General features: G+C 64.9%; 37 protein-coding genes, 3 tRNA genes and 2 rRNA genes (2 of these 42 running past the window's edge). 22 read left to right on the top strand and 20 right to left on the bottom strand.

Features of this window, described 5'->3' with window-relative positions:
- From AAA989_RS09585 to AAA989_RS09570, 4 genes are all read right to left on the bottom strand, one after another.
- Nucleotides 1-101 (bottom strand): 23S ribosomal RNA (locus AAA989_RS09585) (it extends 2,688 nt beyond the left edge of the window).
- A 265-nt stretch (nucleotides 102-366) separates the two neighbouring features.
- Nucleotides 367-442 (bottom strand) — tRNA-Ala (locus AAA989_RS09580).
- A gap of 12 nt (nucleotides 443-454) precedes the next feature.
- A tRNA-Ile gene (locus AAA989_RS09575) sits at nucleotides 455-531 on the bottom strand.
- A gap of 181 nt (nucleotides 532-712) precedes the next feature.
- Nucleotides 713-2,197 (bottom strand): 16S ribosomal RNA (locus tag AAA989_RS09570).
- Together the 16S and 23S rRNA genes with 2 tRNA genes alongside form the textbook arrangement of a ribosomal RNA operon.
- Before the next feature lie 696 nt (nucleotides 2,198-2,893).
- Between AAA989_RS09570 and AAA989_RS09565 the strand changes: the two genes are divergently transcribed.
- From AAA989_RS09565 to AAA989_RS09535, 7 genes are all read left to right on the top strand, one after another.
- Nucleotides 2,894-3,940, top strand: coding sequence for a glycosyltransferase family A protein (locus tag AAA989_RS09565; RefSeq protein WP_338242999.1), 1,047 nt, complete (start codon nucleotides 2,894-2,896; stop codon nucleotides 3,938-3,940).
- On the top strand, nucleotides 3,937-5,421 hold the full coding sequence (locus AAA989_RS09560; RefSeq protein ID WP_338242997.1) for an oligosaccharide flippase family protein: 1,485 nt from the start codon (nucleotides 3,937-3,939) through the stop codon (nucleotides 5,419-5,421). The genes AAA989_RS09565 and AAA989_RS09560 overlap by 4 nt, the downstream gene beginning before the upstream one ends.
- Before the next feature lie 127 nt (nucleotides 5,422-5,548).
- Nucleotides 5,549-6,550: an aspartyl protease family protein gene (locus tag AAA989_RS09555; protein WP_338242995.1), complete on the top strand. Its 1,002-nt coding sequence runs from the start codon at nucleotides 5,549-5,551 to the stop codon at nucleotides 6,548-6,550.
- A gap of 93 nt (nucleotides 6,551-6,643) precedes the next feature.
- On the top strand, nucleotides 6,644-8,410 hold the full coding sequence (locus tag AAA989_RS09550) for an ABCB family ABC transporter ATP-binding protein/permease (protein ID WP_338245490.1): 1,767 nt from the start codon (nucleotides 6,644-6,646) through the stop codon (nucleotides 8,408-8,410).
- A gap of 14 nt (nucleotides 8,411-8,424) precedes the next feature.
- Nucleotides 8,425-8,958 carry a cytochrome c gene (locus tag AAA989_RS09545; protein ID WP_338242993.1) on the top strand — a complete coding sequence of 178 codons (534 nt, stop codon included), beginning with the start codon at nucleotides 8,425-8,427 and terminating at the stop codon, nucleotides 8,956-8,958.
- 111 nt (nucleotides 8,959-9,069) lie between these two features.
- Complete coding sequence (locus AAA989_RS09540) at nucleotides 9,070-10,575, top strand: SulP family inorganic anion transporter (protein WP_338242991.1); 1,506 nt, start codon at nucleotides 9,070-9,072, stop codon at nucleotides 10,573-10,575.
- A 174-nt stretch (nucleotides 10,576-10,749) separates the two neighbouring features.
- Nucleotides 10,750-11,184, top strand: a complete 435-nt coding sequence (locus tag AAA989_RS09535) for a hypothetical protein (RefSeq protein ID WP_338242989.1) — start codon at nucleotides 10,750-10,752, stop codon at nucleotides 11,182-11,184.
- Between the two features lie 81 nt (nucleotides 11,185-11,265).
- On the opposite strand, the gene AAA989_RS09530 is transcribed toward AAA989_RS09535, so the two are convergent.
- The 5 genes from AAA989_RS09530 to AAA989_RS09510 form a co-directional block, all read right to left on the bottom strand.
- Nucleotides 11,266-13,812, bottom strand: coding sequence for a PhoX family protein (locus tag AAA989_RS09530; protein ID WP_338242987.1), 2,547 nt, complete (start codon nucleotides 13,810-13,812; stop codon nucleotides 11,266-11,268).
- 198 nt (nucleotides 13,813-14,010) lie between these two features.
- Nucleotides 14,011-14,529, bottom strand: coding sequence for a hypothetical protein (locus AAA989_RS09525; RefSeq protein ID WP_338242985.1), 519 nt, complete (start codon nucleotides 14,527-14,529; stop codon nucleotides 14,011-14,013).
- A 99-nt stretch (nucleotides 14,530-14,628) separates the two neighbouring features.
- Entirely contained in the window at nucleotides 14,629-15,927 is a 1,299-nt protein-coding gene (gene hslU / locus AAA989_RS09520; RefSeq protein WP_338242983.1) for an ATP-dependent protease ATPase subunit HslU, read from the bottom strand.
- 23 nt (nucleotides 15,928-15,950) lie between these two features.
- On the bottom strand, nucleotides 15,951-16,511 hold the full coding sequence (gene hslV, locus AAA989_RS09515) for an ATP-dependent protease subunit HslV (RefSeq protein WP_338242981.1): 561 nt from the start codon (nucleotides 16,509-16,511) through the stop codon (nucleotides 15,951-15,953).
- 60 nt (nucleotides 16,512-16,571) lie between these two features.
- Nucleotides 16,572-17,036, bottom strand: coding sequence for an outer membrane protein assembly factor BamE (locus AAA989_RS09510; protein WP_338242979.1), 465 nt, complete (start codon nucleotides 17,034-17,036; stop codon nucleotides 16,572-16,574).
- 169 nt (nucleotides 17,037-17,205) lie between these two features.
- On the opposite strand from AAA989_RS09510, the gene AAA989_RS09505 reads away from it, so the two are divergent.
- The 4 genes from AAA989_RS09505 (at nucleotide 17,206) to AAA989_RS09490 (ending at nucleotide 19,507) form a co-directional block, all read left to right on the top strand.
- Nucleotides 17,206-17,724, top strand: a complete 519-nt coding sequence (locus AAA989_RS09505; RefSeq protein ID WP_338242977.1) for a ubiquinol-cytochrome C chaperone family protein — start codon at nucleotides 17,206-17,208, stop codon at nucleotides 17,722-17,724.
- Nucleotides 17,721-18,248, top strand: coding sequence for a YceD family protein (locus AAA989_RS09500; RefSeq protein ID WP_338242975.1), 528 nt, complete (start codon nucleotides 17,721-17,723; stop codon nucleotides 18,246-18,248). The genes AAA989_RS09505 and AAA989_RS09500 overlap by 4 nt, the downstream gene beginning before the upstream one ends.
- A gap of 100 nt (nucleotides 18,249-18,348) precedes the next feature.
- Nucleotides 18,349-19,173, top strand: a complete 825-nt coding sequence (locus tag AAA989_RS09495) for a pepsin/retropepsin-like aspartic protease family protein (RefSeq protein ID WP_338242973.1) — start codon at nucleotides 18,349-18,351, stop codon at nucleotides 19,171-19,173.
- A 115-nt stretch (nucleotides 19,174-19,288) separates the two neighbouring features.
- Nucleotides 19,289-19,507, top strand: a complete 219-nt coding sequence (locus AAA989_RS09490; protein ID WP_338242971.1) for a hypothetical protein — start codon at nucleotides 19,289-19,291, stop codon at nucleotides 19,505-19,507.
- A gap of 190 nt (nucleotides 19,508-19,697) precedes the next feature.
- Here the strand turns inward: AAA989_RS09490 and ssb are convergent, their stop codons facing one another.
- The 5 genes from ssb to AAA989_RS09465 all read right to left on the bottom strand — a co-directional run bounded on the left by ssb (nucleotide 19,698) and on the right by AAA989_RS09465 (nucleotide 23,777).
- Nucleotides 19,698-20,225, bottom strand: a complete 528-nt coding sequence (gene ssb / locus AAA989_RS09485; protein ID WP_338242969.1) for a single-stranded DNA-binding protein — start codon at nucleotides 20,223-20,225, stop codon at nucleotides 19,698-19,700.
- Between the two features lie 114 nt (nucleotides 20,226-20,339).
- On the bottom strand, nucleotides 20,340-22,187 hold the full coding sequence (gene feoB, locus AAA989_RS09480; RefSeq protein WP_338242967.1) for a ferrous iron transporter B: 1,848 nt from the start codon (nucleotides 22,185-22,187) through the stop codon (nucleotides 20,340-20,342).
- A complete protein-coding gene (locus AAA989_RS09475; RefSeq protein ID WP_338242966.1) occupies nucleotides 22,184-22,435 on the bottom strand; it encodes a FeoA family protein in 252 nt (83 codons plus the stop codon). The genes feoB and AAA989_RS09475 overlap by 4 nt, the downstream gene beginning before the upstream one ends.
- Nucleotides 22,436-22,494: 59 nt before the next feature.
- Nucleotides 22,495-23,160 carry a COQ9 family protein gene (locus tag AAA989_RS09470; protein ID WP_338242963.1) on the bottom strand — a complete coding sequence of 222 codons (666 nt, stop codon included), beginning with the start codon at nucleotides 23,158-23,160 and terminating at the stop codon, nucleotides 22,495-22,497.
- Nucleotides 23,160-23,777: an ankyrin repeat domain-containing protein gene (locus AAA989_RS09465; RefSeq protein ID WP_338242961.1), complete on the bottom strand. Its 618-nt coding sequence runs from the start codon at nucleotides 23,775-23,777 to the stop codon at nucleotides 23,160-23,162. Before AAA989_RS09465 ends, AAA989_RS09470 begins: the two co-directional genes overlap by 1 nt.
- Before the next feature lie 94 nt (nucleotides 23,778-23,871).
- Between AAA989_RS09465 and AAA989_RS09460 the strand changes: the two genes are divergently transcribed.
- The 7 genes from AAA989_RS09460 (at nucleotide 23,872) to AAA989_RS09430 (ending at nucleotide 29,101) form a co-directional block, all read left to right on the top strand.
- The gene (locus tag AAA989_RS09460; RefSeq protein WP_338242959.1) at nucleotides 23,872-24,474 is read left to right on the top strand and encodes an SCO family protein; all 603 of its coding nucleotides are present in this window, start codon (nucleotides 23,872-23,874) and stop codon (nucleotides 24,472-24,474) included.
- Nucleotides 24,462-24,929 (top strand): YcgN family cysteine cluster protein, encoded by a 468-nt coding sequence (locus AAA989_RS09455; protein WP_338242957.1) that lies wholly within the window; start codon nucleotides 24,462-24,464, stop codon nucleotides 24,927-24,929. The genes AAA989_RS09460 and AAA989_RS09455 overlap by 13 nt, the downstream gene beginning before the upstream one ends.
- Nucleotides 24,926-25,660 carry a M48 family metallopeptidase gene (locus tag AAA989_RS09450; RefSeq protein ID WP_338242955.1) on the top strand — a complete coding sequence of 245 codons (735 nt, stop codon included), beginning with the start codon at nucleotides 24,926-24,928 and terminating at the stop codon, nucleotides 25,658-25,660. Before AAA989_RS09455 ends, AAA989_RS09450 begins: the two co-directional genes overlap by 4 nt.
- A 58-nt stretch (nucleotides 25,661-25,718) precedes the next feature.
- Nucleotides 25,719-26,183 carry a hypothetical protein gene (locus AAA989_RS09445; RefSeq protein WP_338242953.1) on the top strand — a complete coding sequence of 155 codons (465 nt, stop codon included), beginning with the start codon at nucleotides 25,719-25,721 and terminating at the stop codon, nucleotides 26,181-26,183.
- Nucleotides 26,184-26,209: 26 nt separating this feature from the next.
- Nucleotides 26,210-27,169, top strand: a complete 960-nt coding sequence (ribD, locus tag AAA989_RS09440) for a bifunctional diaminohydroxyphosphoribosylaminopyrimidine deaminase/5-amino-6-(5-phosphoribosylamino)uracil reductase RibD (protein ID WP_434781452.1) — start codon at nucleotides 26,210-26,212, stop codon at nucleotides 27,167-27,169.
- Nucleotides 27,170-27,790 carry a riboflavin synthase gene (locus AAA989_RS09435; RefSeq protein ID WP_338242951.1) on the top strand — a complete coding sequence of 207 codons (621 nt, stop codon included), beginning with the start codon at nucleotides 27,170-27,172 and terminating at the stop codon, nucleotides 27,788-27,790.
- Nucleotides 27,791-27,946: 156 nt separating this feature from the next.
- Entirely contained in the window at nucleotides 27,947-29,101 is a 1,155-nt protein-coding gene (locus tag AAA989_RS09430) for a sensor histidine kinase (protein WP_338242949.1), read from the top strand.
- Between the two features lie 146 nt (nucleotides 29,102-29,247).
- Here the strand turns inward: AAA989_RS09430 and AAA989_RS09425 are convergent, their stop codons facing one another.
- The gene (locus AAA989_RS09425; RefSeq protein ID WP_338242947.1) at nucleotides 29,248-30,423 is read right to left on the bottom strand and encodes an amino acid aminotransferase; all 1,176 of its coding nucleotides are present in this window, start codon (nucleotides 30,421-30,423) and stop codon (nucleotides 29,248-29,250) included.
- A gap of 48 nt (nucleotides 30,424-30,471) precedes the next feature.
- Nucleotides 30,472-31,302 (bottom strand): DUF1134 domain-containing protein, encoded by an 831-nt coding sequence (locus tag AAA989_RS09420; RefSeq protein ID WP_338242945.1) that lies wholly within the window; start codon nucleotides 31,300-31,302, stop codon nucleotides 30,472-30,474.
- 221 nt (nucleotides 31,303-31,523) lie between these two features.
- Here AAA989_RS09420 and AAA989_RS09415 point away from each other — a divergent pair.
- A tRNA-Ser gene (locus AAA989_RS09415) sits at nucleotides 31,524-31,615 on the top strand.
- Nucleotides 31,616-31,649: 34 nt separating this feature from the next.
- Here the strand turns inward: AAA989_RS09415 and AAA989_RS09410 are convergent.
- From AAA989_RS09410 to AAA989_RS09395, 4 genes are all read right to left on the bottom strand, one after another.
- Nucleotides 31,650-32,789, bottom strand: a complete 1,140-nt coding sequence (locus tag AAA989_RS09410; protein ID WP_338242943.1) for a hypothetical protein — start codon at nucleotides 32,787-32,789, stop codon at nucleotides 31,650-31,652.
- Nucleotides 32,790-32,832: 43 nt separating this feature from the next.
- Nucleotides 32,833-34,962 (bottom strand): GumC family protein, encoded by a 2,130-nt coding sequence (locus AAA989_RS09405; RefSeq protein WP_338242942.1) that lies wholly within the window; start codon nucleotides 34,960-34,962, stop codon nucleotides 32,833-32,835.
- Between the two features lie 12 nt (nucleotides 34,963-34,974).
- Nucleotides 34,975-35,688: a polysaccharide biosynthesis/export family protein gene (locus tag AAA989_RS09400; protein WP_338242940.1), complete on the bottom strand. Its 714-nt coding sequence runs from the start codon at nucleotides 35,686-35,688 to the stop codon at nucleotides 34,975-34,977.
- A gap of 71 nt (nucleotides 35,689-35,759) precedes the next feature.
- Entirely contained in the window at nucleotides 35,760-37,214 is a 1,455-nt protein-coding gene (locus tag AAA989_RS09395) for an O-antigen ligase family protein (protein ID WP_338242938.1), read from the bottom strand.
- Nucleotides 37,215-37,379: 165 nt separating this feature from the next.
- On the opposite strand from AAA989_RS09395, the gene AAA989_RS09390 reads away from it, so the two are divergent.
- The 3 genes in view from AAA989_RS09390 to AAA989_RS09380 are tightly spaced (at most 18 nt apart) and all read left to right on the top strand, a layout consistent with a single transcriptional unit that may run on beyond the window.
- Nucleotides 37,380-38,342, top strand: coding sequence for a glycosyltransferase family 2 protein (locus AAA989_RS09390; RefSeq protein WP_338242936.1), 963 nt, complete (start codon nucleotides 37,380-37,382; stop codon nucleotides 38,340-38,342).
- Nucleotides 38,343-38,359: 17 nt separating this feature from the next.
- Complete coding sequence (locus AAA989_RS09385) at nucleotides 38,360-39,697, top strand: nucleotide sugar dehydrogenase (protein ID WP_338242934.1); 1,338 nt, start codon at nucleotides 38,360-38,362, stop codon at nucleotides 39,695-39,697.
- A gap of 18 nt (nucleotides 39,698-39,715) precedes the next feature.
- Nucleotides 39,716-40,425 carry the start of an oligosaccharide flippase family protein gene (locus AAA989_RS09380; RefSeq protein WP_338242933.1) on the top strand. The gene runs 748 nt beyond the window's last position, so 710 of the gene's 1,458 nt are visible here — the first part of the coding sequence; its start codon is at nucleotides 39,716-39,718; its stop codon lies off the right edge, out of view.

Here is a 40,425-nt window from a genome sequence, read left to right as displayed (position 1 = left end):
CGAAGCTTGCTCACAGCTCCCCGACGCTTATCGCAGCGTGCCACGTCCTTCATCGCCTGTACATGCCAAGGCATCCACCAAATGCTCTTACCTCACGCTTGAGAATCCACACCATCAACGACAAGCCTGCATAAAAGTTTACCGTCTTGCGATGGCGCGGAGGAATTATCTCAGCCAGATAATCAATTTGATTGATTTGTGATTTGCCATCGACTGGACCAGACCAAAGGCCTTGCCAGCGCGACGACACCTCACGGCATCGATTTAAAAACCCATTCACAATGTCAAAGACGTACGATCGAAACCGTACTACCCGCCAGATGCGGGATCCGCTTTCATTTCATCCTGGAGTATCGCGGTATTGGCTGGTGGAGCCTATCGGGATCGAACCGATGACCCCCTGCTTGCAAAGCAGGTGCTCTCCCAGCTGAGCTAAGGCCCCTAGCCAAGTTCGTGGTGGGCCTGAGTGGATTCGAACCACTGACCTCACCCTTATCAGGGGTGCGCTCTAACCAACTGAGCTACAGGCCCACTATGCCACCGCTGGCCAAAAGGCCGCGGGCGGCGTGAGCCAGCTCAGGCGCAAACATCACAGGCAGGGCCTGTGTGTTTCTCCAGTGATGAAAGGACATGAGGACGACGGCAGTGTTCTTTGGAAATAGAGGAAGCACTTCCCGGCTCGAGGCCAGGCGCTTTCCGCCAAAATCCTTAGAAAGGAGGTGATCCAGCCGCAGGTTCCCCTACGGCTACCTTGTTACGACTTCACCCCAGTCGCTGATCCCACCGTGGCTGGCTGCCTCCCTTACGGGTTAGCGCACCATCTTCGGGTGAAACCAACTCCCATGGCGTGACGGGCGGTGTGTACAAGGCCTGGGAACGTATTCACCGCGGCATGCTGATCCGCGATTACTAGCGATTCCGCCTTCATGCTCTCGAGTTGCAGAGAACAATCCGAACTGAGACATCTTTTGGAGATTAGCTAACCCTCGCGGGATCGCTGCTCACTGTAGATGCCATTGTAGCACGTGTGTAGCCCAGCCTGTAAGGGCCATGAGGACTTGACGTCATCCCCACCTTCCTCCGGCTTATCACCGGCAGTTTCCTTAAAGTGCCCAACTAAATGATGGCAACTAAGGATGAGGGTTGCGCTCGTTGCGGGACTTAACCCAACATCTCACGACACGAGCTGACGACAGCCATGCAGCACCTGTCACTCTGCCCCGAAGGGAGGAATCCGTCTCCGGAAACCGTCAGAGGATGTCAAAGGCTGGTAAGGTTCTGCGCGTTGCTTCGAATTAAACCACATGCTCCACCGCTTGTGCAGGCCCCCGTCAATTCCTTTGAGTTTTAATCTTGCGACCGTACTCCCCAGGCGGATAACTTAATGCGTTAGCTGCGCCACCCCAGTTCTGTGAACCGGGACAGCTAGTTATCATCGTTTACGGCGTGGACTACCAGGGTATCTAATCCTGTTTGCTCCCCACGCTTTCGCACCTCAGCGTCAATCACTGTCCAGCAAGTCGCCTTCGCCACTGGTGTTCTTCCGAATATCTACGAATTTCACCTCTACACTCGGAATTCCACTTGCCTCTCCAGTATTCTAGCGATCCAGTTTCAAGGGCAGTTCCGGGGTTGAGCCCCGGGATTTCACCCCTGACTTGAAAAGCCGCCTACGTGCGCTTTACGCCCAGTATTTCCGAACAACGCTAGCTCCCTCCGTATTACCGCGGCTGCTGGCACGGAGTTAGCCGGAGCTTATTCTCCAGGTACTGTCATTATCATCCCTGGTAAAAGAGCTTTACAACCCTAAGGCCTTCATCACTCACGCGGCATTGCTGGATCAGGCTTTCGCCCATTGTCCAATATTCCCCACTGCTGCCTCCCGTAGGAGTCTGGGCCGTGTCTCAGTCCCAGTGTGGCTGATCATCCTCTAAGACCAGCTATGGATCGTCGCCTTGGTGAGCCTTTACCTCACCAACTAGCTAATCCAACGCGGGCCCATCCAAAGGCGATAAATCTTTGGTCCGAAGACATTATTTGGTATTAGCGTTCCTTTCGAAACGTTATTCCAAACCTAAGGGCAGGTTCCCACGCGTTACGCACCCGTGCGCCACTCACCCCGAAGGGTTCGTTCGACTTGCATGTGTTAGGCATGCCGCCAGCGTTCGTTCTGAGCCAGGATCAAACTCTCAAGTTTATGTCACTCACCAAACCGGCACGATCCGAAGATCGTCAACCAGAAAGGCAAGAGCTTCAAGGAGCCGATACCTGCACTGTCAAACGTAATGGATACGAATGAACATGCATCATCCCGGACCAGGCGTGGAGCCCGATCAGGATGTGGCGTCGGCTTGGTTACCCGTTACTGCGACCTTGAGCTTCGCAGACGGGGCGCCGTCGCCCACATGTCCCTTCATCAAAAACCGACAATGTCAAAGAGCCACCGACAAGTAGAAGCGGACAGCGATTGGTTCCCCGATTTACACCGGGGGATCCGGCTGTCCGATCAAAGTTGGCGACCGAAGCGGGTGGCGGTGGAAGCCGTCAGCGCCGCGTCGGTGGAGCCCATCTAGGCGCGGTGCGGGATTCGGTCAACGGGTTTTTGCAATTTTCTTTCAGAAAGTTCGTTTTTCGGCTCGAAACGTTGAAAACATTGGCATTTTTGCGTGGCAGGGGTGTCTTATCGGGGAGCGGCGCCAGGCTTTGAAGGTACTCCAATCGTCGATTTCTGCGTTTCACAGCCCTGAATCGGGGCTCACGGGCTATCTAGGACGCTGAATTGGCGCATGAATCGACTGCGGATGATGCGACCGGACTGGTGTTAACGCCCGGATCGCGAATCTCTCGCTCATTGAGGCAATCTTTACGTGCGCGCGGTTAATGCCGGCGCGCAATGAGCAGCACCGGCGCCATCCCTCCAGCCTTCTCCGACGCGCGCGCGCACGCACGCGTAGCGGTGATCGTTCCCGCCTACGGAGTGGCGCACCTGGTCGGCGACGCACTCGAATCGCTGCAGGCGCAGACGATTCCCGACTGGGAGTGCGTGGTGGTGGACGATGGCGCGCCCGACGATGTCGCCAGCGCAGTTGCTCCCTTCCTGGTCGATCCCCGCATTTCCCTGCTGGAAACCGACAACGCCGGCGTCTCCAGCGCGCGCAACAGGGCGATCGCGCAAACGCGGGCGCCGTATATCGCCCTTCTCGATGGCGACGACATGCTTCGCCCGGACTACCTGGCTCGCACGCTCGCCGTGCTGGAGGCCGATCCGCAAACGCGACTCGTAACCGTCAACGCGCGAATCTTCGGTGCCGTCCAGCAGGAGCGCCGCTGCTTCAGCGCGAAACAGGGCCGCGGCGACGGCATACGCGGTTCGCTGGCCGACGTTATGGACCGCAGCTTCGGCGTCTACATCGGCTCCACCTTTCGCCGTGCGGACTTCGACCGGATCGGCGGCTTCGACGAATCGATGACCCATGCCGAGGACTTCGACCTGTGGGTGCGACTGATGCTGCTGGGCGGCCACGCGCACTACATCGACGAGGTTCTGGGCGACTACCGGGTGCGCAGCAGCTCTGCCTCGGCCGCCGAGCAAAAAATGCTGAAAGGCAATATCCGCACGTTCGAGAAGGCGCTGGGGGCACTCGATCCCGCTGCCCCCGAAGCAACGATCGCCCGCGCGATGATTGCCGACAACGCCCGCCAGCTGAGGTTCTCCGTGGCGGCGGACCGCGTGATCGACGGCGACCGGGCAGCGCTGGCCGAACTCGAATCGAGCACCGGCCCGGAGCACGGCCCGGCCTGGCGCGCCTATTTCCTGATCTGGAAGGTCGCCCCCGCGCTTGCCGGGCCGATGCTGGCCCTGCGCCGCCGCCGCAATGCCCGCGGGGCGGGAGCGCCCGAATCGGATAGCGCCCCCAGCCGCAAGGCCGCTTCGCTGTGAGCGCCGCCATGAGCGTGCGGGGCGCGGCACTGCTGGCCATGGCGTCGCAGATGGGAGCCTTCGCCATCCAGTTCGTGGCCAGCGTCATCCTGGCGCGATGGTTCATCGACCCGGACGAGCTGGGCCTGTTCACCATCGCTTTCTCGTTCGTCTCGCTGCTGGCCGTGCTGCAGGAATTCGGCATCAACCGCTACGTCGCGGGAGAACCGGACCTGGACGAGGAGGGGATTCGCACCGCCTTCACCGTGTCGCTGTCGATCAGCTGGGCGATTGCCGCACTGTGCGTGCTGCTGAGCTGGCCCGCAGCCGCCTTCTACGACTTGCCCGGCCTGCTGCCGCTGCTGCTGGTAGTGGCCGCCAGCTATTTCTTCGTGCCGCTGGCAACCGTGCCCATGGCGCTGCTGCACCGGCGCATGGACTTCAAGTCCAACACCATGATCGAGATCGGCGTGGTGCTGACCAATGCCGCCGTCGCCATCGGGCTGGCCTGGCATGGTTATGGCGCGATCGCGCTCGCCTGGGGCGCCTTTGCCCAGCAGGTGGCGCGCGCGGCCATCGCCCAATGGCGGATCGGCGGGCGGCTGCCCATCCCGCCGCGCCTTGCAGGCGCGATGCCGGTGCTGCGCTTCGGCGGGTTCTCGACCGTGCTTTCGGGGATGTCGCAACTGGGCTCCCGCCTTCCCGAACTGCTGATCGGTCGCCTACTGGACACGGTGGCCGTCGGCCTGTTCGCCCGCGCCTATGGCCTCGCCTGGCAACTGCGCTGGCTGGTGAGCGGCGGCATGACCACGGTCTTCTACCCCGCCTTCGCCCGCTTTCGCGATCGCGGCGACCCGCTGGGTCCGCACTACGAGCGGGTAACCGCCAGCTTCACCGCGCTGACCTGGCCCGCCATGGCCGGCCTTGCCGCATGCGCCGTACCGGTGGTGGGGATACTCTACGGCGAGCGCTGGCTGGGCGCGGCGCGGCCGCTGGAGTGGATCGCCATGGCGCAGATCCTGATGATCGCCCTGCCCCTGCATGTCGAACTGCCGATCCTGCTCGGACGCATGCGCCCGATGCTCTGGCGCTTCGGGCTCGATACGGCGGTTTCGGTGGTGCTGCTGGCGGTGGGCGCAATGTTCTCGCTGGAAGCGGCGGCGGCCAGCCGCGTGGCCTACGGCATCGCTTGGCTGCTGATCCACGCGCCTTTCCTGCATTCTGTGGTCGGCTTCACATGGAGCGGCCTGGTGCGCATCTGGCTGCAGTCGGCGCTGGTGACGGGTATCGCCATCCTGCCCGTCTGGCTGTCCTACGTCTGGATCGCGCCCGCTCCGCAGGCTGGCTTCGTGCAGGTTGCCGGCGCGACGTTGGCAGGCGTCGTCTGCTGGCTGATTGCCCTGCGGCAGATTCGTCACCCGGCCTATTTCGAGATCCACCACTTCGCCAGCCAGGCGCTGTCGCGTTTCGGCTGGGGCGCCCTGGTGCCTGCGCCTCGATAGCGCCGGGCGCCGTGCCCCGGCGGACAACGGCGCGATCATGGCATTTGGGCCTTGGCCCGCTACGTGGTAAGATCGCCCCATGCTCGCCGTCGATGGGACACGTCCGGCGGGCGGGAGAGAAGAGACAATGTACAGGATCGCCATGGCGGGCGCTCTGGCCCTGCTTTCCAGCGCGGCGATGGCCGAACCCCCGGCTGTCGCACCGGGAGAGGGTGCGCCACAGCGAACGGCAACTCCGGCAGAGATCGCCGAGACCACCGCCATCATCGATACCATCGCCATGCAGATCGAGCGCTATCGCCGGATGACGGTGCCGGTCACCATCATGGGGCACGGGCCGTTCAACTTCATGGTCGATACCGGCGCGCAGGCCACCGTGCTATCGCTGGCGCTGGCCGACCAGCTGCAGCTCAATGACAGGGAAACGGCAACGCTGGTGGGCATGGCCAGCCGGCGCGCGGTGGAAACCACCATGGTCCCCGGCTTCACCCTGGGCGAACGCAGCATGACGATCCGCACCGCTCCGCTGGTGGAAGGTGCGCATATCGGCGGGGCCGATGGCATCCTTGGCCTGGACTCGCTGCAGAACCAGCGCGTGCTGCTGGACTTTGCCGGCGGCGAGATGAGCATTTCGGACAGCCTCAGCGGCGGCAGCGGCAGCTACGACATCATCGTTCGCGCGCAGGAGCGGCTCGGCCAGCTCATCATCCACCGCGCCGAGCTGGACGGGGTGGAAGTGGACGTGATCGTCGATACCGGCGCGCAAGGGTCCGTCGGCAACATGGCCCTGCGCGAAAGACTGCGGATGCGACTTCGCGAGCAGCTGGCAGATGCGGTGATGACCGACGTCAACGGCGTGCAGGTGAGCGGCGAGACCCGCGTGGCTCGCCAGTTGCGGCTGCAGACCGCCATGGTCAACAACGTGGTCGTCTCCTTCGCCGACTCGCCCACGTTCCATGTCCTTGGCCTGGCAGACCGGCCGGCGCTGATTCTCGGCATGAGCGAGCTGCGATTGTTCAAGCGGGTCGCCATCGATTTCCGCAGTCGCCGCGTGCTGTTCGACCTTCCCGGCGACGTGCCGCTGGACCGCGCCTTCAACTTCCGCGCAAGGGCCTCCCGGCTGCGATAGCTTGCCCTCGCCCACTCCAGGCCCCACCTTGCGAGGGCTGTGAGAGATTTCGGAGACAGGACGGGAACCGGCGAGAGCGCCGACTGGGCCACCATGCGCAGGTTCCTGCCGTACCTGTGGCCGAAAGGTCGACCCGAACTGAAGCGGCGAATCCTTGGCGCGGGCGTCTTCGTCCTTCTGGCCAAGGCGGTCGTGCTCTCCCTGCCCTTCGCCTATGCCCGCGCTGTCGACACCATGAGCGCCGACGGCGATCCTGCCGTCTGGGTGGCGATGGCGCTGGTGATTGCCTACGCCGCGGGCCGGTTCGGCACCGTGCTGTTTGACCAGCTGCGCAACATTACCTTCAACCGCGTGGGGCAGGATGCCGTCCTTGGCCTGACCGAGGACGTCTTCGCGCGGCTTCACCGCCTTTCGCTGCGTTTCCATCTCTCCCGCCGGACAGGCGAGCTCACCCGGGTGGTGGAACGCGGCACCAAGTCGATCAGCTCGATGCTCTACTTCCTGCTGTTCAACATCGCCCCCACGGCCATCGAGCTGGTGGTGGTGAGCGTGATCTTCTGGACGATCTTCGGCTGGGAACTCGTGGCCGCGACTGCCGTCACCGTGGTCAGCTTCATCTGGGTGACGCAGGCCATCACCGAATGGCGCGTGAAACTGCGAAAGGAAATGAACGACCTCGACGGGCAGGCCATGGCCCGCGCGGTGGATTCGCTCCTGAACTACGAGACGGTGAAGTACTTCGGAGCGGAGGAGCGGGAGCGGAAGCGTTATGCGCGGTCCGCCGGGCAATATGCCGAAGCCGCGATCAAGACCGAGAACTCGCTCGGCTTTCTCAACATCGTGCAGGCCAGCATCCTCAACCTGATGATGGGCGGGGCGATGGCCTGGACCGTATGGGGCTGGTCGCAGGGCAACCTCTCGCCGGGCGACCTGGTGCTGGTGAACACCTACCTGATGCAGCTCTTCCGCCCGCTCGACATGCTCGGCTGGGTCTATCGCACGATCCGCCAGGGCATGATCGACATGGCCGACATGTTCGGCCTGCTCGACACGAAGGTGGAAGTGGAGGACCGCCCCGGCGCGCCCGCGCTTGTGGTGAAGCGGCCCACCGTCACCTTCGAGAACGTCAGCTTCGGATACGACCGCGAGCGCCCGATCCTGCACGGCCTGTCCTTCGAGGCGCCGGCGGGCAGCACCGTGGCGCTGGTCGGCCCGTCGGGCGCTGGCAAGAGCACCATCGGGCGGCTGCTGTTCCGCTTCTATGATCCGTGGGAAGGTCGCATCTGCGTCGACGGGCAGGACATCCGTGAAGTGACGCAGGAGAGCCTGCGGCGCAATATCGGCATCGTTCCGCAGGATTCGGTGCTGTTCAACGACACCATCCGCTACAACATCGCCTACGGCCGTGACGATCCGGACGAGGATGACGTGCGCCGCGCGGCTGCCGATGCCGCCATCCTGCCATTCATCCACGAACTGCCCCACGGCTTCGAGACCGAGGTGGGCGAACGCGGCCTCAAGCTGTCGGGCGGGGAGAAGCAGCGCGTGGCCATCGCCCGCACGCTGCTGAAGAACCCGCCGATCCTGCTTCTGGACGAAGCGACGAGCGCGCTCGATTCGCGTACCGAGCAGGATATCCTCGCCACGCTGAAGCGCGTCTCGGCGAACCGCACTACCATCGCCATCGCCCACCGCCTGTCGACCATCGCCGATGCCGATTTGATCAATGTCATGGAAGCGGGCCGCATAGTCGAGCAGGGCAATCATGCCGACCTGCTGCGCCGCGACGGGCTTTACGCCGAGATGTGGAACAGGCAGCAAAGCGAAGACACGGACGAGGCGCGCGAAGCCGCCGAATAGGGGGAGACGAAAGAATGCGGATTGCCGGACCACTCCTGATCGCCGGTGCCCTGGCCGGGTGCACGTCTGCCCCTCCTCCCCCGTCGCAAGAAGAAGTCTTCTACGTCCGCGAAGGCATGGTGAACGGCATCAATCCGCCGATGGAAGCCATCTGGAACCTGCAGGTGGAAGTGATGGACGACTACGGCAACTTCGATCCCGACCTGATGACCGCCGATCACTGGGCAATGCTGAACGATGCCGCGCGGCAGCTGGAGGGTGCGGCGCTGATCCAGAGCCATGCCAATACCTACGTTGCTACCGCGCCCGGCTCCACCTTGCCGCCTGCGCCCGTTGGCACCGATCTCGAAGCGATCCAGGCCCGTCTCGAAGCGAACCCTGAGGCCTATAATGCATTTGCCCAGGCGCTTGCGGCGCACACCACGCAACTGCGCGAGGCGGTGGACGCGCGCGACACCGAAACGATCACGCAGCTGGTCAACAACGCCCAGCCGGTGTGCAAGGCCTGCCACGACGTGTTCTGGTATCCCGAGGAATACCAGCAGTAGGAGCGGTCGCTCCTCCACAATCTATACTTGCATTGTGCAGTGCAGCATATAAGTGGTCCGGAACGTTGACCCGGCGCGGCCCCGCTCGCGCCCCAGACCACGGACAATTCCATGATCGACACAGCCGCTCTGAAGCGCGACTGGCTCGCCCAGCCGCGTGCCGACATCCTTGCCGGTATCGTGGTGGCGCTGGCCCTCATTCCCGAGGCCATCGGCTTCTCCATCATCGCGGGCGTCGATCCGCGCGTGGGCCTCTACGCCTCGATCACCATCGCCATGGTGATCGCCTTTACCGGCGGTCGGCCGGGCATGATCTCCGCCGCCACCGCTGCCGTGGCCGTGGTGGTGGTGCCGCTGGTGCGCGATCACGGGGTGGAATACCTTTTCGCCGCGACCATCCTGATGGGCATCTTCCAGGGCATCGCCGCCGTATTGCGGCTGGACCTGATGATGCAGTTCGTCAGCCGCAGCGTGATCACCGGATTCGTGAACGCGCTGGCGATCCTGATCTTCATGGCACAGGTGCCGCAGCTCGATCCCTCGAACGACGGCGTGTCATGGATCACCTATGCCATGGTCGCCGGCGGTCTTGCGATCATCTACCTGCTTCCCCGGCTGACGACCGCCGTCCCTTCCCCGCTGGTCGCGATCATCGTGCTGGGCGCGCTGTCTATCGGGCTGGAGTGGGACGTGAACACCGTCTCCGACATGGGCGCTCTGCCCCAGGGCCTGCCCTATTTCATCATCCCGGACGTGCCGCTGACGGTCGAGACCTTCCAGATCATCGCGCCCTATTCGCTGACCATGGCCGCGGTGGGCCTGCTGGAATCGCTGCTGACCGCGCAGATCGTGGACGACATGACCCACACCGAATCGAACAAGCAGCGCGAGTGCGCCGGGCAGGGATCGGCCAATATCGTGGCGGCATTCTTCGGCGGCATGGGCGGCTGCGCCATGATCGGCCAGTCGGTCATCAACGTCACCAGCGGCGGGCGCGGACGGCTGTCCAGCTTCACCGCTGGCGTGACGCTGATGATCCTTCTCGCCGTGCTCGGCCCCATCGTCGGCCAGATCCCCATGGCCGCGCTGGTAGCCGTGATGATCATGGTGAGCATCGGCACCTTCAGCTGGAATTCCATTCCCAACCTGCGCCACCACCCGTGGCCGTCCTCTGTCGTGATGCTGACAACCGTGGTGATCGTGGTGTGGACGCACAACCTCGCCATCGGCGTGCTGGCGGGCGTGCTGCTGTCGGGCATCTTCTTCACAGGCAAGGTGCAGCGCATGTTCGCCGTGGAGCGCGTGCGCGAAGGCGACACCGCCACCTACATCATCACCGGCCAGATCTTCTTCGCCAGCGTCGACCGGTTCTTCTACGCCATCGGCCCAGAGAGCCGCATGGACGATCCCGCGGACAACGTGGTGATCGACGTGACCAAGGCGCATTTCTGGGACATTTCCGGCGTCGGTGCGCTGGACAAGGTGGTGGACCGGATGCGCCGCAACGGTCGCAGCGTGCAGGTGGTCGGGCTGAACGAGGCGAGCGCCGACCTGGTCGACAAGTTCGCGCTGACCGACAAGACCGGCGTGGAAATCGGCCTTGCGCCGCATCCCTGACGCGGCAGGGTGAACCGGCGAGCGATACGGAACAAGGCCCGCATCCTCACGTTTTTACCCTGCAACACGCATCGGGCCGATGGCCTGCTTCTGCAGCAACTTCCGCCGGATGCGAAGCGATGCTCGCAGGGCAGTCGATTTTCCTCACCGGGTGGCTGCCTTGAGAAGGCAGAGTTGAACCCGGAAGGGGAAGGAAAAAGCACCAAGAATCTGACAAAGCGACATCCATTCGCCTCGGCCGCGCTGGCCGCCACGACGCTGGCCCTCGCCTCGGGCTGTGCGACAACCGGCGGGGGCGTCCTCGAAGGCGAGGCCCGACTGGCCGAAATGATCGAAGGCAAGACCGCCGGCGAGGGGCAAAGCTGCATTCCGGCGGCTATAAGCAGCCGCCTCACCGTGATCGACGAGACCGCTGTGGTCTACGATGCAGGTGAGACGGTCTGGGTCGCCAGGCCCCAGAATCCCCGATCCCTGGACGATCACGACGTGCTGGTCATCGAACGCACCAGCGGCCAGCTGTGCAAGCAGGACATCGTTCGCACGATCGACCGGACGCTGGGCTACTCGACCGGGGCCGTATTCCTCGGCGACTGGATTCCGTACCGCTGAGGCAGGCATTCCGCCGGCCGCGATACTGAACGAGACCAGGGCCGGGTCTCGCCTGGCGAGGCCCGGCCCGTCCCCCTGTTATCAGAGACCCACGACTCCGCCATCGTCCCTCGTGATCGCCACGACGGCGGAACGCGGACGCCCGGTTCCGCCCGACTGGCTGGCGGGCCAGTTGGAGCCGAAATCGGACGGCGTGCCGTCCTCGCCCGGATGCTGGATACCGACGAACAGGGTGCGCCCGTCCGGCGTGGTATCGACACCGGTGATCTCGCACTGGTCGGGGCCGGTCAGGAACCGCTTGAGCGTGGCCGGGGTCGCCTGATTTCCGACGAAGGTCGATTGCGTGGCCATGGCCCCGCCCGAACCGACATTGGTGATCGTGCGCGCTCCCCCATCGCCGACGAAGCCGGGCAGTCCTGCCAGCATCTGGTTGTTGGTGCGATCGGTGAAGGCCCCGTCATCCGTCTGTATCCAAGCCAGCGGGCGAACCCTGCCCGCCGGGTTCTGCGGGCGAGAGAACCACAGGCCGTCGGGCGAGGAGAAGTCGTTCTCGTCGCCGAGGCCAGAGAGGTTCACGTCGCCTGAAGCATCGGCCGAATCCGCTCCGAACAGGTAGATGTCCCAGAGGAAGCGGGTCGCCGACGGATCGTCGCCACCTTCGCGGATGCGGATGATGTGTCCGTTAGGGTTGCCGAAGTTGGGCGAGCCGTTGCGCGGATCGCTGTAGTGACGCGGATTGGCCGCGTCCGTGCCGTCCAGCGGCCGGTTCGACGCGTTGTTGTTGGTCAGCGTGAGGTAGACCTCGCCCGTCCGCGGATTGGTGGCCGTCCATTCGGGCCGGTCCATCGGAGTCGCCCCCACCGCATCGGCGGCAAGGCGGGCATGAACGAGAATATCGGCCTGGTCTGCGAATTCGTAATCCGGCAGGTTCGGCACGCTGCCATGCACCAGCGGCATCCAGTCGCCCGAGCCATCCGGATTAAAGCGGGCGACGTAGAGCGTTCCGGAATCGAGATACTTGTCACCCACGGCCAGCCGGTCCGGCCGATTGCCGTCACGCTCGCTCCACGCGGCATCGGAGACGAACTTGTAGAAGTATTCACGCCGCGCATCGTCGCCCATGTAGACGGCGACCTTCTTGCCGTTGCGCAGCACGCCGAGCCATGCGCCCTCGTGTCCCATGCGCCCCAGCGCGGTGCGCTTTCGCGGCGTCGCGGAAGGGTCGTAAGGATCGATTTCCACGACCCAGCCGAACTGGTTGGGCTCGTTGCGATAATCCTGGAGCGCCGTGCGCGAGGCGTCGGCCCGCGCGTCCCAGCGGCGGAACACCTGGTTCGGGTCCTCGCTGGAGGGCACGGTCGACCAGGCATAGTTGCCGACGCCGCCGCGAACGCCATAGCGATTCAACCCCCTCAGTTCTCGGGCCGTGCGAGCGGCATCGTCACCGCTGCGGCGGAAGTAGAAGGCCCAGTTCTCCTCGCACGTGAGGTTGGTGCCCCAGGAAGTGTGTCCGTTGGCGCAATTGTTGATCGTGCCGCGACCGGTGCGCCCGTCGGGAGAGAACACGGTCTTGAGAAAATCCGATCCGGCCACCGGTCCGTTGAATACCACGGGGGTGTTTGGCGTGATGCGGCGGTTGAACGGGCTGCCCTGCACCCATTCCCACTTGCGGTCGCCGGTGTCGCGATACTCGGTCACGCTGACGCCGTGCGCCTCTATCTCCTTGATCGCCTCTGCCGCCGGGCGCGGTCCGGTATCCACATTGGTAGGGCCGTTGGGGTGCAGGTACTGAACGTTCAGGTTCTCGTGGTTCTGCACCAGCAGGCCGCGCTTCGAGAAGTTGTCGTTGCGGCGGTTGTTGGGACCGAGGCCGTAGTAATACAGCGCATCGCCATGGTCGCCGATGCGGCCGGCGAAATTGGTGTCGGTGCCGTCGTTGGCATATTCGGATACGCCGCCAAGGATCGGATCCCCCAGCCGGGTCATCACCTTCACCGAGTAGCCGGCGGGCACTGTGACGACATCGTCGAAGTTCTTGGCGACTGCCGCGAAGGTGAGCTTCGCCGGGCCAACGTCGACCCGGGCCACGCGGTCGCCGCGGTTTGCGGCAGCCTGGCCATTGTCGCCACCGTTCTGACCGTCCCCGCCATTACGGCTATTGTCGCCGCCGCTTCGGTTCCCGTCGCCGGTGGTCGTGATAAGGCTGCTGGCACCCGCGCTGAGGGCGCCGCCGCTTGTCAGCGTGAATTCGACAGGCGTTGCCGAGGACACGGCGGGAGCGATGAAACCCAGCGCGCCATTGTGCTCGATCAGTTCGACCTCGGGGCCTCCGCTCTGCACCCAGCTTCCCTCGCCGGCTGCCAGCAGCACCATCTGTCCGGAGGTGGCGGCCGTCGTTGCGCCAGCCTGCGCCGTCGGCGTCGTCAGGGCGCTGGCAAGCTCCTCGTCCGAGCACGCGGCGAGCATCGAAGTGCCGAAAAACGCGGCGGCACTCGCCGTCATCCCGCCCATCAGCGTCTGACGGCGTGAAAATCGGTTGGAAATGATTTCGTTGAGATGAGTGGCTGGGGATGAGTTGGTGTCCACATCCCCATCAGAATACCCAGCCTTGAATGACAAATCGCCCATGAAAGACCTCCCTTCGACTCGGTGACCCGCACCTTGTTAGGGTTGGCGAACGACCTTTTCGGGACGACTTTCGTATCGATCTGTGACCGATAATGGGCATCGGGTCACAATCGCATGTTTCGCTTATCCGCACCGACAATGGCAGAGGGCTAACCCGCAGCGAAAAGGGCTGCGGTGCGTTGGACAGGAACGGCAGTCTCAGGACTTGCAGGGTTTGCCCTCGTACTCCCTCCGGTTCACTTCGTAGACCGACCCATTCCAGCGGACGACGGGAAAGCAGAAGCCCGGTCCGCCGACCTCGATGTCGGGCCACCCGTCGATGCCGCTCGTCTCCAGGAATTCCGGGATGCCCACGCGGTCGTCGAGTATGCGCCACGTTCCGTCCGCCGAAAGCGAAACCAGCGTGTATCCAAGGCCGCTCATTCCGAAGCAGTACGTCCCGCCTTCGGTGACGATGGCATCGGGAAGCCCGTCTGCATTGAAGTCGCCGCGACGGGCTATCTGGCCCGGTTCGTAGCTGGCAGTGCCGGGATCGCCGCAACGTCTCCACGCGCCATCCGCATACTGGAAGCCGGCGGCGGTGAATATGTCCTCGTCGGAAACCTTGGGAGCGAAGTCAGAGAGCGCTGCGCCGGGATTGTCCGCGGCAGCGTCGTCCTGCGCACAGGCCACCTGCGGCAGCAGGACCATCGCGAACATCATGTGCCGGAAGTGCATGCACGCATCCCCCTGTTCGAGACCCGTGCATCATATACTCCCGGCCGACCTGCCCGGCAATCGGCGCATCGCCATGCGTACGGGCGCCTGCGCGCGTGGCTACAGCACGTACTTCGAAAGGTCGGTATCCGCGACAAGGTCGCTCAGTTTCTCGCGAACGTAGCCCGCATCCACCGTCACGCTCTGGCCGCTCATTTCCTCGGCTTCGAAGCTCAGTTCCTCGAACAGCTTTTCCATCACCGTCTGCAGGCGGCGGGCGCCGATGTTTTCGACGCCTTCGTTCACCTGCGCGGCCAGCCTGGCGACTTCGGCCACGGCATCGTCGGTCATTTCCACATCCAGCTTCTCGGTCCCGAGCAGCGCGCGGTACTGGCTTACGAGGTTGGCCTTGGTCTCGGTGAGGATGCGGACGAAGTCTTCCTCGGTGAGGCTGCGCAGTTCCACGCGGATCGGCAGGCGGCCCTGCAGTTCGGGCAGCATGTCCGAGGGCTTGGCAACATGGAATGCGCCGCTGGCGATGAACAGCACGTGGTCGGTCTTCATCGGGCCGTACTTGGTGGCGACCGTGGTGCCTTCGATCAGCGGCAGCAGGTCGCGCTGCACGCCCTCGCGGCTGACCGAACCGCCGCGCACATCGGAGACGGCGATCTTGTCCACCTCGTCGAGAAAGACGATGCCGTTGGTCTCGGCATTCTGCAGCGCGACGCGGGCGACATCGTCCTGGTCCATGCGCTTCTCGGCTTCCTCGTCCACCAGCTTGTCCCAGGCGTCGGGCACTTTCAGCTTGCGCTTCTTCTTGTTCTGTCCGCCGAAGGCCTTGCCCATCATGTCGGACAGGTTGATCATGGTCGCGCCGCCGCCAAGGCCGGGGATGTCCATGTTCATGTTCGGCGCGTCGTCCACCTCAACCTCGACTTCGGTCTCGTTCATCGAGTTGTCGACGATCCGCTGGCGAAAGCTCTCGCGCGTGGCCTCGCTGGCACCGGGTCCGACCAGGGCATCGAGCAGGCGATTCATCGCCGCCTCGCTGGCGGCCTCGCGCACGGCTTCGCGGCGGCGATCCTTTTCCAGCCGGATTGCCTCCTCCACCAGGTCGCGAGCGATCTGCTCCACGTCGCGGCCGACGTAGCCGACCTCGGTGAACTTGGTCGCCTCCACCTTCACGAATGGCGCTTCGGCCAGCTTGGCGAGGCGGCGGCTGATCTCGGTCTTGCCGCAGCCGGTGGGGCCGATCATCAGGATGTTCTTGGGCGTCACCTCGTCGCGCAGCTCGGGCGCGAGGCGCTGTCGGCGCCAGCGGTTGCGCAGGGCCACGGCCACGGCGCGCTTGGCTTCCTTCTGCCCGATGATGTGCTCGTCGAGAGCGGCGACAATCGCCTTGGGGGTAAGATTTTCCATAAATTCCCGGGTATCTCGGCGCGTCAGACCGTTTCCACGGTGACGCTGCCGTTGGTGAAGACGCAGATGTCGGCGGCCACTTTCATGGCCTTGGTGGCGATGGTCTCGGCATCGTCCTCGTAGTCGGCGATCGCGCGGGCGGCGGCCAGGGCATAGTTGCCGCCCGATCCGATCGCGGTGATGCCGCCTTCGGGCTCCAGCACGTCGCCGTTGCCGGTAAGCACCAGCAGCGTGTCCTTGTCGGCCACGATCATCAGGGCTTCGAGGTTGCGCAGGTACTTGTCGGTGCGCCAGTCCTTGGCCAGTTCCACGCAGGCGCGCAGCAGCTGGCCGTTGTACTGTTCCAGCTTGCGTTCCAGCCGTTCGAACAGCGTGAAGGCATCGGCGGTCGCCCCGGCGAATCCCGCCACGACCTTGTCGCCCTCCCCAAGGCGGCGGACCTTGCGCGCGTTGGGTTTCATCACGGTATTGCCCATCGACACCTGGCCATCGCCCGCGATCACGGTCCTGTCACCGCGCTTCACGCCGATAATGGTGGTGCCGTGCCACTGTGTCAGGCCGTGGCTTGCCCTGTCATCGCTCATGCCCCGGCATATGGGCGGGAGGGTGCCCGGCTTCAAGCGAAGCCGGTACCGACGGTTGCGTCAGCCCGGAGGGCCGCCCGTTCCCACCGTGCCGATATTGCCGAACAGGTCTTCCAGGAAACCGCGCTCCCGGCCGAGGGTGGGCGTTTCCGCGCTGTCGGGATCGATGCGCGCAACCTGCTCCATGCCGCTGCGTTCGGTGGACACGACATTGCCGGCTTCGTCGAACTGCACCTTCAGAACCGAGTGCTGGTCGATCTTCGGCTGCCGGAATGGCGACTGCTCGGTCCGGCTGGAAATGTAATACCACACCGGATCGCCGAACTGGCTGACCAAGGTAGGCTGGCCCAGCGTGCCGCGCACCGATTCCCGGTTGTCCAGACCCGGCTGAACGGAGGCGATGAGCACATCGTCGTTGATGTAACCGCGGTGGTTGGTGATGGACGAGCAGCCCGCCAACACCATTCCCAGTGCCGCGAACGCGGTGCCCCGAACCAAAACCTTGGGCACATTCAAACCCATCATGTAATCCTTCTCGAAATCCGTGCCGGACGACGCCGCGCTTTGCGTGCCCGCGGCAGTGTTCCTATATGTCGCGGCAAGCCTTAGGACACGGCGCGCACCTGTGCAACGCAAGAGCGGCCATGCTGTCCGGGCTTTGAACCGCCGCTTAATGACGAGGCCCGCAGAACCCATGTCCTTCCTCACCCGTCTTCTCGGTATTGGCCGCGACCCGCGCGATGAGCTGCGCCCGCTGTGGCACGGTGTCGTCGCCACCAGCCGCGAGCCGGAATGGTATTCCGCTTGCCACGTGGAAGACACGGTGGAGGGGCGCTTCGACATGATCACCCTGGTCCTCTCGCTCGCGATTCTGCGGATGGAAGCCAGCGAGGAGCTGGCTCCGAAAACCGCCGCGCTGACCGAACTGTTCGTGGCCGACATGGACCGGCAGTTGCGCGACACGGGCGTGGGCGACCTGATGGTGGGCAAGAAGATGGGCAAGCTGATGAGCGCGCTGGGCGGCAGGATGGGCAGCATGCGAAAGGCGCTGGGCGAACCGGGAGACGAGGAACTGGCCGAGGTGCTGGATCGCAACATGCGCGTTGCGACCGACGGCCTGCCGCTGGCGCTTGCAGCGCGCACCCGGGCGCTCCACGCCGATCTTGCCGGGCAGAGCGATGCGGCCCTGCTGGAAGGAGTGCTGCGGCCATGAGCGACGCGCCCGAATTTTCCCGCCCCTTCGATATCCGCGGCATCACGGCAGACCCCGTGACGCTGGAAGCCGACGCGGACGAACGCGCCGCGCTGGCGCAGCGTTTCGGCCTGGTTGCAATCGCCAGGCTGGCGGCCACGCTCTCGCTGGAGGCGGACGGCGATGCCATTGCGGCGGAAGGCGTGCTCACCACTGAGTGGGTACAGCCCTGCGCCGTTTCCGGCGAGGACCTGCCGATGGCGATCGAGGAGCCGGTGGCCCTGCGCTTCGTCCCCGCCGCCACGCTGGAAGCCGCCGAGGAGGACGAGGAGATCGAACTGGACAAGGAAGACCTCGACGAGATCGGCTACGAGGGCACCACGCTCGATCTCGGCGAAGCGGTGGCGCAAAGCCTGGCGCTCGCCATCGATCCCTTTGCCACCGGCCCGGCTGCCGACGAGGCACGCCGCCGCCACGGTCTGGTGGAGGAAGGCGAGGCCGACGGCCCGCTGGCCGATGCGCTGAGAGGCCTGAAAGGCAGCTAGCCGCCGGTGTCGCAAGCGGATCCCAAATCGCTCGACATGCTGGTAAAGTCGTTAGTCGATAGCATCTTGCTGCCCAGGCCGGCCGGGCTAGTGGCGGCTCATGAAATGGCTCACACTGGCTCTGTTGCTGACATGCACGGCCCTACCCGCTCAGGCAGAAGAGTTGATCGTCGAGGGCGATCGCCTGTTCCTGCCTGCTTCCGTCGATGGTGTTCGGACGAGAGCGCTTCTCGATAGCGGGGCGGAAGTCACGGTCTTCAACAGCGCGTTCGCCGAAAGCATAGGGATCGGTGCAGGAGAAGAAGTAACCGCGAGGGGAACCGGCGCGGGCTCGACGACTGCCGAGCTGGTGGAAGGAATGTCGGTTATCGCTCTTGGGCGAGAGATCGCGCTGCCAGTTTCCGCCGTAATGGATCTTTCGGACATCGAGCGTCGGCTCGTTAAATCACCCGTTCCGATGATCATGGGGCGCGAACTGTTCGACGCCGGACGGGTCTTCCTCGACATAGAAGGCGGCTCGATTGCCTGGGCCCCCGAGTCAGCGGCGACCGAAGGCGCCGAGCTAGCGCTCACCGCGGCTCATGGCATCGAGACGATCCCGGTGACATTCGGCAACGAGACCACGGTTCCGGCGGACTTCGACCTGGGCAACGGGTCCGGCCTCCTGATCTCAGCCGATCTGGCGCAGCGGCTGCGGCTTGAACCGGTTGGTGTGGAGCCCGCGGGTGGCATCGGCGGAGCGACCGGGCGGCTGGTTGTCTATGTTCCCGAACTCACGTTCGCCGGGCAGACCTTCCTGAACGTCAGGGCGCACGTTTCCGAGGGAATGAATGTTCCGGCGAACGTCGGTGTCGCACTTCTGCGCAACTTCCTCATCACGACGGATTTTCCCAACCGACGGGTATGGCTCGAAGGCAGAAGATGAGATCCTCGTCCGGCTCGTCTTGCGAGAGGGCAGGAAGCGCACCGGCAACCTTCCGTCACGAATCCGACAAATAGTCATCGTCGTTGCAAATTCGGCGACGATCAGGCGAGCGGACATGTGGTTCCTGGAGGTCCGATTTATGCCCCGCTATCGACTGAAATTCTTCGCAAGCAAGACGGAAGACGATCAGACAATCGCGTTTGATGCCGAAGACATAAGTGCGGCTCTGATATTCGCCCATGAGCAAGCCTCGGACGGCTACGCCGAGCTTTGGCGCTACGACAGGAAACTCTGCACGATCGACCGCGCGCGGGCCAACCTGGAACTGTCCTGATTCGCTCGCTGACGGCAGGCTAATCTCGGAGACGGGCGATAGCGCCAAGGGCCGCTTGCGGACCGGAAGCAAACATGCGCTCCGCCGCGCGCTGCCACGCGCACGGTGTCAACTTCGTGTTAGATCGCAAACCCGCAAGGAACGGCCACTTCGCGCCGAAAGGCCATCGTCAACATCGTGACCGGTCGGCTCAGAACGGGATGTCGTCGTCCAGGTCGTCGTAGTTGGAGCCGCCGCCGGACGATCCGCCGCCCTGGTTGCCGCCGCCGAAGCCGCCTCCACCGCCGGCCGCACCGCCGCCAAAGCCGCCTCCACCGCCGCCGCGCTGGCCGCCGCCGAAGTTGCCGCCGCCACCGCCGCCGCCTTCACCGCGACCGTCGAGCATCACCAGCGTGCCGTTGAAACCGCGCAACACGATTTCGGTGGAGTAGCGGTCCTGCCCGTTCTGGTCCTGCCACTTGCGGGTCTGCAACTGGCCTTCGATGTAGACCTTGGAGCCCTTCTTCAGGTAGTTCTCGCACACGCGGACAAGGCCTTCGGAAAAGATCGCGACGGTGTGCCATTCGGTCTTTTCCTGCCGCTGGCCTTCCTTGTCCTTCCACGTCTCGCTGGTGGCGATGCGCAGGTTGCACACCTTGCCGCCGTTCTGGAAGCTGCGGACTTCCGGGTCCTGCCCGAGATTGCCGATCAGCATCACCTTGTTGAGACTACCCGCCATGAATCACATTCCTCTTTCGTTGCGGGCAATGGCTTATCGAAGGGGTAGGCGAGTCGCCACCCCCGGGGGCGCAGTTATCTCCACAACCGATCGGCTTTTCGGCGCCGGTGGGCGCTAAAGGCCCAGCGCCACCGCGCTCCAGTAGGTCAGCCCGGCGAAGACATAGGCAAGCCCGAACAGGTAGACGACCATGAAGGCCGGCCACTTCCACCCGTTCGTCTCGCGCTTGGCGACCGCAAGGGTGGAGATGCACTGCGGGGCGAACACGAACCAGGCGAGGAAGGCGAGCGCTGTCGGCAGGCTCCAGCCCGATTGCAGACGCGGGATCAGGCCCTGGGCCTCTTCCTCCTCGTCGGCGCCCTCCACGGCATAGGTTGTCGCCAGCGCGGAAACAGCCACCTCGCGCGCGGCCATGGCGGGGATCAGCGCCAGGCTGATCTCGCGATTGAAGCCGATGGGTTCCAGCACGACGTGCAGCCCGTCCGCCACCTGTCCGGCGATGCTGACGTCGACCTGGTTCTCGCCCGGCTCCGCCTGGGGGAAGCTTAGCAGGATCCACAGCGCGATGGTGGCGGCAAAGATGATGGTGCCCGCGCGCCGCAGAAAGACCCAGGCGCGCTGCCACAGGCCGATGAGCAGGTCGCGCACCGGCGGCATCTGGTAACGCGGCAATTCCATGATGAAGCCGCTCGCCCCGCCCTTGGTCGCCGTGCGGCGCAGCACCAGCGCCACCGCCATCGCCCCGATGATGCCGGCGATGTAGAGCGCGAACAGGACGAGGCCCTGAAGCCCGATGCCCGGTCCGACCGTGGTCGCGGGAATGAAAGCGGCGATGATCACGGCATAGACGGGCAACCGCGCCGAACAGGTCATCAGCGGCGCCACCAGGATGGTGGTCAGCCGGTCCTTGGGATCGGCGATCGCACGCGTCGCCATGATGCCGGGGATGGCGCAGGCGAAGCTGGACAGCAGCGGGATGAAGCTGCGGCCCGACAGGCCCACATAGGCCATCAGCCGGTCCATGATGAAGGCCGCGCGGGCCATGTAGCCCGATTGCTCCATCGCCAGGATGAAGGCGAACAGGATGACAATCTGCGGCAGAAAGACGACGACGCTGCCGACGCCGGTCAGCACGCCTTCGGTAATGAAATCGCGCACGAACCCCTCGGGAAGCACGCCTTCCACCACGCCGATCAGCGCGGTGATGCCGGCGTCCAGCGCATCGGCAAAGGGTGTGGCCCAGGCAAACACCGCCTGGAAGATCACGAACAGCAGTGCGAACAGGATCGGCGGGCCGAGCCAGGGATGCAGCAGCACCTTGTCGAGGCTGGCATGCAGGCGGTACTTGCCGCTTTCCGAAAGGATCGCGCCCTTGGCCATGTTGCGCGCGGCCAGCCGCCGTTCGGGCAGGGACTGTCCGGCAACCTCGTGCCGCTTCGAGAAGTCCTGGTCTTCCGCACTCGCCAATGCTTCGACCAGCGCATCGACGCCGCGCTTGCGCACGGCCACGGTGGACACCACCGGCACGCCGAGCGCAGCGGAAAGGGCGTCCGCATCCAGCACCAGCCCGTCGCGCTCCGCCATGTCGATCATGTTGAGCGCGATGACCGTCGGGCGGCCCAGCGCGATCAGTTCCTGCGCGAAGACCAGGTGCTGTTCGAGGTTGGCGGCATCCACCACCACCACCAGCACATCGGGCACCGCCTCGCCGGGAAACTCGCCCTGGATGACCTGCCGGGTCACTTCCTCGTCCGGGCTGGCTGCGTCGAGAGAATAGGAGCCGGGCAGGTCGATCAGTTCGACCGGCTCGCCCGACGGCAGGAACATGCGGCCCGCCTTGCGCTCCACGGTGACGCCGGGATAGTTGGCGATCTTCTGCCGAGCGCCGGTCAGCGCATTGAACAGGGCGCTTTTCCCGGCGTTGGGATTGCCGACGAGGGCTGCGGTGCGAAGCCTGCTCATACCAGTTTCACCGACATGGCGCGGGCGTGGACGCGGCGCACCGCGACCGTCATGCGCCCCACGATCAGGGCAATGGGATCGCGTCCGGCGAAGATGCCGCGATGGGCGATGGCAACGCGCGCGCCTTCGTCGATGCCGAGAGCGCGCAGGCGCTTGGCTTCGTCAGGGGCGAGCGCGCTCCAGTCTACGGCGATGATCTCGGCGCGGGTCAGCGGAGGCAGGGTGTCGAGGGTCGGATGTTCGTCCACGCCGTGCGGGTGCCACGGGCGGACGCTAATTGCAACTGCTTCGCATTAGGAAAATGCAGTCAGTTCTGCGGATAGCGCAATCGCCCGAGGAAACGGGCCACATCGAAATGCTCGCGATCCCTGCCGAGGAACTGCGCCTTGGCCTTCTCGAACTTCATCACGCCTTCGATGCGCCGGTCGAGGAATGCCGCGGTCTCCTGCTTGTCTTCGCTGTCATCGTCGACGAACACGGCCAGTGTCGCGCCGTAGATGGAGCCGAGGATCGCACGCTTGGTGTAGTGGTTGTAATCCGTCGCCGTATCGCCGGCCAGCCGCCACATCTTGTCCGCGCTGGACCATCCCTGCTTCAGCGCAGCGGGCACGTTCTGCGGCATCGCCTGGATTGCCATGGCCCGGCGCAGCGATTCTTCCAGCCCCTCGATCGCCTGCAGGCGGAACCACACCAGTGAACGGATTTTTTCGCGAATCGGCATGTTGTCGAGCCGTCCGTCAGCGAACTCGGCCTGCATCCGCGCGTCGACCGAGGCCACCCAGGCATCGATCATGTCCATCGCGCCGCCCTTGAAAGCCAGCCGCGCGACTGCCGGAGCGACGCCCTTCGCCTCCGCCGCGGAAACCAGCGCGGCATCGCTCCAGCCGTCGAACATCGCCGCCATGGCGATTTCGGGCGCCAGCGCGACACGCAGTTCGTCGAGCGTGAGATCGTTCAGGTCGCTTGTTGCCATCAGAATACCGGTCCGTAAGTTCGGGTCTCGCCGTCGCTCGCTTCTTCATTGCGCTCGATCGCGTTCATCACCCGCGCCGAAACGCCGGGCATGCCGGCATAGTCGCGCGCGGTGCGGCCGGCGTTGTCGGCGCGGTCGGGATCGGCGCCGGCCTTCACCAGCACTTCGATAAGCGGGATGTTGCGGGCGTGGACGGCCGCAATTAGCGGAGTCTCGCCTGTCTCGTTGGCGATATCAAGCCGCGCGCCTGCGTCCACCAGCGCCTGCACGCCCTCGACGAAACCGATCTGCGCCGCTGCGATCAGCGGGGTGCGGCCACGATTGTCGGCGATATTGGGATTGGCGCCTTCCTGCAGCAGGAACTTGGTCCAGGTCAGGTCGCGCCGCGCCACGGTAATGTGCAGTCCCGTTTCGCCCGAGCTGACATCGCGGGCATTCACCACGGTGGATCCCGGCGCATTCAGCATCTCGGTGGCGTCCTCACCCTCGCGGTTCTTCACCGCCTGGAGGAATTCGTACCCTTCGGAATAGAGCTGGGCCCCCGCCGGCATGGCCAGCCCAAGGGCGGCAAATCCGGCTGCCGCAAGGAATATCTTTCGAAAGGAGGCGCGAGCCACGTCCTTACTCCTGTCCAAAATTTGCGCAAAAGCCCCGTTGATCTGCGGGACTCTGCTTGCCTGTTGCGCGTTAGCAGAGCATGAACGCTTCGTCATGTCAGCACGCATTTCGGTCGCATCTTCCCTTGTGCTCGCCCTGGCCCTTGCCGCCTGCGACGGCGGTTCCGGCCAGCCCCCTGTCACGGACGCGCCGCTTTACGGCAGCGCGCTGACGGGCGAGTACGCGCTTGTCGATTCAAGCGGGCAACCTGTCAGCAGCAGCGATTTCGCCGGGAAATACCAGCTCGTCTATTTCGGCTATGCCTACTGCCCGGATGTCTGCCCGTTCGACGTGCAGCGCATGATGCGCGGCTACGATCGTTTTGCAGAGGAGAATCCGGGCCTCGCCGACGACGTGCAGCCGATCTTCATCACCATAGATCCTGCCCGCGACACGCCCGAGAAGGTCGGCGAATATACGCAGGCCTTTTCGGAAGACCTGATCGGCCTCACCGGATCGCCGGAGCAGATAGAGGCGGCAGCATCGGCCTTCTTCGCCCATTACGCCAAGACGGATCCGGATGCCGAGGCCGATTACCTGATGGACCATTCGCGCACCGGCTACCTAGTCGATCCGGAAGGCGAACCGATGGCGCTGATCCCCGTGGAGGAGTCGGCGGAGGCCGTGGCAGCGGAACTGGAAAAATGGGTGCGCTAAGGGATCGCTTCTGGGAGCTCGAGCTAGACGAGCTCACCCGCGCCGAGTGGGAAGCCCTTTGCGACGGCTGCGGCAAGTGCTGCCTGCACAAGCTGGAGGACGAGGAGACCGGCGAGATCGCCGAGACCAACGTCGCCTGCAAACTGCTCGACACCGGCACCGCGCAGTGCCGTGACTATCGCCATCGCAAGGCCTTCGTGCCCGATTGCCTGCGCCTGACCCCGCGTCTGGTGAAGCAGGTGCCGTGGCTGCCCGCCAGCTGCGCCTACGTGCGCCGCGCCGAGGGCAAGCCCCTGCCCGATTGGCACCACCTGTTCACCGGAAGCCGCGATGCGATGATCGAGGCGGGGGCCTGCGTTGCAGGCAGGTGCATCAGCGAGACCGTGGCCGGACCGCTGGAACATCACGTCGTCGAATGGGACGACGCGATGGAACGCGAGAGCGGGGACGCATGATCGACTGGTTGCGCGACGACCACCAGAATCCCGCCATCGAGGTTGGCGGACAAACCCTTCCCATCGCCATCCGTCGCCACGCCCGCGCCAAGCGGCTGACCATGCGACTGTCGCCCGACGGCAGCGAGGTTCGGATTACCCTGCCGACCTGGGGGCGCACCCTGGATGCCCTCGCTTTCGCGAAGGCGCGGGGCGAATGGATCGCCGCGCAGCTGGACAAGGTACCAGGGCGTCTCGCGATCGCCGACGGGGAACGGATCGCCTATCGCGGCGCTTCCGTGCGCCTCGCCTGGGACAGGGACGCCGGACGGAAACCCTGGGTCGATGGTGAAATCGTGCGGATCGGCGGCGCACTGGAAGGCCTGGAAGGCCGCGTACGGCGCTGGCTGGAGGCAGAGGCGCATCGCCTTTGCGCCGACGACCTTGCCTTCTATTGCGAGCGCGCCGGCCTGCCCTCACCGCAGCTGCGCCTCTCGCGCGCCCAGCGCCGCTGGGGCTCGTGCTCGGGCGACAACCGATCGGGCCGCTGCATCCGCATCAACTGGCGGCTGGTCATGGCCCCCGACGAGGTGCGCCGTTCGGTGGTGGCGCACGAGGTGGCGCATCTTGTCCATTTCGATCATTCGCCAGCCTTTCACGCGCTGCTGGGCGATCTGTTCGAGGGTCGGCTGGACAAGGCCGACAGCTGGCTCAAACGAGAGGGACGTTCGCTTTACGCCGCCTTCGGCTGACGCTTCTGCGTGACGCTGCCACTGGCGAAACCGGCTTCGCATCCCTATCCTATCCGCCATGAAGGGTTTTTTCCGCCGCGTTTCGCCGCGCCGTGCCATTACGGACTTTCACGACCAGTGGAAGCAGCCGACGCCGCATCGCTGGCAGATCATGGGCGTGGCCATAGCCGCGACCTTCTGCGTGTTCATGCTGTTCATCCCCGACAGCCAGCGCGCCCCGCCCGCGCGGCCTGACGTGATGTACATTTCGACACTGGATGAAAGCCGCAGCGAAGGGGAGATCATCGCCTCCAACTGCGCCAACCAGCAGCTGAAGGACGAATTGCAGGCCCGCATCGACGCCACTGAGGAGCGCAAGCGCGAGCTCTACAAGGCGCTGGGCCGCGCGACCTTCATCGATGTCGACGCGATCGAGGAGGAGATCGAGGCCGAGCGAGAGGCCGAAGCGACCGACGAGACGGGCCCCACGCCCGAGGAAGTCGCGCTTTCTGTAGAGGAATACTGCGCGCGTGCGACGGGCTGACCGTGCCTGCTGACGACGCCCGCTGGATGGCCGCCGCCGCCGCGCTGGCGGAACGCGCGCGGCCATTGGCCAGCCCCAATCCCGGTGTCGGTGCCATGATCGTGAAGCACGGCAAGGTCGTGGGTCGCGGCTGGACCATGCCCGGTGGCCGCCCCCATGCCGAAGCGGTGGCGCTGGAACAGGCCGGCGATGCTGCGCGCGGCGCCACGCTCTATGTCACGCTGGAACCCTGCGCGCATACCTCGCCCCGAGGCCCGGCATGCGCGGACCTGGCTGCCGAGGCCGGACTTGCCCGCATGGTCGTCGGGATGCGCGATCCCGATGCGCGCACGGCGGGACATGGCGTGGTCCGGATCGCGGACGCTGGCAGCGAAGTGGTGCTGCTCGACTGGCCACCCGCAAGGCTGGGGCTTTCGGGCCACGCCGCCGCGCTCGCGCACAACCGTCCGCATGTCACTCTAAAGCTCGCCATGTCGCTCGACGGCTGCATCGCCACGTCCACCGGGGAGAGCCAGTGGATCACGGGTGAAGCGGCGCGCGCCCACGGCCACCGCGAACGCGCGCGGGCCGACGCCATCCTCGTCGGCGGCGGCACGCTGCGCGCCGACAATCCTCGTCTCGACACACGCCTTCCCGGCCTTGAACACCGCTCGCCCCGGCGAGTGGCCCTTACGTCGGGCAATGTGCCCGACGGCTGGCGGGCGATCCGCTCACCCGAAGCGATCTCGTCGCTCGAGGACGTGCGCTACCTGCTGGTGGAAGGCGGCTCGCAGACCGCTTCCGCATTCCTGGAAGCGGGTTTTGTGGACCGCCTGCTGATCTTCCGCGCCCCGGTGCTGCTGGGCGGCGGCAAGCCCGCCATCGGCGAAATTGGCCATCCGACGCTGGAGGCCGCCTTCGCCGACGGGCTTGTGCTGATGGAACTGCGGGCGCTAGGCAGCGACACGCTCGAAATCTACCAGGCGGGCATTGGAAAGAGGGGCTGAATGTTCACCGGCATCGTCACCGCCATCGGCACGATCGAATCCATCGAGAAGCGCGGCGACCTGCGCGTGCGCATTTCCTGCCCGCTCGACCCCGCCGGGATCGACATCGGCGCGTCCATCGCCTGCTCGGGCGTCTGCCTGACCGTGGTGGATCGCGGTGGCACGGCGGGCGATGCGCATTTCCTCGTCGACGTCTCTGCCGAAACCACTTCGCGCACCGCCTCGGACATGTGGCGCGAGGGAGCACGCCTGAACCTGGAACCCTCGCTGCGGCTGGGCGACGAACTGGGCGGCCACATCGTTACAGGCCATGTCGATGCCGTCGGCCGCGTGGCAGACTGGCAGCCCGAAGGCGATTCGACCCGCCTCACGATCGCCGCCCCCGCCTCGCTCGCACCGTTCATCGCGCCCAAGGGTTCCATCACCGTGGACGGGGTTTCGCTTACCGTGAACTCGGTGAGCGACCGCAGCGACAAGTCGGTGCATTTCGGGCTCAATATCATCCCCCATACCGCCGACGTCACCACGCTGGGCGAGCTGCGGCAGGACGAGGAAGTGAACCTCGAGGTGGATACCATCGCGCGTTATCTGCACCGGATGCAGGCGCTGCGGGCAGGGTAGCGGCGCCTCCGGCGCGAAATCCTTCCATATCCTTGATCGCAAACCGCAATCGGCCGCGTCGATAGCGGTTCTCTGCGACGCAATTCCGTTCTAGGGTGCGCGTGCCGCGCGCCGAGAGAAATCCGGGAGGCCGGCGGCGCGATCTGGGGGCACTGAATGGAGCACATCATCGAATACGGCGCGTACATGCCCCACGGTATGTGCCTGCTCTGGCAGCCGTGGCTGGTCCTGCTCTGGGCCGGCTCGGACCTGCTGATCTTCCTGTCCTACACGGCGATACCGCTGGCGCTGATCTCGGTCCTGCGCCAGCGCGACGAGATGCCGCATCGCGGCCTGATCGCGCTCTTTGCCGCCTTCATCCTGCTGTGCGGCCTGACGCATCTCTTCGGCATCGTCACCCTGTGGTATCCGATCTATCCCATCGTCGGGTGGGTCAAGCTGGCGACCGGCCTTGTCTCGATGACCACCGCGATCGTCCTGTTTCGACTGGTGCCGACCCTGATCGCCTTGCCGTCCCCGAGGGCGCTGGAGGATGTGAACGCGCGGCTGAGGGAAGAAATCGCGGCCCACAAGGCCACCCTCGCCTCGCTCGAGAAGCAGGTCGAGGAGCGGACCCGCGAACTCAAGTCCGCCAATCAGATGCTGGCCGTGCAGACACGGGAAGCCGTTCACCGGAGCGGCAATCTGCTGGCGGTGGTTTCCTCGCTGGCCAACCAGTCTGCCCGGGGGAAGGATAGGACCGAGGATTTCCTCGCCACCTTCCTCGGGCGGATCAGGGCCCTGGCGGATGCGACAAGAGCGATCAGCCGCGACGAGCGGGCTTCGACCGGACTGAGGCGCGTAGTCGAAAACCGGCTTGCGCCGCTGATCGAGATGTATGGCGAGCGGGTTTCCTGCGAAGGGCCGGACCTGAAAGTGAATTCCGAGGCGGCCCAGCAACTGAGCCTCGCCCTGCATGAACTGGCAACCAACACGCAGAAATACGGTCTTGCCGTCTCGCAGGACACCCGCGTCGAGGTTCTCTGGTCGGCAGACGACGAGGGCTTCGAACTGGTATGGCGAGAAGACGCGCTGTCCATCGCGCAGGGCCAGCCGGCGCAGGAAGAAGGATTCGGCACGAAGCTGCTGACCCGGGTCATCCCGACGATGCTGAAAGGCGAAGCAAGCCGCGAGCTTGGCGAGAATCGCCTGATCTATAGGCTGACCGCACCCATCGAAGCGGTAGCGGCGAGCGAGGATTCGAGCGAGACGCGCGCCCTTGCTGCCCGTATCGTCGATGAAAGCTTCGGCCTCGACCAGGAAAGAACCTGACGACGCACCCCGCTGCATGCCGGTGCGCTACAACATTTCCTTCGCAGCGATCCCTGCCGCTACGTCGCGCCCATGCCGAGGGTTCCTGCTCACAAGCGCGGTAGCCGCCCTGATCACCGGGACCGGCGGCTCAGGAAAGCGTCGGCTCAGCCGGTTAAATCCGCAAGCGCGGCAACGAAGGCGTCAATGTTGCCCATGGTCAGGCCGGCCACGTTGATGCGGCCCGATCCGGCCATGTAGACGCCGTGATCCTCGCGCAGCTGCTGCACCTGTTCCTTTGTCACGGGCAGCATGGCGAACATGCCTTTCTGTCGGCCGAGCGGGGTCAGGTCGATGCCGCCGGCATTGCTGGATGCGGCTAGCTTCGCGCGCACCGCGCCGATGCGCTGGCGCATTTCTTCCACCTCGGCCAGCCATTCGGCGGTCATGTCCTCGTCCTCAAGGATCATCCGCACGGCGGCCCCGCCGTGGTCGGGCGGCATGGACCAGTTGGCGCGGGCCAGTGCCGCCCCGTTGGACATAATACGGCCCGTGTCCTCCGCATTCGCACCCATGGCGAACAGCGCGCCCACCCGGTCGCGATAGAGGCCGAAATTCTTGTCGCAGCTGTAGGCCACCAGCGCTTCCGGAACCGCGGCGAGTACCGCGCGAAGGCCGTAGGCGTCGGCATCCATCCCGTCGCCTAGGCCCTGGTAGGCAAGATCGATGATCGGCAGCACGCCGGTCTCGGCTAGAAGCGCGGCAATCTCGTCCCACTCGGCATCGGTGTAGTCGACGCCGGTCGGGTTGTGGCACGCCCCGTGCAGCAGCACGGCATGGTCCTTGCCGGCCTTGCCGATTGCTTCGCGCAGCGCGGCCATGTCGGCAGAGCCATCGTTCGTCGCGTGGTTGAAGGTCTCTGTCGCCATACCGCAGTCGGCCAGGATCTGCGCGTGGTTGGGCCAGCTGGGCACACCCATCCAGATCGTTTCGACCCCGGCCTTCTTCGCCAGGGCGACGGCCAGACGCACCGCGCCGGTTCCGCCAGGTGTCTGCATGCCCTCGATGCGGCCATCACGGTCGCCGGTCTCGCCAAACACGTGAGGAACCAGTCCGCGAACGAAGCCCATGTCGCCTTCGGGGCCGAGGTAGGCCTTGGTGCCTTGCTCTTCCACCAGCCGCTTTTCCGCGCTCTTGATCGCGCGGAACACGGGAGTGCCGCCATCGGCGGTGCGGTATACACCCACGCCAAGGTCGATCTTGGTGGGGCGGGGATCAGCCTCGTAGAGCTTGATCAGCGCAAGCAAGGCGTCGGGCGGTTGTTGGTCAAGTCTGTCGAGCATGGCGGCTCCATGCCGCCACGCCGCCGCCTCTGCAAGAAACTTTGCGTGCTAGAAGGGCAACCAGCGCTGATTGCGCGAGAAGCGCATGTAGCCCGCGTTCACGCCCAGCCGCAGCCCGGCCCCCACGCGGATGGGGATCAGCACCACGTCGCCCTTGCGCACGTAGCTGGCGTTGAAGCCGCCCACCAGATAGGCCTGGCCCTCGCCCGCCGGGAAGCGTTCGTAGAGTTCGTCCGTGTCGTGTAGGTTGTAGACCAGCACGAAGGTGTTGCCGGCATTGGCACCGGCATCCAGACCGATCGACGGTCCGGTCCAGTAGACCGGCATGTTGCCTTCCACCTTGTGGTGCAGCGTGCCCGAGCCGTAGCGCACGCCGACAACGAAAGCGCCGCCCGCCTCGCGGCCGACGATGTAGCCGTTGGGTTCGCCCTGCTCGGAAAGGATATCCTGGATCAACCGGGCGAGGCCTTCGGCGCCGCGACCGAACAGACCTTCGGCAGCGCCGATCAGGTCGTCCTCGGCATAGGTCGGCTGCGCCTGCGCGGTGGCAGCCGTCTGCGTGGCGGGCGCAGCCTGCGTCGCGGTGGTCGCCGCAGGGCCGGCTACCGGCGCGGCGGCGCTGGCCGGGGCGTCGCGAGAGGGATCGACAGGAGGCAGTTCGCCCGTCGGGCCGCTGTCGTACCGGTCGCCCGGTTCGCCGGCATCGTAAGTGCCTTCGAAGCCAGGCTCGGCAGAGCTGCGCGAGGGCGGATCGACCAGGTCGCCGTCGATCATGGTGTCCGGGTCGACGGTCTCGATCTGCTGCGCGGCGGCGGGAAGCGAAAGCGCGGCCAGCGCGGACAGCGCGGCGGCGGCAATGGCCTTTCGGATCGGGCGCATGGGAATTCTCCTTGTGCCGCCGCCTTGATGGCAAGCGGTCCTATTCACCGTCAGTTTGAGTCCCCGGCGGCTGAAGCGGCAATGAATAGGCGGCGAATCGAATCCAAATCGCGACGAAACGAATCGCTGGCGCGGGGTTCATTTCCCTTTCGCGGCAATGCGATTGCGCCCTTGAAGCGCCCGCCGCCCGTCGTTATAGCGCGCATCTTGCCGCTGGGTCCGGAGACGTGGGTGAGTGGCTGAAACCAGTTCCCTGCTAAGGAACCATACCCCTATCGGGGTATCGAGGGTTCGAATCCCTCCGTCTCCGCCACCGGCTTCTTCTCCATCACCTTTGGCGTGCAGGCCTACATCACGGTAATGTCGGTAATCTGTCCGGACAGCGGGACCGTGCCTGCGGGCGCGCGTGCGGTGATGCCCAGCCACACGTATTCGCAGTCCAGCTCCTGGTCCACGCGCATCATCGTGGGCGACGGACCCAGCGTGTCGGACCAGCGGCCTTCTCCTTGCGCGCATTGCAGCGTCAGCCTGACATGGCTGGCCGAACGCACGTCCAGCGTGTGCGATACCTGGAACACCGTGGTCGTTTCAGGCAGGCGGATCAGCCTGCGGGCCAGCAGTCCGCCGTTTCCACTGCGCACCGTCAGGCCGAGCGCGTTCCCATCCGAATCGACGCGGGCGAAGCGCCCGGCCCGGTCGTAAACGTCCCAGTGGAACGGCGAGTAGACGTTGCCCCAGCCCAGCGAGCCCGACACCGGAGGCAGGCTCTCCTCACCCAGGATGCGGGCGTATAGCTGTGCTGCGGTATCGTAGCTTCGCACGCGGGCAAGAGCGCGCAGGATCGAGCGATCGGCCTCGTAGCCGACCTGCGTATCGCGCGGCAGGGCTAGCCTGATAGCCGCCAGGTTGTCGGCCAGTTCGTCCTGCACCGCGGCCTCGACGAGGAAATCCTCGGCCCATTGCGGCTCGGTCGCCAGAAGATCGACGAAGGCCGGCACCAGCCCGTCATTTGAAAGCTGCTCGATCAGCAACGGGATCATCGCCTCCTTCTGCGAAGGATAGATCAGCAGCGTGCGGTTGAGCGTCTCGAGCAGTTCGTCGACCTGCCGGGTCTCGGCATAGGTCATCATGGCGGCGGAATTCAGCACACGGCCCCGCCGGGACAGGGCAAGCGCCCCCTCCATGATTTCGGCCTGCCGGTCCGGGTCCGGGCTGGCTAGGGCCAGGATCGCGAGCGCCTCGGTCGAAAGAAGGCTCCTGTCCAGTGCGCGGCTGGCCGCCCCGCGGGCAGCGGAGACATCGATGGTAAGCGCACCCGTGTCGGCCGAAACCAGCGAAGCGGCCTCGCGTTCACTGGCCTCGGCTGCCAAGGGCGAAAGCCGCGCCGCAAGCGCCGGCTCCCTGGATGCCAGGGCGTTGGACAGGGCCTGGCTACCGGCGAGAATGGCCAGCAGCGCCGCAACTGCGATGATAACGATGTTTCGCATCAGGCTTTCCCGGCGCCGCTGCGGTCAAGGCTTCGGCCCAGGATCAGGCCTCGCTCGGTTCGTAACTGTAGCCGTAGCCGTACTTGCCGCCGTAACCGTACTCGTCATTGCGCTGATCGACCTTGGTGACGAGAGCGCCGAGAATATCGATCCCCGGCTGACGCAGTCGCGCAAGGGCGTTGCGGATGGCGTAGATCGACGTTTCGTTGGCCTGCATCACGAAGATGACCGATCCGGCGACGTGGCCGATTTCCACCGCGTCGGCGAGGCCGAGCACGGGCGGGCTGTCGATAATCACGAAATCGTATTGCTTCTCCAGCTGCCGAACGAGCTGCTTCAGCGTGCCGCGTGCGATCAGATCGCCGGAATCGCTGGGCAGGGAACCGCTGGGAATGAAATCGACCCCGTGGCCGTCGAGGTGAACGATGTTGGGTTCGCTCACCGCGCCCGACAGCAGTTCGCTGAGGCCGTTGGTCTTGGCGGTGATGCCGAGCAGGCGCGACAGGCCCGCGCGGCGCATGTCGAGATCCAGCAGGACCACGCGCTTGCCGACCCGCTGCAGGCTGCGCGCCAGCGCCAGCGAGGAAATGGTCTTGCCCTCGGCCGGACGGGTGCTGGTCAGCATCACCGATTTGCGCCCGTCGTCGGGAAGCAGACCGAGCATGCTGGTGCGGCTTGATGCATAGGCCTCGGTGATCTGCGACTTGGGATCGACGAGGCCCTGCATCATGTCCTCGCCCTCGTTGGCAGGGATTGCCCCTATCACCGGCAAGCCGAGCTGCTGACGGATCTGCGCGATATGACGCAGGCTGCGATCGAAGAAGTCCGACAGGTAGACAATGGCCATGGACAGCACCAACGCGACGATCAGCGCGACCAGCAGATTGCGGACTAGCGATGGCCCGCTCGGCTGCGCGGGCGGCGTTGCCCGTTCGATCAGCGTCATGTTGTTGGTGCCCGCCTCGCCCACGCCGAGTTCGGTGTAGCGCTGCAGAAGGGCGTCGTAGAGTTCGCGGTTGGTATCCACCTCGCGGCGCAGGATGCCGTATTCGGTACCGAGGTTCTGCTCGGCGAGGTAACGGCCGCGCGCGGCTTCGAACCTTTCGCGCAGTTCGGATTCCTCGCGCAGAGCCCGCTCGTAGGCGGCCTGGCGCGCCGAACTCATGACCCCGCCTTCGCTGCTGATCGAACGGTCGAGCGATTCGATTTCCGCCTCCAGCGCCATAACGCGCGGATTCTGAGGGCCAAGCGAGGTGCGCAGGTTGGCCAGCTGGGCCTCGGCCTCGGCCCGGCGTGAACGAAGAGCTGCCGCGCTGTCGACCTCGGCATTGCCGCGTTCTGCTTCCAGCGCGCTACGCGCCTCGATCCGCCGAAGCGACGCATCGATCAGCGCCTGGTTGAGAGCCGAAAGCTGCGAGGTGGACAGCGTTTCCTGTCCGGTCTGCTGCTGCCCCGTCTCGGTGGCCGGGGAATTGAGGACGACGATTTCGTTCTCGGTCGAATAGGACGCCAGCTCGGCTTCCGATTCTTCCAGGGCAACGCGCAGTTCCGCCAGCTGGTTTTCCAGTCGCTCGCGCGCGAGCTGGGTGTCGCCGAAACGCTTGTCGTAGTTGGCGGCCAGGAACTGTTCCGCCCAGGAGTTGGCGATGCGGGCGGAAAGATCGGGTGACGAGGTCGTCGCCACGATATCGACGAGCTGCGAATTCTCGATGGGAACGATCGTCACGGCGTTCTGAACCATGTTGGCCAGAGTACGCGGCGAAACGTCGCTTTCCTCTACGCCGAAAGCCTCGCGAAAATAGGGATCCTGCGCGAGGTTCTCGTCCTCAACCACGCGCTCTGCAAGAAAGCGCGATCCGAGGAGCTCGTACTGGGTTTCGTAATACTGCCGGTCGCGGATCTGCATGTCGAAGCTCAGGTCTTCGGTGCCCGCCGAACCCACGTCGATGCGGCTGATCTCGATCCGCGAACTGGCGTTGTACTGGGGGCTCTGCAGCAGCGTTACCGCGATGCCGAGAAGGATCGTGGCGGCCACCACGAAGAGCAGCACGTATTTCAGTTCTTTCGCACGCTGCCACAGCCGCTGAATCAGCAGCTGCAGCGCGTCGTCCATTTGTTGCACACCGGCGTCGGCCCCGTTGCGGACCACGCTCATGTCATTCTGGAATTGCATTCTATTCCTGGGTTAGTTGCCTACGCGATCGATCAGCACGAGGCTGGATGTAACCGCCGGCAGGATTTGCAGGATACGTTCGAGGCGGCGCTCGCCTGGGCTGTCGCCCACCATCACGATGTCACCTTCGTAAAGAACGGGATCGGGCAGATTGCCGCGCATGATGGCTTCGAGGTTGTAGAGGCCGATATAGCGTTCGCCGCTTACCTCGCGGAAGATCAGAACGTCGTCCTCCTTGGCGTAATCGCCAAGGCCGCCGGCGGTGTTGATCGCGCGCATCAGGGTGTAGGACGTGTTCATCAGGTAGTTGCCGGGCGCGTTCACCTGGCCGCCCACGGAAACCGACGGCGGAGCCGCATTGACCGGGTTCACCGTGACGCTGGGGTCCAGCACGTATTCGCCCGAAAGCCGGCTGGCGATCACCGCCGCCAGCTGCGTGGGCGAGAGACCGAGAGCGGCGACTTCGCCGATCAGCGGGAAATCGAGCATACCGCTCTCGTCGATCACGTAGGTGCCGCTCAGCGTGTCGTCCTGCGCGACCGTCACCTCGATGATGCCCATGGGCGAGAATCGCGGCGTCGTGGATGCCGGTGCGGGAAGCTCGGTCAGCGAAGTGACAGCGATATCCGAGGATGAACCATAGCTGCGATCCGTCGAGGCACAGGCAGCCAGCGCCAGCGATGCGAGCAGGAGCGTGGTGCCCCTCATGATGTTCTTTCCGGTCAAGACGTACGCACTCCTTGTTTCATCCCGGTCCCTACCCGCGCATTCGGCGGGGAGGAACCCCCTAGTTGTACCTACCGCGCCCCGCGGCCCGTTTCCATCGCCGGCCGAGGCCCGGCGACGGGGGAAGATTCCCCGCGCTTTGCTTCGGCAGGCCTGCCCAGCAGCGCGAGGGAGCTGATAAACCACACACCGACGACCTGGAAAAGGGGCGTCCGCAGGGGATAGTCGAAATAGCTCGCTATCGCGAGAATTGCGAATCCTGCAACCGCGAAAACCAGGTGATCCCTGCCCACACCGCCCAGCCGACGCACCTGCAGCGCGAACCAGCCCAGGAACACGGCCAGCAACATCGCACCCGGCAGGCCGCCTTCGATTATCCATTGAAACCAGTCGTTGTGGGCCATGTTGAGATATTGCGGGCTGAGCAGGTCGGCCGTCTCATGGATGCGATAGACATCCTCGAATGTGCCGAAACCGCTGCCCACGGGAAAATATCGCCCCATCATCTCGATCAGGACAGGCACGACCCGGAAGCGAAGGTCCTCCAGCGGGTTCGTGCCCACGATACGCTGGAAGGCGGTCAGCCTGTCCGCCAGCAGGAATACCGCGACCAGCCCCGCGGCAAAGGCAAGAATGACGGCGACAGGCAGGAACCGCATCGGGCCTGCGGGCTGTGCCGCCATGCGCTTGCCCGAACCGGCCTGCGAGCGGCCGCCGTGGATCAGCACCGCCGTGGCCGCCAGCGCGATACCGGCCGTCAGTAGACCGCTGCGCGACCCGTTGACGAGGATCGTGAGGAAGATCGTGCCGTAAATGCTCCACAAGAGGATATCGGCACCGGGCAGCCGTTCACGCTCCTTGCGGGTGACCATGAAGGCAATGATCAGCATCGCGAGCGCCGCGAACACTGCCGATTGATTGCGGTTGGCGAATATGCCGACCGTCATGCCGGTGTTGGTGATCGAATAGAAATAGCCCGCCTCCGCATAGCCGCTGGCCACCTGGAAAATGGCGAGAAGGGCGTTGGCCAGCGCAAGAACCACGATGGCGCAGAGCAGCAGGAAGACGGACCTGCGCCCCAGCGCGGCCATGACGAGCAGGGCGGCGAGCGGCATGCCGATGGCCGAAAGGGCATTGAGGGTTCGCGAGGGCACCATCGAAACCGGTCGCGCACCCTGGCTGCCGATCGCATCGGCCACGTCTGCCAGCGGCTGTCGGCCCGGAAGCGACGTCCACAGCCCCTCACCCAGCGGCACCAGTTGCAACAGTGTGATGAGGAACAGCGCCGCGAGCATGCCCAGCGGCCAGCGCAGTGCGTGCAATCGTCTGCCGCTGGCGACGACAAGCGCCACGCCTGCCACCAGCCAGGCGATCGGCTGCATCAGCACGTTCTGCATCACGTCGTACCGCGAACTGCCGCCGAACAGCATGGCCGACAGCAAGAGAGTGGCTAGCAGGGCCAGTTCAGTCTTGCCGAACCGGGACAGGCTGTTGCCCCAGGTCAGTTCGCCCCGTCTATCGCGCACCCGCAAAGCCCCCAGCTGGAATCGTTCGGTGCCGCCCGTGCTTAGAGAAAGCGCAAACGACCGCAAGCCCTCGAAATCGTTAACCCCGCTGGCGGCGTTTGCTGAGGCAGAGATGAATCCTTGCGCAGGCATGGACCGAGGCCTAACCGGCCCGGCGGAGGACCCGTGGGCCGAAGCTCTGTCATCATTCCTGCCTTCAACAGCGAAGCCAGCCTGGGCGTCTCCATCGAGAGCGCCCTGTCGCAAACCGCGACGCCCTGCGAAGTAATCGTCGTCGACGACGGCTCAACCGATGGCACGGCCGGCGTGATCGAGGCATTCGGCGACAAGGTGGTTCACCTGACGCAGGCAAATGCCGGCCAAGGCGCGGCGCGCAACGCGGGAATGCAGGTCGCGCAGGGCGAATTCATCGCGCTGCTCGACGCCGACGACTACTGGCAGCCCGAATTCCTCGAGCGGATGGAGGACTTTCTCGATCACCATCCGCAAGCCATCGCCGCCAGCTGCGGTTTTCGCATCGAACGGGCGAAGGGTGACTATGTCGGTCCGGCCAACCTGACCCGGCTGCAGCGCGAGCATCCCGGCGGACTGGTGCTGGACAACTTCTTCGACTTCTGGGCCGAATACGATCACGTGCGCACCGGCACCGTGCTTTTCCGCCGCTCCGCCATCGACGAGATCGGCCTGCAGAACCCGGCCCTGCGCATCAGCCAGGATCTGGAATACTGGGCCCTGCTGGCAACGGCTGGCGGGTGGGGCGTGCTGCCCGAAGTGCTCTGGATCGGCACCTCGGAAACGGCGGCGAGGAAGACCGGCTGGCGGAAGAAATATGCGGCGCGGCGCAAGCTCGCGCCCACCATCGCGGCATGGGAACGCAGGATATTGCCGCGACTGGACGCGGAGCAGCAAGCGGGGTTTCGCCGCGTGCGCGGCCGCGTGGCAGCCGGCCTGATGAGCGCCCATGCACTCGGGGGCAGCAGGGCCGAGGCGCAGCATTTGCTGGAAACCTACGGCAAGGACATGCCACACGGCAAAAGCACCCGCATCCTTGCAGGCGCCAACCGACTGGGCCTTCCGGCCTGGTACCTTGCGACGCAGGCCCTGCGGCTTGTCGACCGCTGGAAATGAATGGAGGGTACGATCGGATGATAAGCGCAGCTGGCACGGAACTGTTGAGGAATCTGAAGGATCGGCAGGCGACCGTGGGCGTGATCGGCATGGGATATGTCGGTCTGCCGCTGGCATTGGCCGTGCTCGATGCGGGCTACACCGTGATCGGTTTCGACGTCGATACCCGCAAGCCCGAGGCGCTTTCGAACGGCGAAAGCTATTTCAAGCATATCCCCAGCGCGCAGATCGCCAGGGCCAACGCCAGCGGCAAGTTCAGCGCGACGACCGATTTCGCCCGGCTTGCCGATGTCGACGTGGTCGCCATCTGCGTTCCGACCCCGCTCGACCATCACAACGAGCCCGACCTGTCCTTCGTCAGAAACACAACGCGGACGATTGCCGAAACCCTGCATCCCGGCCAGCTGGTGGTGCTGGAATCCACCACCTACCCGGGCACGACCGACGAGGTGCTCAAGCCCATCCTCGAGGATACCGGCCTTACTTGCGGGGAGGATTTCTTCCTCGCCTTCTCGCCCGAGCGCGAAGACCCCGGCAACCCGATGTTCGGCACGACTTCGATACCCAAGGTGGTCGGCGCCGACGACGCGGTGGCGCGCGAAGCGGCGGCGACCTTCTACGCTTCCTTCATCGGCCAGGTGGTTCCGGTATCCAACACCCGCGCGGCCGAGGCCACAAAGCTTACCGAGAACATCTTTCGCTCCGTCAACATCGCCCTCGTGAACGAGCTGAAGCACATCTACGAGGCCATGGGCGTGGACATCTGGGAAGTGATCGAGGCGGCCAAGACCAAGCCGTTCGGCTTCATGCCCTTCTATCCCGGCCCCGGCCTTGGGGGGCACTGCATCCCAATCGATCCTTTCTACCTGACGTGGAAGGCGCGCGAATATGCCGTGCCCACGCGGTTCATCGAACTTGCGGGGCAAATCAATTCCTCGATGCCTTCGCGCGTGGTCGAGAAACTGGCGCTCGCGGTGGACCAGCGGCTGAAGAAAGGCCTCAACGGAACGCGGGTGCTGGTGCTGGGCGCTGCCTACAAGAAGAACGTCGACGACATGCGCGAAAGCCCGGCGCTGGAAATCATGGAACTGCTGCAGCATCGCAAGGCCGACATCTCCTATTTCGATCCATTCGTGCCGGAAATTCCCAGTACCCGCGAACACCCTTCGCTGGCGGGAATGAAGAGCGTGACCTGGCAGGACGACCTGGCCGCGCAGTACGATGCCATCGTGCTGGTCACCGACCACGACGATTTCGACTATCACGCCATCCTGCGTGCAGCGCCGCTGGTGGTGGATACGCGCAACGCGTTCCGCAAGGCGGGTGCGTATGGCGACAATCTGGTCATGGCCTGACCTTCGAAACGATCACGCGTGACAACCCCCGGATCATTTCCAGGACAATCCATCGCGCGGCGGCTGGCCGGCGGTTTTGCCTGGAGTTCCCTGGGCACACTGGGCTGGCGCGTGCTGACGGCCGTCAGTTCCATCCTGGCTGCGCGCATCCTGGGCGCCGCGGGATTCGGTGAACTGGGGATCGTCCGCTCCACCGCCAACATCTTCCAGACCTTCGCCGTGTTCCGCTTGGGCACCACCGCCAGCAAGCACATGGCCGAATTTCGCGAGACCGACCCCGACCGCGCCGGGCGGATCCTGTCGATGGTGCTGTTCGTCTCCGCCGCGCTGTGCGCGGCTATGGGCATGATCCTGCTGGTTGCCGGGGGCTGGATCGCGCGGGACATCATCGGCAACGCGGCGCTGGAAACGCCGCTGCGGATCAGTTCCGCCATCATGTTCTTCCAGGCCTACGGAGCCGTGCGCGAGACGATCCTGATCGGGGCGGAGCGGTTCCGCGCCTTTGCCTTCGTCAACGCGGTCAAGGGCGGCGCGACCAGCGTGCTGCTGGTGGCGGGCACGCTGCTCGGCGGAGTGACAGGCGCGGTTGCCGGTCTCGCCATCGGCACCTTTCTCAGTTTCGTCGTGCTGGAGTTTTCCGTGCGCAAGGCGCTTGCCAGCCAGGGCATTGCCGGCAACCTGCCCTTTGCGAAGTGGAAGCGCGAGATACCGATCCTGTGGAGCTTCGC

Origin of the sequence: Aurantiacibacter hainanensis (assembly GCF_036321025.1) — a bacterium.
Classification (GTDB): Bacteria; Pseudomonadota; Alphaproteobacteria; order Sphingomonadales; family Sphingomonadaceae; genus Alteraurantiacibacter; species Alteraurantiacibacter hainanensis.
Note: the sequence above shows the minus strand (reverse complement) of the source record. Positions and strands in the feature narration are given on the sequence as shown.

Bases quoted from the DNA above. Each gene is read 5' to 3' on its own strand.
- AAA989_RS09565 (WP_338242999.1), top strand. From the start codon at position 2,894: ATGAGCAGCACCGGCGCCATCCCTCCAGCCTTCTCCGACGCGCGCGCG.
- AAA989_RS09555 (WP_338242995.1), top strand. From the start codon at position 5,549: ATGTACAGGATCGCCATGGCGGGCGCTCTGGCCCTGCTTTCCAGCGCG.
- AAA989_RS09550 (WP_338245490.1), top strand. From the start codon at position 6,644: ATGCGCAGGTTCCTGCCGTACCTGTGGCCGAAAGGTCGACCCGAACTG.
- AAA989_RS09545 (WP_338242993.1), top strand. From the start codon at position 8,425: ATGCGGATTGCCGGACCACTCCTGATCGCCGGTGCCCTGGCCGGGTGC.
- AAA989_RS09540 (WP_338242991.1), top strand. From the start codon at position 9,070: ATGATCGACACAGCCGCTCTGAAGCGCGACTGGCTCGCCCAGCCGCGT.
- AAA989_RS09530 (WP_338242987.1), bottom strand. From the start codon at position 13,812: ATGGGCGATTTGTCATTCAAGGCTGGGTATTCTGATGGGGATGTGGAC.
- AAA989_RS09525 (WP_338242985.1), bottom strand. From the start codon at position 14,529: ATGCACTTCCGGCACATGATGTTCGCGATGGTCCTGCTGCCGCAGGTG.
- hslU (WP_338242983.1), bottom strand. From the start codon at position 15,927: ATGGAAAATCTTACCCCCAAGGCGATTGTCGCCGCTCTCGACGAGCAC.
- hslV (WP_338242981.1), bottom strand. From the start codon at position 16,511: ATGAGCGATGACAGGGCAAGCCACGGCCTGACACAGTGGCACGGCACC.
- AAA989_RS09510 (WP_338242979.1), bottom strand. From the start codon at position 17,036: ATGATGGGTTTGAATGTGCCCAAGGTTTTGGTTCGGGGCACCGCGTTC.
- AAA989_RS09505 (WP_338242977.1), top strand. From the start codon at position 17,206: ATGTCCTTCCTCACCCGTCTTCTCGGTATTGGCCGCGACCCGCGCGAT.
- AAA989_RS09500 (WP_338242975.1), top strand. From the start codon at position 17,721: ATGAGCGACGCGCCCGAATTTTCCCGCCCCTTCGATATCCGCGGCATC.
- AAA989_RS09495 (WP_338242973.1), top strand. From the start codon at position 18,349: ATGAAATGGCTCACACTGGCTCTGTTGCTGACATGCACGGCCCTACCC.
- AAA989_RS09490 (WP_338242971.1), top strand. From the start codon at position 19,289: ATGTGGTTCCTGGAGGTCCGATTTATGCCCCGCTATCGACTGAAATTC.
- ssb (WP_338242969.1), bottom strand. From the start codon at position 20,225: ATGGCGGGTAGTCTCAACAAGGTGATGCTGATCGGCAATCTCGGGCAG.
- feoB (WP_338242967.1), bottom strand. From the start codon at position 22,187: ATGAGCAGGCTTCGCACCGCAGCCCTCGTCGGCAATCCCAACGCCGGG.
- AAA989_RS09470 (WP_338242963.1), bottom strand. From the start codon at position 23,160: ATGGCAACAAGCGACCTGAACGATCTCACGCTCGACGAACTGCGTGTC.
- AAA989_RS09460 (WP_338242959.1), top strand. From the start codon at position 23,872: ATGTCAGCACGCATTTCGGTCGCATCTTCCCTTGTGCTCGCCCTGGCC.
- AAA989_RS09455 (WP_338242957.1), top strand. From the start codon at position 24,462: ATGGGTGCGCTAAGGGATCGCTTCTGGGAGCTCGAGCTAGACGAGCTC.
- AAA989_RS09450 (WP_338242955.1), top strand. From the start codon at position 24,926: ATGATCGACTGGTTGCGCGACGACCACCAGAATCCCGCCATCGAGGTT.
- AAA989_RS09445 (WP_338242953.1), top strand. From the start codon at position 25,719: ATGAAGGGTTTTTTCCGCCGCGTTTCGCCGCGCCGTGCCATTACGGAC.
- ribD (WP_434781452.1), top strand. From the start codon at position 26,210: ATGGCCGCCGCCGCCGCGCTGGCGGAACGCGCGCGGCCATTGGCCAGC.
- AAA989_RS09435 (WP_338242951.1), top strand. From the start codon at position 27,170: ATGTTCACCGGCATCGTCACCGCCATCGGCACGATCGAATCCATCGAG.
- AAA989_RS09430 (WP_338242949.1), top strand. From the start codon at position 27,947: ATGGAGCACATCATCGAATACGGCGCGTACATGCCCCACGGTATGTGC.
- AAA989_RS09425 (WP_338242947.1), bottom strand. From the start codon at position 30,423: ATGCTCGACAGACTTGACCAACAACCGCCCGACGCCTTGCTTGCGCTG.
- AAA989_RS09420 (WP_338242945.1), bottom strand. From the start codon at position 31,302: ATGCGCCCGATCCGAAAGGCCATTGCCGCCGCCGCGCTGTCCGCGCTG.
- AAA989_RS09410 (WP_338242943.1), bottom strand. From the start codon at position 32,789: ATGCGAAACATCGTTATCATCGCAGTTGCGGCGCTGCTGGCCATTCTC.
- AAA989_RS09405 (WP_338242942.1), bottom strand. From the start codon at position 34,962: ATGCAATTCCAGAATGACATGAGCGTGGTCCGCAACGGGGCCGACGCC.
- AAA989_RS09385 (WP_338242934.1), top strand. From the start codon at position 38,360: ATGATAAGCGCAGCTGGCACGGAACTGTTGAGGAATCTGAAGGATCGG.